Here is a 57377-nt window from a genome sequence, read left to right as displayed (position 1 = left end):
TTGATGTCGGAGAAACGGAAACCGGCCTTGTGCCGCTTGACCGCCTGCACCATGGCGGCCTGCGCGGCGACCGGCTGATTCTGGTGGACGAAGCTGAGCCCGCCGCACTGGGCCAGCGCGATGGCCAGCCGCGGTGAGGACACCGCGCCCATGATCGCGCTGGTCAGCGGGGTGGCGACCCGGATGGCGGCGGGCTCACCGACGCGATGGCGCACCAATGGCGCGCCCAGGTCGACCGTGTCCGGGGTGCACGCCGCGGTGGTGAGGCCGGGGACGAGCAGGAATTCGTTGAGCGTTCGCGACACTTCGTCGAGGATCTTCACAAGGCTCCTGAGCGGTGGGTCGGGCCGAGATAAAGATCCGAACCTAACAGCCGGCCGGTGCTCAGGGGAGCGCCGCCGCTCCCTGGCCGACGCGGATACCTTTCCTGTCCACCCGGCAGGGGACCTGGGCGTTACGGGTGGCGGTGGTCCAGGGCCACGAACCGCAGGCCGCGCGCGGCGAGCGCGGGGATCACCGTGCGCAGCGCCGCGTACGTCTGCGAGCGGTCGCCGCCGCCGTCGTGGCAGAGCAGGATCTCGCCGGGCCGGGCGGACAGCAGCCGCCGGGTGATCGCCGCGACCCCGGGCCGGGACCAGTCCCGCGGGTCCTCGCTCCAGTCCAGCGGCACCATCCGGGCCCGGGCCGCGGCGCGCAGCAGCCCCGGCGACCAGTCACCGCCGGGGGAGCGGAACAGTGCCGGCGCGTACCCGGTGGTGTCGTAGATCTTCTCCTGCGCCCGGTGCAGTTCGCGGCGCATCCGGGCGGCCGGCCGCCCGGCCATTTCGGTGGGATGGCTCCAGGTGTGGTTGGCGACCTGGTGCCCGTCGCGGACCACGCTGCGGGCCACCGCCTCGTGGCCGAGCACCTGGTTGCCGATCATGCAGAACAGCGCGGGTACGTGGTGCTTGTCGAGCAACCGCAGGATCTTGGGCGTCCACACCGGATGCGGCCCGTCGTCGATGGTCAGCGCGACCGCGTCCGCGGGGAACGCGGGCCCGGGCAGCACCCGCCGGTAGTCCCTGAGCGTGTGGATCGGGTGCCGCAGCGGCCGGACCGGCGCGGGCGCGGACGGGGTGGCGGACGGCTCCGGGGCGGCGGGCCGCGGGGCGGTGGTGGCCCGGGGCGCCGGCACCGGTGCCGCCGTCGCGGAACCGGCCAGCACCAACGCCCCGGCCAGCCCGGGCCCGGCCCGCAGCAGGCGCCGGCGCGACAACGTCGGGGCCACGGACGGGATTTCCGGACGGGGACGGAAGGGCCGACGGATGATCACGGGACGGAAAGCTACCAACGCCGGACAAGCGGACCCTTGGTGACTATTCCGTCACAACACCCGTCGGCCGGCGCTCCCTCAGATGCTGGTGCACGGACCCGGTCAGCGCCGCAACTGCTCCTGCAGCGCCTGCATCAGCTCGGCGCTGGTGAACGGCTTCTCCAGCAGATAGACGTCCGCGCTCAGCGTCCCGTGGGTGGTCAGCACCGGCTGGGCGTAGCCGGACATGAACAGCACCCGGGTGTCCGGGCGCGCGGCCACCACCGCGTCGGCGATGTCCCGGCCCAGCATCCCCGGCATGATCACGTCGGTGAGCAGGACGTCGATCCGGTCCGGGTGGGCGTGGGCGAGGGTGAGGGCGGCGATGCCGTCGGCGGCGGTCAGCACCGTGTATCCGGCCCGCACCAGGATGCGTTCGGTGACCTCGCGCAGCGCGTCCTCGTCCTCGACCACCAGCACCGTGGTGCCGCTGCCGTCGACCTCGGCGGGGGAGGGCAGGGCCGGTTCCGTCGTGACCTCCTCGTCGGTGACCGGGAGCAGCACCGTGATCGTGGTGCCCAGGCCCGCCTCGGAGTAGATCTGCACCGTGCCGCCGGACTGGGTGATGATGCCGTACACGGTGGCCAGCCCGAGGCCGGTGCCCTGGCCGTTGGGCTTGGTGGTGAAGAACGGGTCGAAGGCCTTGTCGATGACGTTCTTCGGCATGCCCGTACCGGTGTCGGAGACCCGGACCCGCACGTAGCGGCCCGGGTGCAGCCCGGCCCGGCCGGCGGCGTGGTCGCTGTCGACGATCACGGCGGCGGTGTCGATGGTGAGGTGACCGCCGGCCGGCATCGCGTCGCGGGCGTTGACCGCGAGGTTGACCAGCACCTGTTCGAGCTGGCCCGGGTCGGCCATGACGGCGGGCAGCTCCGGCGCCGTCCGGGTCGCCAGCGTGATGTGCTCGCCGATCGAGCGCAGCAGCATCTGGTGCACCTCGGTGACCACGGTGTTGACGTCCAGCGGCCGGGGCCGGATCACCTCGCGGCGGGCGAAGGAGAGCAGCTGGTGGGTCAGCTCGCTGCCGCGCCGGGCGGCCCGGGCGATCTGCTCGGCGTCCTTGGCGAACGCGGTGCCCTCGCCGTCCTCGACGATGAACGCCGCGTAGTTGAGGATCACCGCCAGCAGGTTGTTGAAGTCGTGCGCGACGCCGCCGGCGAGCTGGCCCAGGCTCTCCAGCCGCTGGGTGCGCTGGAACCGGGCCTCGAGCTTCTGCTGCTCGGCCTCCGCGCGCAGCGCCTGCTGCTCGGCCTGGGCGGCGAGCCGGTCGGTGATGTCGCGGACGGCGGCCACCACGATCAGCCCGGTGCCGGTGTCCAGGGCGCTGCAGGAGATCTCCACCGGCAGGTCGCTGCCGTCGCGGTGCCGGGCGTTCCGGGTCGCCCAGCCCTGCGCGGCGGCGCCGGTGAGCATCTCGGTGTCCAGCGGGGTGGAGTCGCCGCCGGTGCGAAGCACCGCCGAGGCCGGCGGCAGGCCGTCGGGCAGCAGCCGCCGGACGGACATGTGCGTGAGGTCGTGCCGCGGGTGGCCGAACATCCGCTCCGCCTCGGCGTTGACCAGCACCACCTGGCCGGCCGCGTCGACGCCGAGCAGCGCGTCCGGCGCGGCGTCCAGGACGGCCTGCACCCGCGCCTCGGCCACCTCCCGGTCGCTGATGTCGCGGGCCGTGGTGGTGACCCCGATGATCGTGCCGGTGGCGTCCCGCAGCGGGGAGACCAGCAGCGACACCGCGATCGTCGAGCCGTCGGCGTGCCGCCGGTGGGTGCGGTAGCGGTCCATCCGGCCGCCGAGGCGGACCAGCGCGAGCACCTCGTCCTCGTCGACCTTCCGGTCCGCGGGGATGATCCGGTCCACCCGGGAGCCGACCATGGTGGCGGCGCTGTGGCCGTAGAGCTGTTCCGCGCCGGGGTTCCAGGTGAGCACCACGCCGTCGAGGTCGGTGGTGACGATGGCGTCGTGCGACGACTGGACGATGGCGGCCAGCAGCGCCCGGGCCTGCGCGGCCTCGCGGTGCGCGGTGTCGTCCCGGAGCACGGCGGTCACGTACATGTCGCCGCCGGGCGCGGTCACCGCGGCCAGCGAGACCTCCACCGGGAAGACGGTGCCGTCGCTGCGCCGGCCGCGCAGCGGCAGGCGGCGCAGCGGGGGATGGGCACTGGTGAGATAGCCGGCCCGGTGCTGCGGGTGCACGGCCCGGACCTCGTCCGGTACGAGGTCGTCAACCGACCGGCCGACCAGGCTTCCGTCCGGGTAGCCGAACATGCCGTGCGCCCGGCGGTTGGCGAGCGCGACGGTGCCGTCCGCCCGGCTGATGATCACCGCGTCCGGCGCCTCGTCGACCAGCAGACCGGTCAGGGACTCGAGTGACACACCATCCCCCCGATCCGGCTGCCCACCCGCATCCCTCAACGTAGGGTGATAAGCGGCGAAATGCATTGAGGTTGGGCGAATCGGTGGAGGGGTGGCGCCATGCAGAGCCCGGCGATCGACCCGAACCGGCCGAGCCCGGCCCGGATCTACGACTTCTGGATCGGCGGGGTGCACAACTTCGCCGCCGACCGGGCGGTCGCGGACCGCGCCGCCGAGTTGCTGCCCGAGCTGCCGGCCATCTGCCGGCAGAACCGGGCCTTCCTCGGCCGGGCCGCCCGGTACGCCGTCTGCCGTGGCGTCCGGCAGTTCCTGGACCTCGGCGCCGGCATCCCGGCGCCGGGCGATGTGCGGGAGGTCGTCCGGTCGATCCGGCCCGACGCCCGGTTCGGCCTGGTCGACCGGGAACCCACCGCCGTGCTGCACGCCACGGCGATCACCCGGGACGACCCGGACGCCGTGGCGATCCAGTACGACCTGCTGCAGAGCGGGGCGATCCTGGCGGACCCGGAGCTGCGCAAGGTGATCAACTTCGCCGAGCCGGTGTGCGTCCTGCTCGGCGCGGTGCTGCACTTCCTGCCGGACAGCCCGCAGCTGACCGCCGCCCTGCTGAACTACCGCGAGGCCGCGGCGCCGGGCAGCGTGCTGGCCGTCTCGCACGCCACCGCGAGCATCGATCCGGAGATGCTCGACCGCATCGCGGACCTCTACCGCCGCACCGGCACGGCCCTGATCATGCGGGACAGCGCCGCGCTCGCCACGCTGTTCGAGGGCTGGGAGCTGGTCGAGCCGGGCATCGTCTACGGCCCCGAATGGCAGCCCGACCCGGGCACGTCGCCGATGGCCGACGCCGCCTCCTCGGTCACCCTGGCCGGGGTGGGCGTCCGGCGGTAAGACCCGGAATAGGACTTAGATCACGACCCGATCCTTGCCTTGCCCCACGCTGCTAGCCTGGCCCCGCTCTGCCGTGGGAGGAGACCGAGGGTGCGTAAAAAGCTGGTGGCCGTTGCCACAGCAGGTGTGCTGACGCTGGGCGGCCTGACCGCCTGCACCGACGACGACAACAACAAGGCCGCCGCCGGGAAGAACGGCACCAAGGTCGGCGTCATCCTGCCCGACACCTCGACGTCGCAGCGCTGGGGCAGCGACGACCCGAAGCTGCTCAAGGCGGCCTTCGACAAGGCCGGCGTCGAGGTCGACATCCGGAACGCGCAGGGCAAGGCGGACGAGTTCATCCGCATCGCCGACTCGATGATCGAGACCGGCGCCAAGGTCCTGATGATCGTCAGCCTGGACGCGGTCAGCGGCAAGACGGTGCTCGACAAGGCCCGGGCCGCCGGGGTCAAGACCATCGACTACGACCGGCTCACCCTCAACGGCAACGCCGACTACTACGTCAGCTTCGACAACGTCAAGGTCGGCCAGCTGCAGGGCGAGGGCCTGGTGCGCTGCCTCAAGGCCAAGGGCGTGGACAACCCGCGGGTGGCCTACCTCAACGGCGCGCCGACCGACAACAACGCCACCCTGTTCCGCAGCGGCTACGACTCGGTCCTGCAGCCACGCTACGACAACGGCACCTTCCGCAAGGGCCCGGAGCAGTCGGTGCCCCGGTGGAACAACGACGAGGGCCGGTTCATCTTCGACCAGATGATCGCCGACACCGACGGCCGGATCGACGGCGTGCTGGCCGCCAACGACGGCCTCGGCAACGCGGCGATCACCGTGCTCAAGCGCCAGCGCCGCAACGGCCAGGTGCCGGTCACCGGCCAGGACGCCGAGGTGCAGGGCCTGCAGAACATCCTCGCCGGCGACCAGTGCATGACGGTCTACAAGCCGATCAAGAAGGAGGCCGACGCCGCCGCGAAGCTGGCGATCAGCCTCTTCAAGGACCAGCCCGCCAAGGCGGAGAAACGGGTGAAGGACCCGCAGTCCGGCGGCTACGTCCCGGCGGTGCTGCTGACCCCCTTGGCGATCTTCAAGAAGGACATCGAAGACGTGATCAAGGACGGCTTCGTCGACCGGAAGACGGTCTGCGCGGGCGCCTACGCCAAGCTCTGCCGGAGCAACGGCATCGACTAGCCGGCGGCACCTTCCGCCGCGGCCGGTAATCTGCATCCGCACACCGACGGCCGCGCCCCGGCCGAGGGTCGTGCGCCCGTGCGGAAGGAGCAGCCGGTGACCGAGGACGTCCAGGGACAGCGCAGCGGAGCCGCCGTGCCGGGTGCCCCGCCGCGCACCCGCCGCCGGCTGACCGCCGCGCTGGCGGTCGGCGCCACCGTCGCCGTCGCCGCCCTCGGGGTGCCGATGGCCCTGGCGGGGCAGCACCGGGCGGATCCGGCGGCCGCCGCCGTCGCCGCGACGCCCACCCCGTTCGTCGAGGGCCGGCCCCCGTCACTCCCGCCGCGGGCGGAGCAGCCCGAGCCCGGCCCGCCGCCGACGGGCGCGGCCGGGGTGAAGGGCATGCCGGCCGAGGACGGCTGCCCGGTGCACGCGTCGCGGCTGCTCACCGCCCTGCGCGCCAGCGACCTCCACCAGCGCCTCGCGGCATCCGCGGAGCCCGAGGAGCTCGCCGACATCGACTGCTACGCCACCTACGCCCTCGCCCGCACCGCACCGGCCGCCGCCGGCGGCGGCGCGACGGTCGTCTTCCGGTACTCGGAGCTGACCGGCTCCTGGCGGGTGATCGGCGGCGGCACCGCGACCCCCTGCCGGGACGTCCCCCAGAGCGTCCGGGCGCGGCTGGAACTTTGTCGCTGACCGAATTGCCGCCATCTGAGAATGCGGCGGTCCCTAGAAGTAACTGACCCGGATGGTGCCGTCGGGCATCCGGGCTCCGGTCGCGTCGAAGGCGCCCAGCTCGGCGACCTCCTCGACGGCGCCCTCCCGCGGATCGAACCAGAAGATCGTCACGTCCGGGTCCGCGCTCCACGGCGCGAGCTGCGCCGCCACGGTCGTCACGTCGTCGAACACCGCCGTGATCCGGGCCGGCCGGCCGACGTAGTAGCCGAACGCGGGCTGGATCAGGCCGCCGTCGAGCTGCATCGGCGCCTGCATCGGGTGGAAGCCGGGCGCGTGGTCGGTGAGCCGGTCGTCGGAGATCGCCAGCGTCTCGGTGATCGTGCCGTCCGGGTCGCGCTCCCCGATGGACAGCGAGATCGTCAGGTCCGGCGTCCGCTCGCCGAGGGGCGGCACGAACGACAGCACCCACTCGGCGCCGGGGCTGGCCGGCAGCCTGGTGGCGACCACCTCACCGAGCCGGCCGTGCACCGGCGCGACGGTGAACGGCGGCTTCGACAGCGGCACCGCGGGGGCGGGCGACTGCACCCAGCGCGCGGCCGGCCGCGCCGCCTGCTGCCGCGCCAGCAGCAGGCCACCGCCCGCGAGCAGGGCCAGGACCCCGGCGGCGGCCGCGAGCGTACGCCGATGCCGTCGTACCGTGCCTGCGTGCGCCATGCCCCACCCTCACCGCGCCGGGTGGCGCCCCCCGGAATTTTAGGGAGGTGGTCCGGGCCGGACGGTGCCGGGTCAGGTGAGCACGACGCGCGGCTTGGCGAAGCCGTTGAAGCGGGAGGCGTACACGGTCGTGTAGGCGCCGGCCGAGCCGATGAACAGCTCGTCGCCCTCGCGCAGGTCCGCCGACAGCGGCACATCCCGGGCGTACGTGTCCTGCCCGTCGCAGGTCGGGCCGGTGATGTGCCAGGTTCGCCGCGGCACTGACCCGCGCCCGTCCCAGATCGGGTAACGCAGGTCGCCGCCGGACTCCAGCACCTCCATCATGCCGTTGAACACGCCCAGGTCGGTGTGGACCCACCAGCCCGACGGCCGCCGGGCGACCCCGATGACCCGGCAGCGGAACGTCCCGGCCTCGGCGACCAGGCAGCGCCCCGGCTCGGCGAAGACCTCCACCGGGTACGGCAGCTGGGCGATCCCGGCGGCGGTGGCCCGGCCGAACGTCGCCAGCGAGGGCACCGGCTGGTCGTACACCGCGGGGAACCCGCCGCCGATGTCCACCATCTGCAGGCGGATGCCGTGGCTGACGAGTCTGGCCAGGACGGTGTGCACGTCCTCCAGCGGCCCGGTGAGCGCGGCCGGGATCAGCGACTGCGACCCGATGTGGAAGGTGATGCCGTACGGCACCAGCCCGAGCGCGCGGGCCTGCACCAGCAGCTCGACCGCGCCGGGCACGTCGACGCCGAACTTCCCCTCGCTGGGCACCAGGCTGGTGCGGTCGCCCGTGGACAGCCGGGCGTAGACGCAGCTGCCCGGCGCCTCCTCGGCGACCCGGTGCAGCTCCTCCAGCGAGTCGACGGCGAACCGGTAGACCCCGGCGAGCGCCGCCTGCCGGGTCTGTTCGCGGGCCCGCACCGGATTGCTGAACAGCAGATCCTGGCCGCGGATACCGAGCGACCGGAGAATGTTGATCTCGTCGACCGAGGCCACCTCGAAACGGCTGCCGGCCGCGTGCAGCACGCGCAGCACCCCGGGATCGGTATTACATTTCGTCGCGTAAAAATATCGAACGTTCGTGAATGCGTTCTTGAATTCTTCGACGGCGGCGGCTATACGGGCGGCCTTCATTTCCAGGACCGGCACCCCGGAAACGACTGGATGGGTTTGCACACCGGCCGGCGGATCGGCAACCGCGGGACCGGGAAGAAAAGTGCGCAACGGGGAACCCCTTCACGCTGGGTGACAGCTCCACTGCTCAGAGTACACCTTGGAGGTCGTCCCGGTGAATACCGTGGTCCACTGTGGTCGCCGTTTCCGCAGGTCAGAGGCCTGAGACAGAGATTCGGGGCGCCCCGTGTGGGGCGCCCCGAACGGCGTTACCGCAAGGACCCGATCGCGCGCAACGATCTGGACGGCGCAGACGTTTCACTATCTTGAAACGGATCTTGCCGTCTGGGAAGTTGATTTTGCTTAACTACTTCCCATCGTCGCGCACCGATCGGTAACCTCTCATCTGTTGTTATCGAACTCGCCGTCCTTTGCCGAGCTAACAAACTCGGCCCAGTCCGACGGGTTGAAGACGAGAGCTGGACCCGAAGGGTTCTTGCTGTCGCGTACGGCGACAACTGTGTCGAGGAATGCGACCTCGACACAGTTGTTGCCACCGTTTCCGTTGCTGCGACTGCTCTTCTTCCAAACGGCAGCGTCGAGATGGTGCGCAGGCATGCCAAGCACCTCCCTTCAATATGCGGTTGTACTTCTTCCTGCACGGGTTCGTGCAGGCCCTACCTTTGCAGCAGGCCCTCGATCATCTTGATGGACAAGCGTGGGTCGAGAGCTTTGGCGCTGAGTCGCTCGAACTCGTCACGGTAGCGGGCGACCTCTGAATGTTGCTCTTCGTAGTAGTCGCCCGCAAGACCCTCTAGGTAAACTACATCCAAATGAGTGGTCTCCCGGAACTCCAAAAGCGCTGCTGAGCCCCCCAGGAAGGGGTGTTCGCCGGCGTCGAAAGGGAGAATCTGCAACGTCACCGTCGGTAATTGCGCGGTTTCGATGAGGTGCCGCAACTGCTCATCCATGACATTTGGCCCGCCGACCACCCGTCGGACCACGGATTCGTCGACCACGGCCACGAGTTCCAGTGGATTCGTAGCCCGCAGCCGCCCCTGACGCTTCAGGCGCAGCGCGACGCGACGGTCCACCTGGTGCGGCGGGTCCTGCGCGCGCCCCGTGCGCATGAGCGCGCGCATGTACGCCTCCGTCTGCAGCAACCCGGGCAGGACGATGGGTTCCCAGGTCAGCAGCGAGCTCGCCTCCGCCTCCAGGCCCACGAAGTTGCCCGGCCGCATGATGTCGCGGTAGTCCGTCCACCAGGTGCGCTCACGCGACATCCGGGCCAGCGCCATGAGCGCCTCGCGGTACGCCTCGTCCTGCACGCCGTACAGCGTGAGCAGGTCCTTGACGTCGCGGGCGGTGACCGCCACGCGCGCGGTCTCGATCCTGGTCACCTTGGCCGCGTGCCACTCGAAATGGCGGCCGACGATCTCCTGGGTCAGCCCGGCGGCCTCCCGGCAGCGTTTCAATTCCGCGCCCAGCCGGCGCCTTCGCAGGGTCGGGCCTTCGTCAGTGGACACTGCCGCCCCCTCGGTCTCGGGAATGGGATTCACGTCGAGTTCCGCTCTGGTTTCGCGTCTGGCACCGGCACCATGCTCCGGTAAAAACATCACGACCTGATTCCGAGTCTAGTACTTCTTGTGTTGACCTCACCGCCGGGTACATGATGCAACGGACAGGGAGTTAGTGCGGTCTATACGGGCAGTCGCCCGTTGACGTATCTCAGGTCGATGTGTCTAGGGAGTGGCGGCGTGCTGGCTGACCAGTTCTATTTGATCGCTCACGAGGACCGGACGGGCCGTTCGCGGTTGCATCCGCGGGCCACCGGCATCGGTTTGGCCGCGTCGTTACTGGGCGAGCTCATCCTCGACAACAAAATCCGGATCTTCGCTGGCGATCTGGAGATCGTGAGCAATCAACCGCCGCGGGACGGGCTCGACCACGCCGTCCTCGACCTGCTGATCGCTCAGCCACAGCATCGCGACGTGCGTACCTGGCTCGCGTACCTGTCGCAGGACGCGGCCGACCGGGTGGGGCAGCGCCTCGAGCGCTCCGGCGCGGTCGAGTCGGTGACCCGGCGCCGGATGCTGAGTACCCAGACCTTCTACATGCCCAACAACGAGCTCCAGCGCAACGCGGCCGCCTGGGCGCCGATGCGGCTGGCCAACATCCTGGTCCGCGGTCTGGACATGTCCATCACCGACCGGGCGCTGGCCGGCCTCGTCGCGGCCACCGGTCTGACCCGCCACGTGCTCTGGGACTTCGAGGCGCACCGGTCCGCGTTCTCGATCCTGCCCAACACGGTGGCTTCGCTCCCCGAGGACCTGCGGCAGCTCGTCGAGCACACCGAGGCCAGCGTCGGGTCGGTTCTCGCCGTCGGTCGTCGGTGAGCTCTCGCGGGCGGCACCACCGCCGTCAGGACAACTTCGATCAATGGGCCGGGAGGCTGTTGATGGCACGTAAGGAACCCACCGAACCGGACATCATCTCGAGCGCACTGGCTCGCAACCGGCTCGGCGTGCCCTCCGTGGTGTTCTTCGGAGTGGCGGGGGCCGCACCGCTGACCGTCATCATCGGGGCGATCTCGGCGATCTACGCGATCATCGGCAACACCGCGGTGCCCGTGGCCTACCTGGTCACGGCCGGCATCCTGTCGATCTTCACGGTCGGCTTCGTGGCGATGAGCCGGCACATCGTCAACTCCGGCGCCTTCTACGCCTACATCAGCCACGGGCTGGGCCGGCTGGCGGGCGTCGGGGCGGCCTTCGTGGCGCTGCCGGCGTACGCGCTGATGCAGATCGGCCTGTTCGGACTCTTCGGCTCCGCGGCGTCCGACATCCTGGCCGCGCTCGGCGTCACGGTCGGCTGGTTCACCTGCGCGCTGGTCGCCTGGGCGCTGGTGGCGCTGCTGGGCCTGCTCTGGGTGGACCTCAGCGGCAAGGTGCTGGCCGTCCTGCTGATCGCGGAGATCAGCGTCGTGCTGATCTACGACATCGTGATGATCGCCAACCCGGCCGGCGGCTCCGTCAGCTTCGCCACGCTGAACCCGGCGCCGCTGTTCACCGCCGACGCGGGCCCGATGCTGGTGCTCGCCATCGCCGGCTTCGTCGGCTTCGAGGCCACCGTGGTGCTCTCCGAGGAGGCGAAGGACCCGAAGCGGACGATCGCGCGGGCGACCCACCTCGCGGTCATCCTGGCCGGTCTGCTCTGTGGGCTGTCGGCGTGGGCGATGTCGGTGAGCACCGGGCCGAGCCAGGTCGTCGCGACCGCCCAGGAGCACCGGACCGACATGGTCTTCGAGCTGGTCGCCCCGCACGTGCCGGCGATCCTGGTCCAGGTGGGCTACATCCTGTTCATGACGAGCGTCTTCGCCGCCCTGCTTGCGTTCCACGCGGCGGTGGCCCGCTACCAGTTCGCGCTCGGGCGCGAGGGCGTGCTGCCCGCGGCCTGGGGACGGACGCACCCGCGTACCGGTGCGCCGCTGCTGGGCTCGATCACCCAGAGCGTGCTGGCGCTCGCGGTGCTCTCGGCCTACGCCGTGGCCGGCCTGGAGCCGCTGTTCTGGGTGTTCGCCTGGCTGACCACGATCGGCGGGCTCGGGGTGCTGTTCCTGATGTGGGCCGCGTCGTTCGCGGTGCTCGCCTTCTTCGTGCGCAACCGCGGCAAGGAGAACGCGTGGCGGTCGCAGATCGCTCCCATGATCGCGTTCCTGCTGCTCAGCGCCGTCCTCGGGATCACCATCATCGGCTTCGGTGAGATCCTGCAGGTCTCCGGCGACTCGCCGTTCCAGTGGCTGGTCCCGGTGCTCTACCTCGGGGTCGCGGCCGTCGGCATCGGCTGGGCCCTGGTCATGCGGGCCGCGCGACCCGAGGCGTACGCCGCCATCGGCCGGGGCGTGGACGGCCGCACGATCGCGTTACCGGAAGGGCCACCGTCGACCAAAGGGTCACATGAACCGGTGGGGGCCCGCGGATACCACTACTGACCGGACCGGGGCAGGGGAAGGGGACCAGAGATGACGTACGACGGCACGGGAGCACCGAGCGGTGATGCCGTGACTGTCGTCCCGCAGGAGATGGGCGGGCCGGCGGGCGTACCCGACGCCGGGCCGGCACCGCACCACCACCTGGCGTTCCGCGCGGCGCACTCCGGATTGACAGCTCCGGGGTATCGGCAGCGCCGCGGTGGAGCGTCACGCCACCCGGCTCAGCTCATCGGGGTCCTGGCAGGGGCCCGCGCGAGGGAGGCGCCTATGGCGTGATGTCCGGTGACCCTCAGGCCGCCGCCGCTTCCGAGCTGAAGTCGTACAGCCAGTAGGACTGCTGATCGATCCGCGAGAAGCGCATGTTGTCGGTGAGGCGCTCGACCATGGACCGGAAGATGTGCGAGAAGTGCAGCACCTCGTCGTTGTAGGAGCAGATGTCGATGCCGACCAGCCCGTTCTGGGTGGCGGCGGTGACGTACAGCTGCTCGACGAGCTGGCGGAACATGTGTTTGCCCTGGACCTGAGGATGGACCGCGACAAAACCGATGTACCAGATCCGCTTGCCCGCGTAGTGCTCGGGCCAGTGACGCTCGAAGTACTGCGGTGCGATCAACGGCACCGCGTCGAGGTCGTTGGTGTACGTGGCCAGTCCGCACAGGGTCCCGTCATCGTCAACGCAGAGGTACTTCTGGACCCTCGTGTCGTTCATGACCTCGTCGAATTCGTGGCGGTACATCAGGTGCCGCTGCACCGCCATCGTGTTCAACTCGCGGAACGCAGCGTCGTAGAGCTGCCACGCGGATTCGCCGAGCTCGTCGTCGTTGATCTGATCAACAATCTTGATGACCATGCTGTGCTCCCCGCAATGCTGCCGGTCCGAAAGTCCACCGATCGCCCACTGCTTTGAAGTTGATCGATGGTTATTTGACCAACAGAGTACGGAGAGTGATTCAAGAACAACAGGCAGTAAGCAAGGGTTTTTTGGTCTTGAACCGGCGTCCAGGCTCACATCGGTGAATTTGGCACGTCATGGTCATGTACTCGGTGCACGTTGCACAAAGGACACGCCTCTGGCGACCGGCCGGGCCGTCGCTGCCTCCGTGACCGCGGCGGCGGCCCGCTCGCCCCGCGCCACGGTATCGCCGTGGTCGTCCAGGCGTTAGATTGGGATCTCCCACCATCGACAAGCCTGGATGGCTGCCATGTCGGATCAGTTCACCATCGTGACCGACCCCGCCGGTGGATCCGTGGCGCTCTCGGCCCTGTTCGCCGCCCTGCCGCTGCTCACGCTCTTCATCCTGCTCGGCGTCCTGCGGGTGCGGGCCTGGCTCGCCGGCACCATCGCGCTGGTGGTCGCGCTCGTGGTCGCCGTCGCGGTCTACTCGATGCCGGTCGGGCAGGCGCTGCTGTCGGCGTCCGAGGGCGCCGCCTTCGGCTTCTTCCCCATTCTCTGGATCGTGCTGAACGCGATCTGGGTCTACAACCTCACCGTGGCCAGCGGGCACTTCGACGTGCTGCGCCGCTCGATGGCCCGGCTCAGCCCGGACATGCGGATCCAGGCGGTGATCGTCGCCTTCTGCTTCGGCGCGCTGTTGGAGGCGCTGGCCGGCTTCGGCACGCCGGTGGCCGTCACCGTGGTCATGCTCATGGCGCTGGGCTTCCCGCCGGTGCGGGCCGCGTCGGTGGCGTTGATCGCCAACACCGCCCCGGTGGCGTTCGGCGCGCTGGCCACCCCGATCATCACCCTCGGCACGGTCACCTCGGGTGCCGTCGACGATCCCCGGCTCAACGCCGACACGCTGGGCGCCATGGTGGGCCGGCAGACCCCGTTGCTGGCGGTGGTCGTACCGCTGGTCCTGGTCCTGGTGATCGACGGGCGCCGCGGCGTCCGGCAGACCTGGCCGGCCGCGGTCGTGGCCGGGGTGGTCTTCGCCGTCGGCCAGTTCGTGGCGTCCAACTACATCTCCGTGCCGCTGACCGACATCATCGCGGCGTTGCTGGCGGCGGCCGCGGTGGTGCTGCTGCTGCGGTTCTGGCATCCGGTGGAGTCGCCGGATCTGCACGACGCCGAGCGCCCGGCCCCGGCGACGGCCACCCGGGCCGGCGACGCGCCGGCGATGGCCGGTAACGAACCGGCCCCCACCGTCACCTCGCCCGGGACCGACCGGGCAGCGGCCGAGGCGGCGGCAGGGGGCCCGGCGGCAGGGGGCCCGGCGGCAGGGGGCCCGGCGGCAGGCGGCCCGGCGGCAGGGGGCCCGGTGGGAGGGGGCACTCCGCCGGGAGAGGGGGACCGGCTGGGCCGGCACGACAGCGGCGCGGAGATCGCCCGGGCCTACGCGCCGTATCTGATCATCATCGCCATCTTCTCGGTTGCGAACATCGGCGCGATCAAGTCGGCGCTGGCCGAGTCGCCGTGGACGGTCACGTTCGGCTGGCCGGGCCTGCACATCCTCGGCAGCTCCGGCAAGCCGCTCGCCTCGACCACCTTCACGCTGGGCTGGGTGGGCGCCGCGGGCACCCTGATGATCCTCGCCGGCCTGCTGACCGCGCTGGTGCTGCGGATCCGTCCCGGCCGCGCGCTGCGGGCCTACGCCGACACCTATGTGGAGCTGCGGCACGCGATCATCACCGTGATGGCGGTGCTGGCGCTGGCGTACGTGCTCAACCAGTCCGGCCAGACCAACACGCTCGGGGAGTTCCTGGCCCAGGCCGGCGGGGTGTTCATCTTCCTGTCCGCGATCCTGGGCTGGATCGGCGTGGCCGTGACCGGATCCGATACCTCGGCGAACGCGCTGTTCGGCGCCCTGCAGGTGGAGACGGCGGTCCGGGCCGGGCTCGACCCGGTGCTGCTGGCCGCCGCCAACTCCTCCGGCGGCGTGCTCGGCAAGATGATCAGCCCGCAGAACCTGGCCATCGCCGCCTCCGCGGTCGGCATGGCCGGCCGGGAGGGCGACATCTTCCGCAAGGTGGTCGGCTGGAGCCTGGCGCTGCTGCTGGTCATGTGCGTGCTGGTCACCCTGCAGGGCACGCCCGTGCTCAGCTGGATGGTGCCCGGCGGGTGAGCCGGGTCAGCGCCCGACCATGGCCCAGTCCGCCGCGTCGCCGGCCGCCGGGCGGGCGGGCAGCTGGACCAGCGGCAGCGTGAACCAGATCCGGCTGCCCCCGCCCGGGTTGTCGGCCACCCCGACCGTGCCGCCGTGCCGCTCGATGATCCGGTGCACGATGGCCAGGCCCAGGCCGGTGCCCGGATACCCCTCGCTGCCCGCGGCCCGGGCGAAGGCGGTGAAGATCGCGTCGCGCTGGTCCTCGGGGATGCCGATGCCCCGGTCGGCGACGTCGATCCGGACGGCGTCGCCCTCCGGGCGGCTGCTGATCCGCACGTACGGCTGGTGCCCCTCGGCGGTGTACTTGATCGCGTTGCCGATCAGGTTGTCCAGCACCTGCCGCAGCAGCGTGGCGTCGCCCGGCACGGCCGGCAGCGGGTCCACCACGATCAGCGCGTCCGGTTGCTCCGGGTCGGAGAGCCGCTCGTGGGCGAGGTCGTCGGCGACCGCCTTGAGGTCGACCGTCGTGGTGTTCAGCGTCCGGTTCTCGGCGGTGGCGTAGTCGAGCAGGTCGTCGATGAGGGTCTGCATCCGCTGGGCGCCGCCGTAGAGCCGTTCCAGGAAGTCGCGGTGCACCGGGTCCAGCCGCGCCGCCGCCTCCTCGCGCAGGAAGTCCGCGTAGCCGGTGATCCGGGCCAGCGGGCTGCGCAGGTCGTGGGCCACGATGCCGGCGAAGCCGACCAGTTCCGTCTCGCGCTGGCGCAGCTGCTGCTCGACGGTCTCGCGGCGGCGGATGTCGTCGAGCAGGGCGGCGGTGGCCTCGTCGACCCGCAGCAGCGCCCGGTTGCGGGAGGTGAGCACCGTGCCGGTCAGGCCGGCGAGCAGCGCGGTGAGCACCGCGCCGACGATCCACGCGGCGAGATGCAGATGCAGGTCGGCGCCGGGCAGCAGCCGCTGGGTGGGCTGCACGACCAGCCGCCAGGTCCGCTGCGGCACGGCCACCGCGACGTCGCGCGGCGCCGGATCGGACTCCGCCCGGGCCGCCGGCACCCAGCTCGCCACCGGGACCGGCACGCCGGGCGCGGGATCGAACAGCGTGACGGCGACCGCGTCGCGGGCCACCACGCTGATCGCCTGCCGCAGGAAGTCGCCGCCGCGCAGGCCCATGGTGAGCCAGCCGCGGAACCGCCCGGTGTCGTCGGCCGCCGGCGAGGCGGAGTAGATCGGCGCCGTCAGCGCGAACGACAGTTGCTGCTCCTCCGCCGGCAGTGACCGGTCCGCGAGCAGGCGGTAGGTGGTGCTCGTCGCGACCCGGTGCGTCTGCCTGGCGATCCGCATCGCCTCGGCCGGCGCGGGCCAGGTGCTCAGGTCGTTGCCCAGCACCGTCGCGCCGCCGTCGAGCGCGCGGTGCAGCACGACGAACAGGTGCTCACCGGCGGTCGTCGCGGCCGGGCGCAGGGTCAGGTTGTCGGCACCGCGTTCGCGCCAGAGCCGCTGCACCTCGGGGATCTGCGCGGGGGTGGCCGGCACCACCAGGGCCACCCCGCTGGCGCCGGGCAACCGCTGCCGGTCGATCGCGGCCACGATGGCGGCGAACTCGGCGGCCTCGAGCCGCGACTGCGCGCCGACGGCGGCGGCCAGGTCGGTCAGCGAGGTGCTGTAGCGGCGGACCTCGGCCGCGACGGTCTGCGCGACGATCGTGGTGTGCTGGCTCAGCGCCCGCGCCGCCCGGTCGTCGTCGGCCCGCTGCAACGCCACCGCGGCCAGCGTCGTGCCGAGCGCGCCCAGCGCGATGACCAGGGTCAGGACCAGGATCGAGCGGCGCCGCCCCGGCGGCCGGGCGCGGGCGCCGGGGGAGGTGCCCGTCCCGGATGCCCCACCCACGACCTGACGCTACCGCCCCCGGCCGGGCCGTCGCGGCGATTCCCGGGACTGCGGAGGCCCGCCGGGGGCCCGGATCAGGTGATCTCATGTCCGGATCCGCGCGGAGTGCCGTGCCGGCCGCCGGGATCGCCCACCGGGTGCTGCGCCACGGCGCGGTCGTCAGGCCGGCTGGGCGACGTGCCCGGGAATCTCCTCGATCCGGAACCACACCGGCAGCCCGCGCTCCCGGGCGATGGCGACGTCCTGGTCCGCGCCGGTGGAGTCGCCCGGCAGCCGCAGCACGGCGTCGCAGTGCTGGAGCAGTCGCTGCGCCGTGGGATAGAGCACCTCCTCGGCGGTGGCCGCGCCGTGCGAGTGGTCCAGCACCGGCAGCGCCACCCACTCGCCGATCATCGGCACGTGCCCGGCCTGGAAGATCGGCCAGGCCGCCTCCTCCAGGCGGGCCAGGTTGGCGGCGATCAGCGCGGGGTCGCCGCCGGTGCCGGAGCGGTACGGGCCGGCGATGAGGATCAGCAGAGGTTTCATGGCGCCCAGGCTCACCGGCCGCGAGGCCGAGGTGGACAGCAAGCGCCGGGTCGCCACCGCGGCGGCGGCACTGATCAGAACCGGTAGCACGGTGATCCTGGACGGCGGCACGACGGCGCTCGCCGTGGTCCGGGCGCTCCCCGCCGAGCTGCGGGCCACGATCGTCACGCACAGCCCCACCGTCGCCGCCGCGCTGGCCGGGCACACCTCGGTCGAGGTGTACGTGCTCGGCGGCCGGCTGTTCCGGCACTCGATGGTCACCTGCGGCGCGGCGGCGGTCGAGGCGGCCCAGCTGGTGCAGGCCGACCTGTTCCTGCTCGGCGTCACCGGTGTGCACCCGGACGCCGGGCTGACCACCGGCGACGCCGACGAGGCCGCGATGAAGCGGGCCCTGGCGCAGCGGGCGGCGGACACGTACGTGCTGGCGAGCACCGAGAAGATCGGGGCCGCCTCGCCCTTTGCCGTCCTGCCGTGGGAGGCGGTCGCGGGCGTGATCACCGACGCGTCGTCACAGGATGAGACCGTGCGGCGACTGAATGCTGCGGGCGTACCGGTGATCGCCGCTTAGCCGTGCGGAGAATGACCGTTCGGCGCACGCCTGCGATCGATGGGCGGTTTATGCTTGCGCCGATCATTACGGCGTGGTTCCGCTCGAGCAAGGGATGTGCACGTGGCTGACGGCCAGCAGGAGATGCCCAAACTGGACACCACCGTCCCGCAGACGGCCCGCATCTGGAACCACCTGCTCGGTGGCAAGGACAACTTCGCCGTGGATCGCGAGGTGGGCGACCAGATCATCGCCAACCTGCCGCAGCTCGCGGAGAACGCCCGGCTGTCCCGCGCCTACCTGGCCCGCGCCGTGCGATACCTGGCCGGCGAGGCGGGCGTGCGCCAGTTCCTCGACATCGGCACGGGCCTGCCCACCGCCGACAACACCCACGAGGTCGCCCAGCAGGTGGCGCCGGAGTCCCGGATCGTCTACGTGGACAACGACCCGCTGGTGCTTGCGCACGCCCGGGCGCTGCTGACCACGAGCCCCGAGGGTGCCACCGACTACATCGACGCCGACCTGCGCGACTCCGACACGATCCTGCGCGAGGCCGCCCGGACGCTCGACCTGAGCAAGCCGGTGGCCCTGTTCCTGATGGGCATTCTCGGTCACATCGAGGACGACGCCGAGGCCAAGTCGATCATCGGCAAGATCATGTCGCGGCTCGCCTCCGGCAGCTACCTGGCGATGTACGACGGCGCCGACACCAGCGAGGCCAACAACGAGGCCGTCCGGATCTGGAACATCTCCGCCAACCCGAAGTATCACCTGCGCAGCGCCGCCCGCATCGCCGGCCTCTTCGAAGGCCTGGAGCTGGTCGAGCCCGGCGTGGTCCCGGTGACCCGGTGGAAGCCGGAGCCGGGTGCGGAGGACGCGCCGGAGATCGACCAGTACTGTGCGGTCGGCCGCAAGCCCTGACAACGACGGGACCACCAGTGACAACGGCGCAGAACGACGGGCCCACGGTCCGCCGGTTGCAGCTCGGCGCCCGGCTGCGCAGCCTGCGCCAGGCCAAGGGGGTCACCCGCGACCAGGCGGGCTACGAGATCCGCGCCTCCGAGTCGAAGATCAGCCGGATGGAGCTCGGCCGGGTCAGCTTCAAGGAGCGCGACGTCGTCGACCTGCTCAAGCTGTACGGCGTAGACGACCCGGGCGAGCGCGAGCGGCTGCTCACGCTGGCCCGGGAGGCCAACACCCCCGGGTGGTGGCACTCGTACGGCGACGTGCTCAGCACCTGGTTCCAGAACTATCTGGACCTGGAGCAGGCCGCCGAGCTGATCCGCACGTACGAGATCCAGTTCGTGCCGGGTCTGCTGCAGACCGACGCCTACGCCCGTGCGGTCATCACGCTCGGGCACGGCACCGCCACGCCGGAGGAGATCGACCGCCGCGCCGACCTGCGGATGGCCCGCAAGCAGATGCTCCAGCGCGACGAGTCGCCGCGGCTCTGGGCGGTGCTCGACGAGGCTGTGCTGCGCCGCCCGATCGGCGGCAAGGAGGTGCTGCGCGAGCAGATCGAGTCGCTGCTGGCGATGTGCGCGCAGCCCAGCGTCCGGCTCCAGGTGATCCCGTTCGAGTCCGGCGGGCACGCTGCGGCCGGCGGTGCGTTCACCATCCTGCGCTTCCCCTATCCCGACATGCCCGACGTCGTCTACCTCGAGCACCTGACCAGCGGCCTGTACCTGGACAAGCGCGAGGACGTCGACCAGTACGCCGCCGCGATGGGCCGGCTGACGATCGAGGCGGAGCCGCCGGCCCGGACCCCCGATCTGCTCCGCAAGGCGCTGCGCGACCTCGACGCCTACCGATAGCCTTCAGCGGAGCCACCCGATGCCCGAGGGCGTCACCCGGATGCTGTGCGGCACCCGGATGACCGGCCCCGTCAGGCCGTCAGGCGCAGGTAGTCCAGGTTGAAGCCACCGGTCTCGCAGTACACCGTCACGAGCTGGTCGCCCGCGGCCAGCTCGACCGGCACGTGCACCGACTGGTACGCGGCCCAGCCGCCGGTGTCCGGCACCGACGCCGTGGCCAGCACGGCCCCCGCGGCGTCGCGCAGGGACACCGCGTCGGCGGCCACCGCACCGGTGCCGTTGGCCACCCGCAGCTCCAGGTCGTACCGTCCGGCCGCGGCCACGTCCACCCGGTAGGTCAGCCAGTTGCCGGGCGCGGTCCAGCCGATGTTCTTCCCGCCGCTGGCGGCCGGGTTGTTCTCCACGAACGACGCGCCGCCCTCGGTCCAGCCGTGCTGCGAGGTGTACGACTCCGCCTCGATCGTCTCGCCCACCGGCGCGCCGTGCGGGCGCACCGTGACGTGCACGGTGACCCGGTCGGCGGCGGCCCCGTCGGTGACGAAGAACGTGAGGTCCTGCTCGCCGGCCACCGTCGGGTGGATGGTCACCAGCCCGGTGGTGGCGTCGACCGTCACGCCGTCGGGCAGGTCGGTCGCGTAGTAGCCGAGCCGGTCGTGGTCCCGGTCGCGCGCCGACAGCCGGAAGCGGGTGGTGCCGTACTGGTCGGCGACCACGGCCGGCACGTCGCGCAGCACCGGCGCGTGGTTGTGGTGCGCCGACGGCACGTCACCCCACCAGCGGTACGTGGCGAACGAGTGCGCCGGCACCGTCGCGGTGAACGACTCACCCCCGAGCACGACCCGGACGGTACGGCCGGCGCCGGTGCTGTTCGCCAGCACGGCCACGAAGCCGTCGCCGCGGTCGCGGAAGACCACGTTGCTGACGCCGCCGGCAGCCGCGCTGGACGCCACCCGGACGTGCTGCGGCCCGAGGTAGCGGGCGAACTGCCCGATGGCGTACAGCTCGTCGCGGACGGTGAACGTCCGCGCGGTGGTGTCCACCTTGACCAGCCGGTCCGGCCACCTGGTGGTACGGCCGATCTCCGCCCAGTCCACATTGTTGTCCCGCGACGGCGTCCAGTGCAGCGTCCCGCCGTCCTGGTCGGTCGCCTGCGCCCACAGCACGTACGACGAGGCGTCCAGCCGCAGGTAGCTCAGGATCGTGGCGGGGGACAGGTCGCTGGTCTCGGTCAGGTGCACCGGCTTGCCGGTCTGCTCGTACGCGTCCCGCAGCACCGTGGGGTCACCCCAGTACGGATGGAACGCGATGGCGTCGGCGGCCTCCCGGGCCCGCGGGTCGTCGAGGATCCGGTGGTAGTTCTTGGTCGCGGTGCTGTTCGGGTCCCGCCAGTCCCAGAAGTTGAAGTCGTGCACGTAGAGCCGGGTGCGGGGCAGCTCCCGCTTGATCGCGACCGCCAGCCGCTGCTGCTGGTCGATGCTGATGTCCATGGCCGGGTAGACGACGTCCATGCCCGGCTCGTTGAGCAGCGTCAGCGCGTCGACCGTGATCCCGTGCGCCGCGTACGCCCGCACATATGCGGCGTAGTAGCGGGCGAAGACGTCGATCGCGTCGTCACGCAGCTTGCCCACCTGGTAGTACTCGGTGGTGCTGCCCGGCTTGAGGGCGACCTCGCCGGTGAACCGGTTGTTGGTCTTCATCCAGGCCGGCGCGCTCCACGCGGACGCCAGGAAGGTGGCCTTCGGGTTGTACCGCTGGATCAGCTTGACGGTGTCGATGATGTGCGCGTCGATGTCGCGCTGGATGGAGAAGTACCGGAGTCCGAAGTCCTCGGTCACGCCGGCCGGCAGCTCGTCGTAGGACCAGAACGGCAGGTGCTCGATCAGGTCGGGGCTGCCGATGGTGAGCCGGAACCGGTCCAGGCCCGCGCCGGTCACCGGGTCGACCAGCAGCCGGACGGCGCGGTCGCGCTCGGCGGGGGTGAGCTTCCACAGGTTGGAGACGCTCGTCTCGTCCAGCGAGAAGCCGATGCCGGTGTAGCGCTGCCGTTCCCGGCTCGGGTCGATCACGACGGTCGCGTCGGTGGCGCCGCCCCGGTCAGGTCCGGTGTGGACGGTGGGTAGCGGCTGCCACGGTTGCGCGGCGCCGGCCGAATAGGTGCCGGTCACGACGCTGCCGCGGCCGGGCCGGCCGGCCGCGGCGGGCAGGCCGGCGGCGAGCACTGTGCCTGCGGCTGTCACGACGGCGAGCGCCGCGCGGATGGATCGCCTCACGAGGCCTCCTGGGGATGAGGGGAGGGGTTTATCGCAAGGTGACTTTACTGTTTCTAGAGGGCCGTCCGGGAGGTCAGCGAGGTGGCGAACCGGACCAGCGCGTCGATCACACTGGTCAGGTGGGCCCGCATGGCAGCCTCGGCCGCCGCCGGGTCGCGGGCGCAGACCGCCTCGATGACGGCCAGGTGCTCGGGCAGGGACACCGACGGCCGCCCGGGCACCAGCGAGAGCCGGAACTGGTGGCGCACCATCTGCCCGTTCAGCTGCTCGATGATCTTCGTGGCGGACGAGTGCCGGGCGATGGCCCGGACGGTGGCGTGCAGCTGGGCGTTGAGCTCGGAGTAGCGCAGCATGTCCGCCCGCTGCACGACGGCGGTCATCTCAGCGCCCAGGGCCCGCAGCTCCGCGATCTCGGCGTCGGTGATCCGTTCCGCGGCGCGCGCGGCCGCCAGCCCCTCGACCGCACGCCGGATCTCGGTGATCTCGATCGCCTCGTCGACGGAGATCTCCCGGACCCGGGCGCCGCGGTTGGGCTGGAGCTCCACCAGGCCCTCGTTGGCCAGCGTGGTGAGCGCGTTGCGGAGCACGAACCTGCTGGTGGCGTACCGCTCGACCAGCTCGGTCTCGATGAGCCGCTGGCGGGGCGCGAACTCCCCGCGCAGGATGGCCGCCCGCAGCTCGGTCAGCACGTCACTCATGACCTCAGTGCTCCTCGTCGTTGAAGGGTCATCGTAGGCACCGGTCACCGCGGGTCCGGCCGGTGGCCCTGCTTCGCGTGCTGGACCAGCTCGTACACCAGGTCTGCGCGACGGCGCCCGAGCTCTGCGCCACGCCGATGGCGCAGCCCAGCCCGGGCACCCCGATGGTGGAGGCGGTGACGGCCCGCAGGAACGGCACGCTGCCGATCACGGGCCGGCCGGTCGACGGCCGGTACGGGCGCGGTCGCGAGGGTGCTCGTCACGGCAGCAGCGTGCCGAGATCCGGCTGCTGGGTGAGCAGCCCGTCCTGGGTGGCCAGCTCGGCCAGCAACTGCACCGACTCGCGGTCGACCGCGGCCGGCCATCGCGGCAGGACCAGGCTCTGCTGCACCGCGGGCTCGATCTTGGTGTACGTGGCCAGCGTTGCCCGCGCCTGGTCGGGGTGGGCGCCCGCGTACTCCAGGGATTTGGTCATCGCCGCGGTGAAGCCGCTGACCACCTTGGGGTGCTCGGTCGCGTACCGCTGCGCGGTGAAGTACATGCCGACGGTGAGGTCGGGGTCGGTGCCCGCGTAGTTCGAGGCCACCTGGCGGTCGCCCTGCCCGGTGGCGATGGTCAGGAACGGCTCGACCACCTGGCCGGCGTCCACGTCACCCTTGGCCACCGCCGGGACGATGTCGGGGAACGCCAGCTCGACGTACTGGATGGTGGACGGGTCGCCGCCGGCGTCGCGGACCACCTTGTTTACCGTCGTGGTGTTGATGTTCTTCAGCGTGTTGACCGCGACCTTCTTGCCGGCCAGGTCCTTGGCGCTGCGGATCGGGCTGCCGGCCTTGACGATCACCCCGCCGAAGTCCTTGCCCGGCTCGCCGGTGGAGGCCACGCCGGACGCGACCACCTTCAGCGGCAGCCCCTTGGAGGTGGCCAGCAGCAGCGAGGTGGTGTTGCTGAAGCCGAACTGGTACTGCCCGCTGACCACGCCGGGCACGATCGCCGCGCCGCCCTGGGCGGTCTCGAGGGTGACCTCGAGCCCCTCGGCGGCGAAGAAGCCCTGCCGGACGCCGAGGTAGATGGGGGCGACGTCGACGATCGGGATCACCCCGATCTTGACCTTGGTGGTGCCGCCGTCCGCGGCGTCGTCCGGGGTGTCCGAGCCGCAGGCGCCGGCCAGCAGGACGGTCGACAGGGTGAGCAGGCAAGCGGTGAGCCGTCGGCGCCGGGTCCGGCCGGCGGGGGCGGGGGGTCGGGTCATGAGGTCCTCCAGGGAGACGGGCCGATGAGCGGACGCTACAGAGATTGTCAACAATTGTGAAGCCAATCTTGGCCACGACTTGTAACGTGCCGAAACATTGTTGACAATCCTGTTGACCCCTGGATACGGTCGGCTCCCATCCGAGGAGGACCGATGACGTCCGTCGATTCCCACTACGTCGTCCGCCGCGTCGACCGGGCCGATCCGGCGACCATCGCGGCCCTGCGTGAGGCGGGCGTCGCCACCGGGCACGAGGCCGCGGGCCGCACCGGCCTGCTCGGTCCCGCGGTCCAGCCGCGTCAGACCGGCGTCACGATTGCCGGCTCCGCGATCACCGTCTGCTGCCCGCCCGGGGACAACCTGATGATCCACGCGGCCGTTGAGGTGTGCCGGGCCGGCGACGTGCTGGTGGTGACCACAACCTCGCCGTCGACCGACGGCATGGTCGGCGACCTGCTGGCCACCTCGCTGCTGGCCCGCGGGGTCGCCGGCCTGGTGATCGACGCCGGGGTCCGGGACGTCGCCACGCTGCGCGAGATGGGCTTCCCGGTGTGGTCGCGCGCCGTGCACGCCCAGGGGACCGTCAAGGCCGGCCCCGGCTCGGTCAACGTGCCGGTCGTCGCCGCTGGCCGGCTCGTCCGCCCCGGCGACATCGTGGTCGCCGACGACGACGGCGTGCTCGCCCTGCCGGCGGCCCGGGGCGTGGCGGTGGCCGAGGCGGCGGCGCAGCGGCTGGCGAACGAGACCGTCAAACGCGCGAAGCTCGCCGCCGGCACGCTCGGGGTCGACATGTACCACCTCCGTCCCCTGCTCGCCGAGCTGGGCGTGCGGTATGTGGACCGGCTGCCGTGAGCGACGACGACGGGATCCGCTGCATGCAGTTGCGCGGCGGCAGCTCCAAGGGCGCGTACTTCCTGGCCGCGGACCTGCCCGCCGACCCGGCCGCGCGCGACGACCTGCTGCTGCGCGTGCTGGGCTCCCCGGACGACCGGCAGATCGACGGCATCGGCGGCGGGCACCCGCTGACCAGCAAGGTGGCGGTCGTCGGGCCGTCCGCCGGCCCGGGCGCCGACGTCGACTACCTCTTCCTGCAGGTGGTGCCGGACCGGGCGATCGTCACCGACGCGCAGACCTGCGGCAACCTGCTGGCCGGGGTCGGGCCGTTCGCGATCGAGCGGGGCCTGGTCGCGGCCACCGGCGAGGTGACCGCGGTGCGCATCCGCATCCAGAACCCCACCGTCAGCGTCGCCGTCGCGCACGTCCGCACCCCCGGCGGCCGGGTCCGGTACGCCGGGGACACCGTCATGGCCGGCACGCCGTTCCCGGCCGCGCCGATCCCGATCGAGTTCCCCGGCGACGGCCGGCCGGTCTTCCCCACCGGGCGCCTCGTCGACCGGTTCGCCGGGTTCGACGTCACCTGCGTGCACGCCGGCATGCCGGTGCTGCTGATCCGCGCCGCCGACCTCGGCCTCGCCGGCGACGAGCCGCCGGAGGTCCTCGAGGCCGACGCCGGGTTGCGGACGGCGGTGGAGGCGATCCGCCGCGCTGCCGGGCCCGCGATGGGGCTCGGCGACGTCGCCGGCACCACCGTTCCGAAGATCAGCATCGTGTCCCCGGCCCGGCACCGCGGCACGGTCACCACCCGGACGTTCATCCCGCACCGGGTGCACGCCGCCATCGGGGTGCTGGGCGCCGTCTCGGTCGCCGCCGGGGTGCTCGCCCCCGGCACCGTCGCCCACGCCGCCGGAGCAGCCGGGCCGCTGGTCCGCATCGAGCACCCGACCGGCACCTTCGAGGTGTCCCTGGAACTCGACGGCGCCGGCCCGCTGACGCGGGTCCGCACCAGCGCCGTCGTGCGTACCGCCCGCAAGTTGGCCGACGGCCTGGTGTGGCCGCGCAGTGGAAAGGCAACCGGATGACCAGCGCGCACGACCCCGACCGGCGTCGGGACATCGCCCACGTGGGACCGATCGAGCTCCGCACCCCCGTGCTGGAGGAGTCCCGGGACTTCTTCGTGAACGTGATGGGCCTGCGCGAGGTGCACCGCGACGACACCTCGGTCTACCTGCACACCTGGGACGACTACCAGTCGTGGACGGTCCGCCTGGTGCGGTGGGGGACGGCCGGCGTCGGGCGTACCTATCTGCGGGCCGCGAGTCCCGAGGGCATGCGGCGGCTCGCGGCCGGGCTCCGCCACACGGTCGTGTCCGATGTGTACCGCCTCGGCGACGTGGTGCTGTTCCAGGATCCGGACGGCCACGAGTTCGGCCTGTACTGGGACGTCGAGTGGTACACCGCCGACGACACCGACCGGCCCGCGCTGAAGAACCAGGCCGCGGCGTACCCCGGGCGGGGCGCGAACCTGCGGCGGCTGGACCACGTCAACTACCTGACCGCCGACGTGCCGGGGACCGCGGCCTTCCTCGGCGAGGTGCTGGGCGCCCGGTGCACCGAGCAGATCGTCAAGGACGACGGCAGCCCGCAGGCCGTCTGGTACAACCTCGGCAACAAGACCTACGACCTGGTCTACACCGAGGACTGGACCGGCAGCCGCGGCCGCCTGCACCACATCGCCTTCGCCACCGACACCCGCGAGGAGATCCTGCGCGCCGCCGACGTCTGCCTGGACGCCGGCGTGCACATCGAGACCGGTCCGCACAAGCACGCGATCCAGCAGACCTTCTTCCTGTACGTGTGGGAGCCCGGCGGCAACCGCATCGAGCTCTGCAACGCCGGCGCCCGGCTGATCCTGGCCCCCGACTGGCGCACGATCAGCTGGACCCGCGAGGAACGGGCCAAGGGCCAGGCCTGGGGCCTCAAGACGATCGACACCTTCCACACCCACGGCACCCCCGTCGTCCCGCCCGCCGGGTCATGACGATGCGGATCGCCGTGCTGGGGCTCGGCGAGGCCGGCGCGGAAATCGCCCGTGACCTCGCCGCGGCCGGCGCGGACGTCCGCGGCTACGACCCCGTGGTGGACCCGCCCGCCGGGGTGCACCCGCGCTCCGGCGACGCCGACGCCGTCCGCGACGCCGCCCTGGTGCTGAGCGTCACCAGCGCGCACGACGCCCTGCCCGCGCTGGAGGAAGCGTTGCCGGCCCTGCGGCCGGGGACGATCTGGGCCGACCTCAACACCGCGGCGCCCGCGGTGAAGACCGCGCTGGTGGACCGGCTCGCCGGCCGGGACGTGCCGGTCGTCGACGTCGCCCTGATGGCCCCGGTGCCCGGCCGTGGCCTGCGCACCCCGATGCTGGTGTCCGGCCCGGCCGCGGCCCGGTACGCCGAGATCCTCACCGGGTTCGGCGCCACGGTGACCGTCCAACCCGGACCGCCGGGCGAGGCCATCTCCCGCAAGCTGCTGCGCAGCGTCTTCTACAAGGGACTCGCCGCCGCGGTGGTGGAGGCGATGACCGCGGCCGAGGCGGCCGGCTGCGCGTCCTGGCTGCGCGGCGAGATCAGCGCGGAACTCGCCGGCTTCGACGGGCACACGATCGACCGGCTGATCACCGGCACCGCCCGGCACGCGCGGCGCCGCGCCGACGAGATGAGCGCGGCCGCCGAGCAGCTGGACCGCCTCGGCGTCACCCCGCGCATCGCCGCCGCGGCCCGCGATCTGCTGATCGAGCGACGAGACCAGGGGACCCGGCCATGATCATCGACTGCCACGGGCACTACACGACCGCGCCGGCCGCGCACCCGGCCTGGCGGGAGGCCCAGCTGGAGGCGGTCGCGGCCGGGCGCCGGGCGCCGGCGTACCCGCGGATCTCCGACGACGAGATCCGCGCGTCGGTCGCCGGCAGCCAGCTGCGGCTGATGGCCGAGCGCGGCATCGACCTGACGATCTTCTCGCCCCGCGCCTCCGCGATGGGCCACCACGTCGGCGACGAGGCGGTCAGCGGCGCGTGGACACGAGCCTGCAACGACCTCGTGGCCCGGGTGGTCCGGCTGCACCCCGGCCGGTTCGCCGGGGTCTGCCAGCTCCCGCAGTCACCCGGGGTCCCGATCGGGCGGTCGCTCGCCGAGCTGCGCCGCTGCGTCACGGAGCTGGGCTTCGTGGGCCTCAACCTCAACCCCGACCCCAGCGGCGGGCACTGGACTGCGCCGCCGCTGACCGACCCGGGCTGGTTCCCCCTGTACGAGGCCATGGTCGAGCTGGACGTCCCGGCCATGGTGCACGTGTCCGCGGTGACCAACCCGAACTTCCACGCCACCGGATCGCACTACCTCAACGCCGACACGACCGCGTTCATGCAGCTGCTCCAGTCCGACCTGTTCCGGCGGTTCCCCGGGCTGCGGCTGATCATCCCGCACGGTGGCGGCGCGGTGCCGTACCACTGGGGACGCTTCCGTGGCCTGGCCGACATGCTGGGCCGGCCGCCGCTGGAGGAGTCGGTGCTGGGCAACGTCTTCTTCGACACCTGCGTCTACCACCAGCCCGGCATCAACCTGCTGCTCGAGGTCGTGCCGGTCGGCAACGTCCTGTTCGGCTCCGAGATGGTCGGCGCGGTGCGCGGCGTCGACCCGCGGACCGGCCACCACTACGACGACACCCGGCGGTACGTCGACGCCGTGCCGCTCACCCCCGGTGACCGGGCGCAGGTCTACGAGGCCAACGCCCGGCGCGTGTATCCCCGACTGGACGCCGTACTCCCTTCGCCTGAGGAGGTCACCTCCCGATGAGACCGCTCACCCTCGCCGCCGGCCTGACCCTCGTCCTCACCATGACCCTGACCACCGGCCTGCCCGCGAGCGCCGTGCCGGCCGGGGCCGCGCCGCCGTCCGGCCTCGCCGATCTGCCCGCCGTCGCGCCCGTCCTGAGCTGTGCCGACGTGCCGGGGCTCCGGCTGGACGGCGTCACCATCAGCTCCGCCGCCGTGGTCAGCACCGGGGCGCCGGCGCCCTACTGCGAGGTCCGCGGCACCATCGCGCCCGCGAACACGATCGTCCTGCGGCTGCCGGTCCACGGCTGGACCCAGCGGTACGTGCAGACCGGCTGCGGCGGGCTCTGCGGCACCGCGGTCATCAACTACGGCCAGGCGGCGTCCTGCCCGCCGATCGCGGACGGCACCGTCGCCGGCGCCACCACCGACATGGGCCACCAGGGCCGCAACGACGGTTCGTGGGCGGCGGGCAACCCGCAGGCGCAGATCGACTTCGCGTACCGGGGTGTGCACGTGACCGCCCAGGTGGCCAAGGCGATCATCACCGCGTTCTACGGGCGGCGGCCGGCGTACTCGTACTTCACCGGCTGTTCCGACGGCGGCCGCGAGGGGCTGATGGCGGCGCAGCGCTACCCGGGTGACTTCGACGGCATCGCCGCCGGTGCGCCGGCCAACAACATGGCGGTGCAGAACACCTTCCACCACGCCTGGAACGTGCTGGCGAACAAGGACGCCGCCGGGAACTTCATCCTGCTGGCCGGCAAGCTCCCGCTCGTCCACCAGGCCGTGCTGGCCGCCTGCGACCGCCTCGACGGGCTGACCGACAGGCTGCTCGGCGACCCGCGGCTGTGCCGCTTCGACCCGGCGAGCATCGTCTGCCGGGCCGGCCAGGACGTCACGACCTGCCTGACCGCGGCCGAGGCGACGGTGGTCCGGCGCCTGCACGACGGCGCGACCGACGCGCGCGGGCGCCGGCTGGAGGTCGCCGTCAGCCACGAGTGGGGCTCGGAGCTGGAGTGGACCCTGTTCGTGCCGGCGGCTCAGGGCCAGCCGGTGGCGAGCGAGATGTTCGCGCTGTCGTACCTGCGCTACCTGGCCGAGCCGAACCACCCGCGGCCGGAGTACCAGCTCAGCGACCTGGCGTTCACTGTGGAGTCGTTCTGGCGTACCGTGCTGCCGTCGTCGACCTACCTCGCGGCGATGGACCCCGACCTGCGGGCGTTCCAGCGCGGCGGCGGCAAGCTGCTGCTCTGGCACGGCTGGAACGACCAGCACATCGCACCCCGGTCGACGCTGGCCTACTACGACGCCGTCCGCGCGACGATGGGCGCCGCGACCACGGACCGCTTCGCCCGGCTCTACCTCTTTCCGGGGCTCGCGCACTGCGGCGGCGGCGCCGGACCGGACACCTTCGACGTCCTCACCCCGGTGATGGCCTGGGTGGAGACCGGCCGGCGGCCCGGCCGGATCGCCGGGACGAGCGCCCTGCCGGTGGCCCGGGTCGACACGAGCTGGGTCGGGCAGGGCCTGTACTCGTCCGGCTATCAGACCTGGCCCCGGGCGGCCGGCGGAAAGCTGGTGATCCCGCCGCCGCGCCGGTGACGACCGCGGTCAGCTCTGCTGCTGCATCGACCAGAGCTGCCAGACGGTGGTCCGGACCGAGCGGGGCTGCTCGAGCACGGACCGGATCGCGTGCGCCACGTCCTGCGGGCGCAGGTAGTCGTCGAGCTCCGGGGAGCCCTCGGTGCGGCCCGCGCCGATCGCGAACTCCGTGGCCGTGCCCGCCGGGCAGATCAGCGTCACCCGGGTGCCCTCCGCGCGCAGTTCCCGGTCCAGCGACCCGGCCAGGCCCACCTGGGCGTGCTTGGTGCCCGCGTAGACGGCCTCGTCGGCGCCGCCGCGGAAGCCCGCCACCGAGCTGACGATCACCACGTCGCCGCCGTCGCCCTGCGCACGGAAGCGGCGCACCGCGGACCGGACGCTCCAGACCGTGCCCAGGTAGTTGGTCTCCACCATCTCGGTGAGCTGGTCGTCGGCCAGGTCCAGGATGCCGCCGTACGCGCCGATCCCGGCGTTCGCCACCAGCGTGTCGAGCCGGCCCCAGCGCTCCACGGCTGCGGCGACCAGGGCGTCGTTGTGGGCCGGGTCGCGCACGTCGCCGGCGACCGGCACGACGTTGTCCTTGCCCAGCTCGTCGACCAGCTGCTCGAGCCGCTGCTCCCGGCGGGCGCTCACCGCGACCCGGGCGCCCGCACCGACCAGCGCGTGCGCCGAGGCGGCACCGATACCGGCGCTGGCCCCGGTGATCGCGACGACGGTGCCGTCGAGGGAACGGGTGGGCGAGTACGGCATGGCAGCCTCCGAGCGGGACACGGGCAACAACACCCCACGCTACGCCGGGATCCGGCCGCCCACCCGGCGTCGCACCCGAACGCTCCACGAGAGCCTCCTGGCGCGTCCGCGCGGTGCCGGGACCGGCCGGTCCGCCGGGAGCACGGCGGGGGTTTGCGGGATCGGTGGGCTCTGGCCGGGCCATGGCGCCCAGGCGGGGTCCGGGCCGAACAGGCGCGCAAGTTCCGTCGCGCCGGTCGGGGTGACCCGGACCGCCCGGCCGGTGCCGATGCGGGTCACCCAGCTCCGGACCACCGGCTTCGCCCCCCCCCCCCCCCCCGGGGGGGGGGCGGCCGGGGGGGGGGGGGGGGGCCCCCCCGCCGGGCGGGGGGCGGGGGGGCGCCCGCCCCCCCGCCACCCGGGCCCCCCCCCCCCCCCCGGCCGGGGTGAGGGCGAAGCCGGTGGTCCGGGTGAGCAGCCCCGTGCGGTCCAGGGCGTCGGTGACCGCCATGCCGAGCCGCCCGGCCAGGTGGTCGTAGCAGGTGCGGCCCCGGGCCAGTGCCGCCGAGGCTGTGGCGGCGCGCGCAGGGTGCGGGCGGGTGCGGGCGGCGTTTCGGCCTGCCGGGGCCGGCCAGGCGCACGTACCGGTGGCGGCCCTGCCGTTGCTCGGTGAGCAATCCCGCCGCGACCAGCTTGTGCAGACGCCCGGTCGCGGTCGCCGGAGTTTCCCGGCCGATTTAGGATCGACGGCATGGCGAGCTGGTACGAGTCGCACGTCGACCGCAAGATCCGTGAGGCCCAGGAGCAGGGGCAGTTCGACGACCTTCCGGGCGCCGGCAAGCCGCTGAGCGACCACGGCCGGGAGTACGACGAGGACTGGTGGGTCAAGGACTGGCTGCGCCGCGAGGGTGCCACCGCCGGCGCCCTGCCGCCGACCCTGGCCCTGCGCCGCGAGGCCCAGGACCTGCGCGACAGCATCGACCGGCGGAGTTCCGAGGCGGACGTGCGCGCCTACGTGACCGGGCTCAACGAGCAGCTGCGCCGGGCGCGGGCCGGGCTGCTGGACGGTCCGCCGGTGCTGCTGCCGCCGATCGACGTGGAGGTCGCGGTCCGCGGCTGGCGGGAGCGTCGCGCCCGCAAAGCCGGCTGACCCGGGAGCGTCGCGCCCGCAAAGCCGGCTGACCCGGGAGTCAGGGAGGCCGCGGCCCCACCCGGCGGCAGCGCTACGGTCAGGCCCGTGGGCTGACCTTCAGGGGTGCGCCGGTGAGCGTGTCGCAGCGGACGAACGCCAGGTTGATCTTCACGTCGGTGAACCAGAGGACCGGCAGCGTCAGCGGCGGCGGTGACTCGGGGGTGAAGGTCACCGGGATGACGCCGAACAGCTTGCCCTTGAACTCGGGGGTGTAGAAGCGCACGGTGCCGTCGGTGGTCAGCTTCTTGCTCTTGATCACCGTGTCGAAGCCGCCGGTCTCGGGGATGGTCAGCGAGAACGGCTCGTTCACCGCCTTGTCCATGCTGAACCTCAGCGCGCTGAGCTTGCCCTTGGCGGTGTCGAGCTGGACCACGCCGTCGTAGGTGGAGTTGTACATCGTCAGCGAGGCGGTCTCCAGCGTGCTGCCCTTGCTGGAGACCTGCGGCACGTCGTCCGGGCCGGCCTGCTTGAAGACCCGCGGGCCCAGGCAGGGTACGTCCGGCAGGCTCGGCGTCGGGGACGGAGACGCCGAGCCTGCCGGGGTTCCCGGTGCGGGGGAGCCGGGCTTGCCGGACGGATCCGGCGCGGGGGAGGACGCACTCGGCGACGGGCCGGCCGAGGCGGTCGGATCGGGGGTGGCTTCCTCCTCCTTGTCGCCGATGCCCAGCAGGTCGCCGACGCCCTCGACGAACCCGTTCCAGCCGTCGACGATCGGGTTGCCGGTGCCCTGCTCGGCGTCGTCACCGGGGGACGCACTCGCCGACGCCGACGGCTTGCCGCTCGGCTTCGGCGTCTTCTTCGCGGCCTTGCGGCTCGGTGCCGGTTTCGCCGACGGCTGCCGGGCCGCCTCCTTCTTCGCGGCGGCGGCCGGGCGCGACGGCAGACCCTCCGGACACGTGGGGTCGGCGCGGGCCGGGGTGTGGCTGCCGGCGAGCAGCACGGCGGCGGTCATCGCCAGCGGGATCAGCGCGATGCCGAACGCCTTGCGGTGGATGCCGCTGCCGGGCGGTGGCTGCGGCGGTTCGCCGTCGCCGGGTGACTCCCGGGTGGACTCGGGCTGGGGTGCCGGGCGCAGGGGTGCGGTCGGCTGCTCGGGACCGCCGGGGAAGCCGGGCACGATTCTGGTGTCGGGGTCGTGCGGACGCTGCTCCGGGGGTGCGGCGGGCGCCTGCAGGTCGGACTCCTCGGGGGTCGGCGCCGCCGGTGCGGGGCGGGTGGGCGCCCAGGCGAGCACCAGCGCGCCGCCGATGATGCCGAGCAGCATGCCCAGGCCGAAGCCGCCGAGGTTGAGCCCGACCAGCGAGTAGACCGCGGTGAGCAGCCCGAGGATGCCGTAGAACAGGCGCTGGCCCGGGGAGACCCAGCTCAGCACCCCGGTCAGCACGAGCAGCAGCGGGAGCAGGTAGGACAGGAACCCCTCCGGGCCCATGTGCACCTCAAGATCGCCGAGGGTCAGGTTGGCGCTGAAGAACAGCTCCAGCCCGGCGATCAGGAGCAGCAGGCCGCCCCAGAAAGGCCTGCTTCGCCGCCAGCGGCGGAAGTCGCCGTCCGGCGTGTCGGTCGTGGCCACGTACTCCTCCAGAAGGTCGTGCTGGGCACCCCGGCATGGCCGAGGCCCGCGGCCGGTGAGCTCCGCGGGCCTCGGGAACTACCTCAGAAGCACTCCGGCGGGTTGCCGTCCTTGCCCGGGAAGTTGATCTTCAGGTTGAGTCCGGTCAGGGTGAAGGTGCCGGCCGTGGTGGAGACCGCGGTCTGCTTCAGGTCGGTGATCACCACGCGGGAGGCCTCCTGGCCGAACGCGCCGAGCTCACCCTTGGCCTCCGGGCCGCCCTGGCCCAGGGTCGAGGCGTCCTGGCCGATGTTGATGTCGGTGAACTCCGCGTTGCCGTTGAGCTCGGACATGCCGATCAGCAGGTTGGTCGCCTTGGCCGGGCTGTCGGGGTCGCGGCCGGCCCGGATGGTCAGGCTGATCGGCGAGCCGGGGGCCCGGACGGACTGGCACAGGTTGTAGAGCTTCGCCGAGGCGATCCCCGACATGGCGACCGGGACGTCCTGGTCACCCTTCTTGGCGGTCTCCTGCTTGCCGCCGTACTGCGAGAACCCGGTGCCGTCGAGCTTGTCGGCCGAGATCTTGAACGGCTGGCCGGAGATGGCGAACGAGGCGGCGAACGCACCGCTGGCCAGCCCGAAGACCAAGGCACCGGCGGCCACGGTGGGCACCGACACCGCCAGGGCGAAACGGCGCCAGTTGGTGCGACCGTACGCCGGATCGCCTTGCGCATCCTTCACGGATCCTCCTAGGGGGAACGTCCACGGCACCGACCGCAGCGCGCGATGACATGCAGGTCCGTCGATGCCGCCGTCTTGACGTGTCGGAAATGGTGCCTCCGTGTGCGGGTCAGGACAAGGGCCCTGGCTACCGGCCAGTAACCACACCGAAACAAGATCGATGACTGTGAGTAACCGTCGACCGGTCGGGGCGGGGTGAGATGCGTCGCAAAAGGACACATCGGGCGGCCTTCGCGGGTGTGACGGTCACCACATGTGCGCGGGCCGCCGACGTTACGGATACGTAACAACTCTCAGGAAGCTCACAGGCGTCGGCACTTCGCGTGCTTTATCCGTTGTTCAAGTCGTGGCAATAGCTGCCGAACTAGGTCACGAGGGCCGCATCCGTCGAGCCGGGAGGAACTGGCCAGTGGGCCGAGACGAGCAGCAGCGCCTGGCGGCGCTGCACGAGTACCGCGTGCTCGACGCGCCCGCCGACGACGAGCTGGAGGCCGTCGTCCGGGTCGCCGCGATGGTCGCCGGGGTGCCCACCGCGACGCTCAACCTGATCGACGAGAACCGGCAGTGCCAGCTCACCACCACCGGCTTCGCCGGCGGCGACTCCGCGCGCGCCGACTCGATGTGCGCCGTGCACTTCCAGGCCGGCGAGTTCGTCCACGTCCGCGACGCCGCCACCGACCCCACCTACCGGAACAACCCGTGGGTCACCGGGGTGCACGCCGAGGTGCGGTTCTACGCCTCCGCGCCGCTGGTCACCCCGCAGGGTCACGCGCTCGGCACGCTGTGCGTCTTCGACTCCGAGCCGGGCGAGCTGACCGGCGAGCAGATCGCCCGCCTCAAGGACCTGGCCGGGGTGATCCTGGCGCTGTTCGAACGCCGGCGGCAGGCGCGGATCAACGCCGAGCTGGCCGTCGAGGCCGAGGCCCGCCAGCAGTTCACCGACACCGTGCTGGACACCATCGACGTCGCGGTGGTCGCCGCCGACCCGGCCGGGCATCTGACCGTCTTCAACCGCACCGCCCGGGACTGGCACGGCCTGGACGCCGACCCGACGGTCGCGCCGGCCGAGTTCGCCGACCGCTACCGGCTCTTCCGCCCCGACGGTGTCACCCCGCTGCCCAGCGACGAGGTGCCGCTGCTGCGCGCGTTGCACGGCGGCGTGGTGCACGGCGCCGAGATGATCATCCGGCCGGACGGCCGGGAGCCGCGGCACGTGGTGGTCGGCGGTCGCGCCCTGACCACCGCGGAGGGTGTGCCGCTGGGTGTCGTGGCGGCGATGACCGACGTCACGGCCGACCGCCGCCAGCAGCGGGAGCTCGAGCTCGCGCACGCCGAGCTGCTGCGCTCCAACGCCGAGCTGGAACAGTTCGCCGCGGTGGTCAGCCACGACCTGGCCGCGCCGCTGGGCGTGGTCAACGGCTACCTGGAGCTGCTCGCCGACTACTACGCCGACGAGATCGACGAGCGGGGTCACACCTGGATCACCTCGGCGATGCGGGCGGTCGGCCGGATGCAGGCGCTGATCGACGCGCTGCTGACGTACGCCCGCGCGGGCAGCGGCCCGTGCCGGCGGGAGGGCGTCGCGCTCGGCGAGGTCGTCGACCAGGCCCTGCTGGACCTGCGCGACCGGGTCCGGGAGAGCGGCGCGACCGTGATCGTCACGCCGCCGGACGCCACCCTGACCGGCGACCCCACGCTGCTGCGTCAGCTGTTGCAGAACCTGCTCGGCAACGCCCTCAAGTACCGCGACCCGGACCGGGACTGCCGGATCCAGGTGTGCGCCCGGCGGGATGCGGGGGAGTGGGTCGTCGCGGTCACCGACAACGGCATCGGCATCCCGGCCGACCAGCGCCGCCGGGTCTTCGACATGTTCGCCCGGGTCCGCTCCGACGGCCGCGGCGGGCACGGGGTCGGCCTGTCGACCTGCGAGCGCATCGTCACCCGGCACGGCGGCCGGATCCGGGCCGCCGCCGCGCCCGGCGGCGGCACCGTCGTCTCCTTCACCCTGCCGGACGCCTGAGGTGGCCTCGGTCCGGGCCCGGGTGGATGCCGGCGTCGTCGTGGTCCTGTTGCTGTTCGCCGGCGTCGTGGTGACCCAGGTGGTGGTCAGCGACAGGCTGCAGACCAGGCACGAGCACCGGGTGGCCCGGGTCGAGGCGGCCCGGGACGCCAACAATGCGGTGCTGCAGCACCTGACCGACGCCGAGACCGGCGTGCGGGGGTTCCAGCTGACCGGCGACAAGGCCTTTCTGACGCCGTACGACCAGGGGCGGATCGGGGCGTACACCATGCTCGACGAGGCGGCCGAGCTGACCACGGACCCGACCGCGCTGCGGCTGCTCACCGCGGAACGGGCCGCCGCGTCGAAGTGGCTCTACGCGTTCGCGTACCCGGTGGTCAACGCCGGCGTCGCCGATCCCGGCTACTCCCGGACCCCCCGTGGCAAGCAGTTGTTCGACGAGATCCGGGCCGCGAACGCCGCGGTCGACCGGGCCATCCGCGCCGATCAGGCCCAGGTCGTCGCGGCCGACCGGCGGGCCGCCCGGCTCGCCCAGCTGTCGTTCGCGTTGCTCGCCCTGGCGGTCCTGGCCGTCACCCTGCTGCTCGCCTCCATCGCCCGCCGGCTGCTGCTGGCCCCGCTCGAGCACATCCGGACGATCCTGCAGCGGCTGGCCGCCGGCGAGCTGTCCGCCCGGGCGGAGCCGTCCGGGCCGGCCGAGATGCGCGCCGTCATCGGCATCCTGAACCGGCTCGCCGCCGAGACCGAGCGGCTGCTGGCCGCCGACGAGGCCCGGATGGCCCGTGCCGACCTGCGCCAGACCGTCGCGGTCGCGCTGCGGGAATCCGACGACGCCACCGGTACGGCGCGCCGGGTGGCCGAGCTCGTCGGCCGCGCGCTCGGCGCCGCCGCGGTGCACAGCAGGCAATCCATCGGCGCCCCCGACGAGGTCGACGTGTGCTGGCCCGCGGGCGCGCCGTCGCTGTCGTCGCGCACCGTACGGGACGTGCTGGCCGGACAGGCCGGCGAGGTGCGGGACGTGCCGCACGTCCGGGGCGGTCTGGCCGTGCCGATGGGCGGCGACGCGGACTGCCCACCGGGCCTGATCTACGTGGTGCGCCCCGAGCGGCCGGACTGGTCCGCCGACGAGCGACGCCTGCTCGCCGCGGTCGCCCGCGAGGTCGACCACGCCGTACGCCAGCTCCGCCTGCACCACCGCCAGGCCCAGCTGATCACCGAGCTGCGGGTGCTCGACGAGCGCAAGGACGCCTTCGTCGCCACCGTGACGCACGAGCTGCGCACGCCGCTGACCAGCATCCTGGGCTACACCGAGATGCTCACCGACGGTGACGGCGGTGACCTTTCGCCGCTGCAGCAGCGCGGGGTCACCGCGATCCTGCGCAACGCCCACCGGCTGAACGCCACGGTCGCCGACCTGCTGCTGCTGGACCGGGCCAACAACTCGGTGGGCGCCGCCGCGATCCGGGTGGACCTGGCCGAGATCGTCGCCGCCGTGCACGCCGAGTTCGAGGCGCCGGCCCGCGCCCGCGAGGTCGAGCTCACCGGCGCGGCGGCCCCGGTCTGGGTCGACGGCGACGCCCGGCAGCTGGAGCGGGTGCTGCGCAACCTGCTCGACAACGCGCTGAAGTTCACCGGACCCGGCGGGAAGGTCGGCTACCGGCTGCGCAGCGTGGGCGGCACCGCGGTGCTGACCGTCACCGACACCGGGATCGGCATCCCGGAGGCGGACCAGGCCGGGCTCTTCACCCCGTTCCACCGGGCCGCCAACGCGATGGACCAGGCGGTGCAGGGCTCGGGCCTGGGGCTGGCGATCGTCCGGAACATCCTCACCGAGCACGGCGGCGGCATCGTGGCCGAGTCGCGGCTGGGCGAGGGCAGCACGTTCACCGTGACGCTGCCCGCGGTCGAGCCGCCCTCCTGACCGCGCCGGGGCCCGCAACCGTCCGGCAACCGTACGCCGCACCGTTTCGCACCCGGGGCCGCCCAGGATGAGATCACCCCCGACAAAGGAGATTCTCCGATGCGAATGCGTCGTACTGCTGTTGCCGCCGCGCTGGCCGCCGGGATCGTCGTTCCCACGGTCGCCACGGCCGCCGTCGCCTTCGCCCAGCCGGCCACGAGCTCCGCCGCCGCCCAGCGTGCCACCGCGGCCAAGGCGGCACCCAAGGAAGCCAAGGCGCCCAAGCCGGCCAAGACCCGCAAGCCCGTCCGGACGCCGTTCGCCGCGACCGGCAAGGTCACCGCGGTCGACGCCGCGGCGGGCACCGTGACGGTGCTGGCCCGCGGCGGCACCAAGGACGTCCGCAAGAACACCGTCACCGTGACGGTGCCGGACACCGCGCGTGTCGTGGTGAACAGCAAGCGCACCACGCTGGCCACCGTCACGGTGGGCGCGAAGATCACCATCACCGGTACGCGCAGCGCCGGCGTCTACACCGCCGCCCGGGTGCAGGTCGCCCAGAAGCCGAGCCCCGTGGTCACGCCCAGCCCCACCCCGACCGTGGACCCCACCCCGACCGTGGAGCCCACGCCCACCGTGGAGCCCACGCCCACCGAGGTGCCCACCGACCCCACGCCGAGCACCAGCCCCATTCCGGACGCCGACCCCAGCGGGGAGCCGACGGTCTGAACTTCCGGCGACTTGTCCGCGTAACACCGTGAAACGCCCCGTTCCGCACCCCGGAGCGGGGCGTTTACGCTGACCGTCGATACTCCCCGTGAGACCGTCGAGAGACGGCGGATCACCGTCGGGGAGGGGACACTGCCGTGACCTATGTGACGTCGCATTCCGGCGACACGCCCGGCGACTTCGGGCGCGACCTGCTCAGCAATCTCTACTACCAGCGGGGCACGACCCTGGAGTCGGCGAGCGCCCAGGACGCCTACCACTCGCTCGCGCTGACCGTGCGGGACCGGCTGGTCGACCGCTACATCCGGACGGCCGCCGCGCACTACCGGGCCAACCCGCGCTTCATCTACTACCTGTCGGCCGAGTACATGCTGGGCAAGCAGCTGGACCAGAACCTGCTCTACTCCGGCACCGAGGAGTGCGCGCAGCGCGCGCTGGACGGGCTCGGGCTGTCGCTGCCCGACCTGGTCGGCCTCGACGTCGAACCCGGCCTCGGCAACGGCGGCCTGGGCCGGCTCGCCGCCTGCCTGCTGGACGCCATGGCGTCCCAGGACATCCCGGCGGTCGGCTACGGCATCCGCTACGACTTCGGCATCTTCAAGCAGGACTTCCAGGACGGCGGCCAGGTCGAGCGTCCCGACGACTGGACCTTCTACGGCAACCCGTGGGAGTTCCACGCCTCCGACGACCAGCAGACGGTCGGCTTCTACGGCCACACCGAGCCGCTGGACGGCGTCCGCAAGAGCTGGGTGCCGGGCGAGGTTGTGCTGGGCGAGCCCAGCCACATGCTGGTGCCCGGGTACGGGACCAGCACGGTCAACATCATCCGGCTGTGGAAGGCCCGCGCCGCCCGCGAGTCCTTCGACCTGTCCCGCTTCGGCGCCGGCCAGTACGGCGAGGCGGTCGAGGAGATCGTCCGCTCGGAGAACATCAGCAAGGTGCTCTACCCGGACGACAGCACCGAGCTCGGCCGCGAGCTGCGCCTCAAGCAGCAGCACTTCCTGGTCACCTGCGCGCTGCGCGACATCGTCCGGCGCTTCCGGCTGCGCAACAGCGACTGGGACGCCTTCGCCGGCAAGGTGGTCATCCAGCTCAACGACACCCACCCGGTGATGGCGATCGCCGAGCTGATGCGGATGCTGGTGGACGAGGAGGGCCTGGAGTGGGACCGGGCCTGGTCGATCACCCGGCGCACGTTCGCCTACACCTGCCACACCCTGCTGCCCGAGGCCCTGGAGACCTGGCCGGTGGCGCTGGTGCGGCGGCTGCTGCCCCGGCACATGGAGATCATCTTCCTGATCAACCACCTGTTCCTGCAGGAGGTGGCCGCCCGGTACCCGGGTGACGACGGCAAGCTGCGCGAGCTGTCGATCATCCAGGAGGGCGGCGAGCAGCGGGTCCGGATGGCGCACCTGGCCGTGGTGGGCAGCTCGGCGGTCAACGGCGTCGCGGAGCTGCACTCGCGGCTGCTGGCCGCCACCACCCTGCACGGCTTCGCCGAGCTGTGGCCGGGCCGCTTCCACAACATCACCAACGGCGTCTCGCCGCGCCGCTTCGTCCGGCTGGCCAACCCCCGGCTGTCCGCGCTGATCACCAAGCGGATCGGCGACGACGGCTGGCTGACCCACCTGGACCGGCTGTCCGAACTGGAGTCGGCCGCCGACGATCCGGCCTTCCGTGAGCAGTGGCGCGCGGTCAAGCGGCTCAACCGGGTGGACCTGGCCGAGCACACGCTGGCGGCGACCGGGGTGGCGATCGACCCGGACGCGCTCTGCGACGTGATGATCAAGCGGTTCCACGAGTACAAGCGGCAGCTGCTGCGGGTGCTGCACGTGATCGTGCTGTACCACCGGATCCGGCGTGGCGAGGTCGCGGGCGTGGTGCCGCGCACGGTCGTGTTCGGCGGCAAGGCGGCGCCGGGCTACGTCGCGGCCAAGCGGATCATGCGGCTGGCGAACGCGGTCGCGGACCTGGTCAACGCGGATCCGGTCGTCGCGCCGTACCTGAAGATGGTCTTCCTGCCGGACTACAACGTCTCCCGGGCCCAGCTGATCATCCCGGCCGCCGACCTGTCCGAGCAGATCTCGCTGGCCGGCAAGGAGGCCTCGGGCACCAGCAACATGAAGCTGGCCCTCAACGGCGCGCTCACCATCGGCACCCTGGACGGCGCGAACGTGGAGATCCTCGACCGGGTCGGCGCCGACAACTTCTTCCTCTTCGGCCTGGACATCACCGGGGTGGCGGCGGTCAGGGAGCGGGGCTACGAGCCGTGGGCGTACTACGACCGGGACCCGGAGCTGCGCGAGGTGCTCGACACGGTGGCCGGCTACGACAAGGAGATCGTGGACGACCTGCTGCACCGCGACGAGTACCTGACGCTGGCCGACTACCGGGCCTATGTGGACTGTCAGGACGCGGTGGCCCGGGCCTGGTCGGACCCGGAGAAGTGGACCCGCGCGTCCATCTTGAACACCGCGCGCAGCGGCTTCTTCTCGGCGGACCGCACGGTACGGGACTACTGCCGCGACATCTGGCACGTGACGCCGCTGCACCCGGACAGCTGAGGCCGCCGAGCCGGCGCGGCGTTGACCGGCTCTGCCACGATTACCGGACGACCCGGGTCATCGTGGGATGAGGTTTGCATGCCCGCCGGCGCCACATTGAACGTCTTCCTCACGTCGACGACCGTCATCGGCTTCGGGCTCGCCATCTGGCAGGCCCTGCGCGCGGAGCAGCTCAACCGGCGCGAGCGAGATCTGGACTGGCCCCGGTTCCGGGGCGCGACCTCGGACCTGGCCCGGGCCATCGATCGTTCCGACTTCATGCCCGACGTCATCCTGGCGCTGAGCGACCGCGGGGCGATCGTCGCGCACCTGGTCGCCCGCGAGCTGCGGAACCAGGTGCCGATCGTCACCGTGGCGTATCACAGCACCGCGGGCACCTCCGTCGAGCTGCCCGGCTACCTCGCCCTGCGCGGGTCGAAGAGCACCGTCTTCCTGCCGGACCGGCTCCGCGAACAGAGCGACTGGAAGGTCCTGCTCATCGACGATTTTGTGATGTCGGGCGACGGATTGTCCCGGGTCAGGGACGCCCTCATCAAGCAGGGATTCGACCCGGGCCGGATCAGGAGCGGCGCGGTGATGGCCACCAAGCTGTCCCTGGCGAACAAGAAGGGGCCGGACTACGTCGCTCGGGAGGCCCGCGACTTCGACTTCTACTTTCCCTGGGGCCGGGCGGAATGACGCAGGGCCCGGGACCGCCGTGGCGGTTCCGGGCCCTGCGGGCCGTGCGGTGGGCCGGGTCAGCCCTTGACGCTGCCCGCGAGCAGGCCGCGGACGAAGTACCGCTGGAGCAACAGGAAGATCGTCACCGGTACCAGGATCGACACGAAGGCGCCCGCGGAGAGCAGGTGCCAGGCCGTGCCGCGGGTGCCGCTGAGGTTCGCCAGCGCCACGGTGACCGGGGCGACCGCGTCGCCGCCGCCCGCGAAGGTGAGGGCGACCAGCAGGTCGTTCCACACCCAGAGGAACTGGAAGATGCCGAACGCCGCCAGGGCCGGCCGCAGCAGCGGCAGGAGCACCCGGAAGAAGATCGACACGTGCCCGGCGCCGTCCACCCGGGCGGCCTCCAGCAGCGTCGCCGGGATCTCCCGCATGAAGTTGTGCAGCAGGTAGATCGCCAGCGGCAGGCCGAAGATCGCGTGGGAGATCCAGAGCGTCCAGAACGTGTTCGCCAGCCCCGCGTCCACGTAGAGCGTGAGCAGCGGGATCAGGGTCACCTGCAAAGGCACGATCTGCAGCGCGAAGATCGCCAGGAACAGGATGTTGCGGCCCGGGAACTTGATCCAGGCGAACGCGTACGCGGCCAGGCAGGCCAGGCTCATCGGGATGATCACCGAGGGGATGGTGATCACCAGCGAGTTCACGAAGAACGAGCCGAGGCCGGCGCCGTCCTCCGAGTCGAGCACGGCCTTGTAGTTGTCCATGGTGATCTGCGGGTCGGTGAAGAACGTCCACCAGCCCGTCGTCTTGATCGCCCGCTCGGGGCGGATCGACGACACCAGCAATCCGAACGTCGGCAGCGTCCAGAGCACCGCGATGACCAGCGCCGCGAGCGAGGCCCAGGGCGAGGTCAGCTTCTTCTTGGCCACCGAGGCCGCGGTGGGCTTCTCGGCCACCAGCGGGGGCGGTGCGTCCAGCGGGGCGGTGGTGGTCATAGCGCCTCCGAACTGCGGATCTGCCGGATGTTGTAGGCAACGATCGGGATGACCAGCACGAACAGCAGCACCGCGAGCGCGGAGCCGAGGCCCTGGTTGTCGCTGCGGAAGCTCTGGCTGTAGAACTCGTTCGCGATGACGCTGGTGTCGAACTGGCCGCCGGTCATCGTGCGCACGATGTCGAAGACCTTGAGGGTGCCGATGCCGATGGTGGTCAGCACGACCACCACCGCCGGGCGGATGGCCGGCAGCGTGACGAAGCGGAACATGCCCCACGGCGTGACGCCGTCGAGGCGGGCGGCCTCGATGATGTCGTCCGGGATGGCCTTGATCGCCGCGGACAGCACGGTCATCGCGAAGCCGGCCTGGATCCAGATCATCACCACGATCAACAGGAACGTGTTGAGCGGCGAGTCAACCAGCCACTGCTGCGGCGTGCCGCCCACCCAGACCAGCACCTGGTTGAGCAGGCCGATCTGCTTCACGTTGGCCTGGTCGGGCCGGTAGGCGTAGACGAAGCTCCAGATGATCGACGCGCCCACGAAGGAGATCGCCATGGGCAGGAAGATCAGCGACTTGGCGAACGACTCCAGCTTGGCCTTGTCCACCAGGATGGCGTAGAGCAGGCCGACCGCGGTGGCCACGAACGGCGTCACCACGACCCAGAAGACGGTGTTGCGCAGCACGGTGAGCTGGTCGCCGTCGGTGAAGATCGTCTGGTAGTTGTCGAGGCCGATGAAGGCGCTGCCCGCCGCGTCGAAGAACGACTGGTAGATCGTCCGGAAGCCGGGGTAGACGAGCCCGACCAGCAGCATGATCAGCGTCGGGGCGAGATAGGAGTAAGCGACGATGCGGTCACCGCGGCGGCCGCCGAAGCGCCCCGCGATGAACAGGATGATGCCCACGACCGCGGCGAAGAGAAGGATCGCAGCGAACATCTGCGTGAACTTCTCGGCGGTGGTCTCGGCGGTGTCGAACACGCGACCCGTACCTCCTCGGGAGAGATGTGGGGCCGGTCACCAAGCGGTGACCGGCCCCGGGTGAAGATTCAGATCACTTGGGCCAAGCCTTTTCGATGTTGTCCACCGTCGTCTTGGTGTCCTGCCCGGTGATCCAGCTCGTGACCTGCTTCCAGTAGGCGTTCGAGCCCACTGCCGCCGGCATCTGGTCCGAGCCGTCGAAGCGGAACGACGCCTTCGGGTCGAGCAGGATCGTCGCCGCCAGCTTGTCGATCGGGTTGCTCAGGTTGTTCGGGTCGGTGCCCTTGTTGGCGCTGACCCAGCCCTGCGAGCCCTTGGCCTTGATGTTCGCCCAAGTGTCGGTCGACAGGTACGTCTGGAAGGCCTTGACCTCCGGACGGTCCGCGAACGCCACGTTGAACTCGCCACCGCCGAGGACCGGCTTGCTGGCCGCGTCCTTGCCCGGCAGGTAGAACGCGAAGACGTCGCCGTCCTCGGCCACCTTCGTGGTCTTCGGGAAGTTGGCCGCGTAGAAGCTGGCCTGGCGGTGCAGGGAGCAGGTGCCCTCCAGGATCGGCAGGCCACCGTCCTGGAACGTGGTCGTGGCGATGCTCTTGACGTCGCCCAGGCCGCCGTTCACGTACGCCGGGTTCTTCAGGTAGGCGCCCACCGCGTCCAGCGCCGCCGTCGACTCGGGGCCGTTGAACGGGATCTCGTGGCTGACCCACTTGTCGTACGTCTCCGGGCCGTAGAGCCGGAGCATCATGTCTTCCTGCCAGTCGGTGAGCGGCCAGCCGGTCGCCTCACCACTGCCGATGCCCGCGCACCACGGCTTCTTCTTGTCCGCGACCATCTTGTCGGTCAGGGTCTTGAGCTCGTCGAGCGTGGTCGGCACCGTGTACCCGGAGTCCTTGAACTCGCTCGGCGAGTACCAGACCAGCGACTTGACGTTGGCGCCGGACGGCGCGCCGTAGAACTTGCCGTCGACGGTCGCGTAGGCCTTCCAGTCCGGGCCCCAGAACTTGTCGACGTTCGCGGCGACCTCGGCCGGCGCCTCGACGGCCTTGCCGGTGGCCACGAGCTGCTTGAGCAGGCCGGGCTGCGGCACGATCGCGAGGTCCGGCGGGTTGCCCGCCTTGGCGCGCACGAGGACCTGGGTCTCGAAGGACTTGTCGCCCTCGTACTTGATGGTCACGCCGGTGCACTGCTCGAAGGGCTTGTAGGACTCCTTGTACGCGGTGTCCTCGGGCGTCACGATGCCCGTGTACACCGAGACCGTCTTGCCCTTCAGGTCGCCGAACGAGCTGAACTGCGCGCAGTCGATGGACGACTGCGTAGCCGTGTTGGAATCGTCGTCCGAGTCGTCACTGCCGCCGCAAGCGGCCAGGCCGAACACCAGGCCGACGCCCAGCGTACCGGCGAGCGCGCTCCGGAAGCGCGGGCTATTGGATTGACCGAACATACCTCTCCCTATCTCACATCACGCCGGGGCGTGACATCACCGTCACCGTCTCCGGTTCCCCCGGGTGTCAGTCAAGAGGGGCCAGCTGTGTTTCGCAATGTTTCCGCATGATCAACCGAGTAACGATTCGGCACCGGGCCAGCGGAGACCTTAAACGGTTAAGAAGACTAATAGTAAAGCGGCCCGGATCACCGCACCGGAAATGCCACCGGTGCGCACCTGCCCGCGGCACGCAGGCGGGGTGTAGTTGTCTCTGCGCGGCGTGGCCGTGGCCGTACCCGAGCGCCCGCAGGAGGATCCCGATGCCGCCCGCCCGGCCTCCCTCTTTGCTCCGCACCGCCGCGACCGACCCCGTGCTGCGTGCCGTGTCCGGCACGGCCCTGGTGGCGATCGGCTGGTTGCTCTGGGGCCCCGGCCCGGTCGCCGTGGACGTGCTGCTGCGCGCGGTCCTCGGGACGGTCTTCAACGGCGTGCTGGTGGTGTGCGCCCTGCGGCTGGCCCGCGCGCCCGGCCGGACCGCAGGCGACCGCCGCTTCTGGCGGGCGATGACCGCCATGGGCGGGCTCATGGTGATCGGCCAGCTCTCCCGGCTCATCGGCACCGTGCGTCACCCCGACATCGGCACCGTGGCGACCGGCCGGTTCCAGACCGTCTGCGTGCTGGCCGGCATCGCCGTGCTGGTGGCGGGCGCCCTGACCCACCCGCGGCCGCCGGCGACCAGCCGGGCCCGGCTGCGGTACCTGCTGGACACCACTGCCGTGGTGACCGCCGCCGTCGTGGTCGTCTGGTTCGTCATCGACCGCTCGGCCGCCCTCGGCGCCGGCGCGGCCGGCCCGTTCGGCGCGGTCGCGATCGCCGCCGCGATGACCTTCGCGGTCACCCGGCTCATCGTGGGCGGGCACAGCCCGATCAGCTCGTCGGCGGCCGCGCCGATCGTCGCCGCCGGGGTGCTCCAGTGCTTCAACGGCGGCGTCATGCCGGCCGCGGCGGGGTGGCGGCTCGAACTCGTGCTCCAGATCGCCGCCGCGGCGCTGGTCAGCCTCGGCCCCCGGCTGCAGGAACTGGTCGACCGGCTGACCGCGGGCGGGCCCCCGCGGCCCCGGCGCTCGTACAGCGTGCTGCCGTACGTCACGCTCGGCCTCGTCGTTGCGATCCTGCCGGCCGTGCTGCCCGCCGGCCTGAGCACCACCGCCCTGGTCACGCTCGGCGGCCTGCTGCTGATGATCACCGTGGTGGTGGCCCGGCAGGTCCTCACGCTGGCCGAGAACGAGGCGCTGGTGCGCCGCTCCGACGCGGGCCTGGAGACGCTGCGCCGGCAGGAGGAGCGGGTCCGGCTGCTGCTGGAGTACTCGACCGACATCACCTCGCTGATCGACCACACCGGCGCGATGACCTACCTGACCCCGGCCACCCGGATGCTGGGCTACGAGCCGCACGAGATGGTCGGCGTCCGGGTGCTCACCCTGATCCACCCCGACGACCTGCCGGACCTGCTGCCCGACCTGCAGCACCTGATGCTCACGCCCGGCGCGACCTACACCTATCAGGCCCGCTACCGGCACGCCGCCGGCTCCTGGCGCTGGCTGGAGGTCACCAGCCGCAACCTCACCCACGAGCCCAGCGTCGGCGCCGTGGTCAGCAACGCCCGCGACGTGACCGACGCCCGGGAGCTGCAGGACCGGCTGCGGCACGAGGCCACCCACGACGCGCTCACCGGGCTGGCCAACCGGGTGCTCTTCGGCCGCCGGCTGGCCGCCGAGGTCACCGGCGGCGTCGCGCTGCTGCACATCGACCTGGACGGCTTCAAGCCCATCAACGACACGTACGGCCACCACGCCGGCGACGTCGTGCTGGTCCGGGTGGCCGAGCGGCTGGCCGCGGCGCTGCCGGCCGGGGCGGTCGCGGCCCGGCTCGGCGGCGACGAGTTCGCCGCGCTGCTGCCCCGGGCCTGCCGGGACACCGCCGAGCTGGCCGCCGAGGCGTTCCGGGCGGCGCTGGCCGAGCCGATCGAGGTGGACGGGCGGCACCTGACCATCGACGCCAGCATCGGCGTGGTCGCGGGCACCGGCGGCGACCCCGAGGCGCTGCTGCGCGAGGCCGACGAGGCGATGTACCGGATCAAGCACGCCGGCCGGCGCTGAGGGCCGTCAGGGCAGCCGGGCGCGCAGCGCGTGGCCGAACCCGCGGTGCGTCACGATCAGCGGCGGGCCGAACCGCTCCAGCTTGCGGCGCAGCGAGCCGAGCTGGGCGTCCAGCACGCCCGGGCCGCCGTCCGGCTCGTCCGGCCACACGCCGGCCCGGATCTCGCTGTGCGACAGCACCCGGCCCGGGTTGCGCAGCAGGTAGCGCAGCAGCTCGAGCTCGGTCGGCGAGAGCGGCACCGGCTCACCGGCCCGCCGCACCTCGCCGGTGTCCTGGTCCAGCTCGACGTCGCCGTGGCGCAGCACCCGGTTGCCCGGCGCGTCGGCGAGCCGCCGCAGCGCCGCGTGCACCCGGGCCAGCAGCACCTCCACGTCGAACGGCTTGGTGATCCAGTCCTGGTCGCCGTAGGCGAGCCCGGCGACCAGGTCGTCGCGGGTGTCCCGGGTGGTCAGGAAGACCACCTCGGCGCCCGAGCCCTCCGCGCGCATCCGCCGGCGCACGTCCAGGCCGTCGCCGTCGGGCAGCATCGCGTCGAGCAGCACCAGGTCCGGCGGGCGCTCGGCCGCCTTCTCCACCGCCTGGGCGGCGGTGCCGGCGGTGTCCACGGCGAAGCCGTGGCCGGTGAGCACGGTGGCCAGCAGGTCCACGGTGGTCGGCTGGTCGTCGACCACCAGGATGCGTGCGGATCCCGTCATGTCGCCCCCCATGAGACCAAGCGTGCGGACCTGGTCTGACGGTCCTCCCTTCCGGGATGCCGAGGAAAGACCCTGCCCACATGGCAGGAAGACCGGGGCGGGTGGGAACAACCGTTCGCAGGCCGGAAACACACCCCGCGTAACGTAGCGTTGTTCCAGGTCAGGCACGGTACGTCGGAACAGGGGGACCGCAGGTGGATCTGCACACGGTCGTCGAGGTCGTCAGCCCGGCCACGGTGGGTCAGTGGCGGCCGGGGGACGCCTGGCTGGCGGGCGGGACCGCGCTGTTCGCCGAACCGCAGACCGGCGTGACCCGGCTGCTGGATCTCGCCGCCGCCGGCTGGACCCCGGTCACCGTCCGCGCCGGGGGCCTGGAGATCGCCGCGACCTGCACGGTCGCCGACCTCGCCGGCTACCGCGGCGCCGCGCACTTCACCGCCTTCCACGAGCTGGCCACCGCCTGCTGCCGGGCGTTCCTGGCCTCCTTCAAGATCTGGAACGTGGCGACCGTCGGCGGCAACCTGTGCGCGGCCCTGCCCGCCGGGCCGATGATCGCGCTGACCGCGGCCCTGGACGGCGAGTGCCTGATCCTCGGCCCGGCCGGCGAGCGCCGGCTGGCCGTGACCCGGTTCGTCACCGGCGACGGCACGACCGCGCTCGGCCCGGGCGAGCTGCTGCGCTCGATCACGCTGCCCGCGGCGGCGCTGACCGGGCGGACGGCGTTCCGCCAGGGCTCGCTGTTCACCCACGGCCGGTCGGCCGTGCTGCTGATCGGCCGCCGGGCCGGCGCCGGCCTGGTGCTGACCGTGACGGCCGCCACCGTGCGCCCCTTCCAGCTGCGTTTCCCCGGCGTGCCCGGGGCGGCCGAGCTGGCCGGGGCGCTGCACGACACCGTCCCCGACGACGCCTATGTGGACGACGTGCACGGGCTGCCCGCGTGGCGCCGGCACCTGACCCACCGGTACGCCGAGGAGATCCGGGCGGAGCTGGTCGCATGAGCGTGCGGATCAACGGCGCCGAGCACGACCAGCCGCCCCGCCCCGGCCAGTGCCTGCGCACCTACCTGCGGCAGGAGGGCTGCTTCGGGGTCAAGAAGGGCTGCGACACCGGCGACTGCGGCGCCTGCACCGTGCACGTCGACGGGCAGCCGGTGCACAGCTGCCTCTATCCGGCGTTCCGCGCCCAGGGCCGGGAGGTCACCACGATCGAGGGGCTGGCGCCGCCGGACGGCCTGCACCCGGTGCAGCAGCGCTTCCTGGACGCGCAGGGCTTCCAGTGCGGCTTCTGCACCGCCGGGATGATCATGACGACCGCCGCGCTGGACGAGGCGCAGCTGGCCGACCTGCCCCGCGCGCTCAAGGGCAACCTGTGCCGCTGCACCGGCTACCGCGCCGTCGCGGACGCCGTCCGCGGCATCCGCACGGTCGACGAGCCCGGCGCCGGCCCCGCGATCGGCGCCTGCCTGGGCGCGCCGGCCGGGCCGCAGGTCGTCACCGGTACGGCCCGCTACACGTTCGATGTGGACGTTCCCGGGCTGCTGCACCTCAAGGTGCTGCGCTCGCCGCACGCGCACGCCCGGATCAGCGCCATCGACACCGCGGCGGCGCTGGCCGTGCCGGGGGTGCGCGCGGTGCTGACCCACGAGGACGCCCCGGCGCGGCACTTCTCCACCGCCCGGCACGAGCACCCCACCGAGGACCCGGCCGACACCCGGGTGCTCGACGACGTGGTCCGGCACGTCGGCCAGCGCGTCGCGGCCGTGGTCGCCGAGACCGAGGCCGCCGCCGAGCAGGGGTGCCGGCTGCTGCGGGTCACGTACGAGATCCGGCCCGCGGTGCTCGACCCGGAGGCCGCGATGCGGCCCGGCGCGCCCGCCGTGCACGGCGACAAGGAGGCCGCCGGTCACCGGATCGCCCGCCCGGCCGACAACGTCGCCGGCGAGCTGCACGCCGAGATGGGCGACGTCGCCGCCGGGCTGGCCGAGGCCGACATCGTGTACGCGGAGACGTTCCGCACGCCCCGGGTCCAGCACGCCGCGCTGGAGACGCACGGCGCGATCGGCTGGCTCGACGACACCGGCCGGCTCACCCTGCGCTCCAGCACCCAGACCCCGTTCCTGACCCGGCGGGCGCTCGCGGAGCTGTTCGAGCTGCCGCTGGACCAGGTCCGGGTGCTCACCGGCCGGGTCGGCGGCGGCTTCGGCGGCAAGCAGGAGATGCTGGTCGAGGACCTGGTGGCGCTGGCCGTGCGGCGCACCGGCCGGCCGGTCAAGCTGGAGTACACCCGCGCCGAGCAGTTCACCGCGGCGACCACCCGGCACCCGTTCACGGTGGAGCTGCGGGCCGGCGCCCGCCGGGACGGCACGCTGACCGCGTTGTCGCTGCGGGTGGTCTCCGACACCGGCGCGTACGGCAACCACGGCCCCGCGGTGATGTACCACGCCTGCCACGAGTCCATCGCGGTCTACCGCTGCGCGAACAAGAAGGTCGACGCGTACGCGGTCTACACCAACACCGTCCCGTCGGGGGCGTTCCGCGGCTACGGCCTGGGCCAGGTCTCGTTCGCCGTGGAGTCGGTGCTCGACGAGCTGGCCCGCCGGCTGGGGCTGGACCCGGTGCTGCTGCGCGAGCGCAACATCGTGCGCCCCGGCGAGCCGCTGGCCGTGCCGGGCGACCACGCCGACGACCTGAGCATCGCCAGCTACGGCCTCGACCAGTGCCTGGACGCCGTCCGGGAGGCGGCGGCGCAGCCGGCCGGGCCGGTGCCGGAGGGCTGGCAGGTGGGCGAGGGCATGGCGCTGGCGATGATCGCGGCCGGCCCGCCCGGCGGTCACTTCGCCGACGCGGCGATCACCCTGCTGCCGGACGGCCGGTACGAGATCGCCGTCGGCACCACCGAGTTCGGCAACGGCAGCACCACCGTGCACACCCAGCTCGCCGCGGACACCCTGGGCACCACCCCGGACCGGGTGGTGGTGCGCCAGTCCGACACCGACGTCGTCGGCCACGACACCGGCGCGTTCGCCTCCACCGGCGTGGTGGTGGCCGGCCAGGCCGTGCTGCACGCCGCCCGGTCGCTGCGCGAGCGGCTGCTGGCGCTGGCCGGGCCGGGCGCGCTCGGCCTGGGCGTGGACGCGGTGACCCTGGAGCACGGGCAGGTCAGCCTCAAGGACCTGGCGGCGTCCGTCGCGGTGCCGGTGCGGGCCGAGGGGCACTGGAGCGGCAGCCCGCGGTCGGTGGCGTTCAACGTCCAGTGGTTCCGCGTCGCGGTCGATCCGGGCACCGGGGAGCTGCGGATCCTGCGCAGCGTGCACAGCGCCGACGCGGGCACCGTGCTGAACCCGTTGCAGACCCGCGGCCAGATCGAGGGCGGCGTGGCCCAGGCGCTCGGCGCCACGCTGGCCGAGCACCTGGACATCAACGCCGAGGGCCGGGTCACCACGGCCGCCTTCCGCCAGTACCACCTGCCGACCTTCGCCGACGTGCCGCCGACCGAGGTGGTCTTCGCCCGCACCGAGGACACGATCGGGCCGCTGGGCGCCAAGTCGATGAGCGAGAGCCCGTTCAACCCGGTGGCGCCGGCCCTGGCGAACGCCCTGCGGGACGCGACCGGGGTGCGCTTCACCGACCTGCCGTTCACCCGCGACCGGATCTGGCAGCGCCTGCAGGCCGGCTGAGCACCCTGCCGGGAACGGCGAACCGCCCTCGTGGCGGCGGGTTGACCCGTAGGGTCGGACGGGTTCGGACATCGCCCGCCACGGCCCGGCCCGCGGGCCTGGAACAGGGGGTCTCGTGGCGCTGCGCGGCAGGAATCGGACGTCGGCGGACACCGGTGCCCCCAGTGACCCGGCCCGGCTGCGCGAGTGCGAGGCGGAGGTCACGGCCCTGCGGGAGGACCTCGCCCGGGTCCGCGCGGAGAGCGCCACCGCGATCGAGCGGTACGAGCTGATGATCCAGGCGGCCGGCATCGGCCTGTGGGACATGGACGTGGTGGCCGACGACCCGGTGAACCCGAACAACGAGTTCATGTGGTCGCAGGAGTTCCGGCACATGCTCGGCTTCGTCGACGAGCGGGACTTCCCGAACATCCTGAGCAGCTGGGCGTCCCGGCTGCACCCGGACGACGCGCCGCGCACGGTGCAGGCCTTCCTGGCCCACCTCAACGACCGGACCGGCCGGATCCCGTACAACATCGAGTACCGGCTGCAGCTCAAGAACGGCGACTACCGCTGGTTCGTGGCCACCGGCGCGACCCGGCGCGACGCCCGCGGCGTGCCGCTGCGGGTGGCCGGCGCGTTGCGTGACATCGACAACGAGAAGCGCCTGGCGGAGACCTCCGAGCAGCAGCTCGCCCAGCTCAGCGCCTCCACGTCGCAGCTCGGCGGGGTGAGCGCGGACCTGTCCCGGGCGGTCGACGCGGCGGTGACCCGGTCGGCCGCGGCGGCCCGGACGATCTCCGCCCTGGACGCCAGCAGCGTGAAGATCGGCGAGGTGGTCAAGCTGATCACCGGCATCGCCTCGCAGACCAACCTGCTGGCGCTGAACGCCACGATCGAGGCGGCCCGGGCCGGCGAGATGGGCAAGGGCTTCGCGGTCGTGGCGCACGAGGTGAAGGAGCTGGCCACCGAGACCGGCCGGGCCACCGAGAACATCTCGCTGCAGGTGGACGGCATCCGCGCGCAGACCAGCGAGGCGGTCCGCAGCATCCAGGAGATCGACACCGCGATGCAGGCGCTGGCCTCGACCCAGCTCGCCATCGACGACCTCGTGCAGGGCCACCGCTAGCCGCCGTCTTCCCGACCGAAGTTACCGCCATCGATCTCCGGGGAGGAGAGCCGGCGCGGTACCGGCCGGCAGGGAGGTGGGTCATGCGGAGAGCCGTTGGCGGGCCACCGACTTCGCGTTCAGCGACCGGGCCGGCCAGGGGATCGGGCGGGGCGTCGGCGACGAGGTGCTCGCCACCCGGCTGCTCCGGGCCGACGGCCCCACCCACGTCGGTTCCTGCCCGCGCTGACGGTTCAGCGGCGGGCCTCGTACACGTTGTTGAAGGGGGTCTCGCTCGCCCGCCGGAAGCGGGTGAAGCCCGCGTCGGTCACCAGCTGGCGGATGGCCGCCTCGCCCGCCTGGGCGCCCAGCGCGTAGCCGCCCGGCTGCGACATGGCGTTCGGCACGCACAGGAACGTGGAGAACGAGTAGTACACCCGGCCGACCGGGTTCAGGTTCTCCTCGACCGTGTCACCGGCCGCGGGCTCGACGATCATCCAGGTGCCGTCCGGGGTCAGCACGTCGCGGATGTGCCGGGCCGCGCCCAGCGGGTCACCCATGTCGTGCAGGCAGTCGAAGGTCGTCACCAGGTCGTACTTCTCGCCGCTGAACTGCCCGGCGCCGGCCGCCTCGAAGCTGACCCGGTCGGCGACCCCGGCGTCCGCCGCGCGCTTGCGGGCCAGGTCGATCGAGGCCTCGTGGTAGTCGGAGGCGTGCACGGTCGACGCCGGGTACGCCTGGGCCATCAGCACCGAGGAGGCGCCGAGGCCGCAGCCCACGTCGGCGATCCGCGCGCCGGCCCGCAGCTTGGCCTCCACCCCGTCCAGCGCGGGCAGCCAGGACGGCACGAGGTTGGCGATGTAGCCGGGGCGGAAGAACTGCTCGCAGCCGACGAACACGTCGGCGTCGTGCTCGTTCCAGCCCAGCCCGGCACCGCTGCGGAAGGCCTCGGTGATCCGGGGCTCGGCACGCAGGGCGCCCAGCGCGAGCAGGAAGGCGCCCGGGGCGTACAGCGGGCCGTCCGGGTCGGCCAGCGCGAACGCCTGCTCCTCGCTGAGGGTGTACCGGTCGCCGTCGTGGTCCACGTAGCCGCCGGCCGCCTGACCGCGCAGCCACTCGGCGACGTACCGCTGGTCGGTCTCGGTGCGGGCGGCCAGCTCCCCGGGGGTGGCCGGGCCGGTGGCCAGAGCCCGGTAGAAGCCGAGCCGGTGACCGATCACGACGTTGCCGGCCGCCACGGTCGCGCCCAGGTCGCCGACGAACTTGGTGATGAAAGCGTTCAGCTTGTCCTCGTTGATAGCCATGCCGCCACGGTGCCGCCGGTCGTTGCGCGGCCGTTGCAACCGGGCTGCAATGGCGGGGGAGAGGGTGGCGGGATGAGGGCACGGGAACCCGACGTCGAGGGCTACGTCAACCACGACGGCGTCAAGGTCGGCTACGCGGTCTACGGCGACGGCGCGGAGACGGTGCTGCTGGCGCCGGCCTGGATGGTGGTCGACTCGCGGATCTGGAAGCTCCAGGTGGCGTACCTGTCCCGGTACTTCCGGGTGATCACGGTGGATCCGCGCGGCAACGGCCGGTCGCAGCGGCCGGCCGAGCCGGCGGCGTACACCGACCGGGCGCACGCGACGGATCTCGTGGCGGCGCTCGACGCGGCCGGGGTCGAGCGGGCCACGGTGGTCGGGCTGAGCCGGGGTGGGTGGCGGGCCGCGCTCGCCGCCTCCGAGCACCCGGACCGGTTCGCCGGCCTGATCGCGATCTCGCCGCGGGTCAACGGCCTGGCCCCGCCGCCGCCGGAACGCCTGGCCGCCGACTTCGACGCGGTCCGCGAGCACTACGAGGGCTGGCAGAAGTACAACCGGCACTCGTGGCGCCGCGACTACCGCGGTTTCGTGGAGTGGTTCTTCGCCCTGCTGCTGCCCGAGCCGCACTCCACCAAGCAGTTCGAGGACTGTGTCTCGTGGGCGCTGGAGACCGGGCCGGAGACGCTGATCGCGGGCGAGGAGGCGCCGGAGTCGGTGGCCGGGCTGCCGGCGGTCGAGGCGGTGCTGCGCGGGCTGCGCTGCCCGGTGCTGGTCATCCACGGCGAGCGTGACCGGTGCGTACCGATCGGGGTGGGTGCGCGGTTCGCCGAGCTGACCGGCGGGCGGCTGATCCGGATGGCCGGCGCCGGGCACCTGCCGCCGGCCCGGCACCCGGTGCCGGTGAACCGCTGGATCCGCGAGTTCGTGCGCCCCGACCCGCCACCGCGGCAGTGGACCCGGGCGCTGAACCGCCCGCGCCGGGTGCTCTACCTGTCGTCGCCGATCGGGCTCGGGCACGCCCGGCGGGACCTGGCCGTGGCCGCCGAGCTGCGCCGGCTGCGGCCCGGCGTCGAGGTCGACTGGCTGGCCCAGCACCCGGTCACCGCGCTGCTGGCCGCGCGCGGCGAGCGGGTCCATCCGGCGTCACGCTGGCTGGCCTCGGAATCGCGGCACCTGGAGGCCGAGGCGCACGGGCACGACCTGCCCGCGTTCGGGGCGATCCGGCGGATGGACGAGATCCTGACGGCCAACTTCATGGTCTTCGCCGAGCTGGCCCGGGAGCGGCACTACGACCTGTGGGTCGCCGACGAGGCCTGGGACGTCGACCACTTCCTGCACGAGAACCCGGAGCTGAAACGCACCGCGTACGCCTGGCTGACCGACTTCGTGGGCTGGCTGCCGACGGCGGCCGGCGGGGCGGCCGAGGCCGCCCTCACCGCCGACCGGAACGCGGAGATGATCGAGCAGATCGCGCGCTTCCCCCGGGTACGCGACCGGGCGCTGTTCGTCGGCGACCCGCCGGACGTGGTGGCGGGGCTGTTCGGCCCCGGCCTGCCCGTCATCGCCGACTGGACGGCCCGGCACTACGACTTCACCGGGTACGTGACCGGCTTCCCACCCGCCGACGTCGTGGACCGGGCGGCCGCCCGGGCGGAGTTCGGCTGGGGGCCGCAGGAGCAGGTCTGCGTGGTGGCGGTCGGCGGCACGGCGGTGGGCGTACCGCTGCTGCGTCGCGTGCTGGCGGCCCACCCGGCGGCGGCCGCGCTGGTGCCCGGACTGCGGATGGTCGTGGTCGCCGGGCCGCGCGTCGACCCCGCCGCGCTGGCCGCCCCGCCCGGCGTCGAGGTGCACGGCTACCTGCCCGAGCTGCACCGCTACCTGGCCGCCGCGGACCTGGCCGTGGTGCAGGGCGGGCTGGGCACCACCATGGAGCTCACCGCGGCCGGCCGGCCGTTCCTCTACGTGCCGCTGGAGAACCACTTCGAGCAGCAGCTGCACGTGCCGCACCGGCTCGCCCGCTACGGCGCCGGCCGCCGGCTGTCCTTCGCCGACACCGCACCCGAACCCCTCGCCCGAGCAATCGCCGAGGAGATCGGCCGCACCGTCCACTACCAGCCGGTGGCCCAGGACGGCGCCATCCGAGCCGCGACCAGCCTGTCCGACCTGTTCTAGCCCCGGACTTTTCGGACTGCCGTTTTAGCCGGCGTGCCGTTTTCATCCGGTATATGGGACTGGCCCTTGGGGAGTGTGGTGGTAGTGGAGGTTGAGGGTTCATATCAGGAGGAAAGGGGCGTGACTAATGGACCTTGTTGCGGTGTTTGTGCCCTGAACAGCGAAGGAGTTGTGTTTGTAGGCAGGCTCTGGAGTTGATGCTGTGCGAGAGATGAAGGTTTGGCCCTTCGGAGTCGCCCG

At 72.3% G+C, this 57377-nt stretch carries 49 protein-coding genes (1 of these 49 running past the window's edge); 27 read left to right on the top strand and 22 right to left on the bottom strand.

From position 1 onward, the window contains the following. The 3 genes from ACIBQZ_RS03500 to ACIBQZ_RS03490 form a co-directional block, all read right to left on the bottom strand. A protein-coding gene (locus tag ACIBQZ_RS03500) for an IMP dehydrogenase (protein WP_396086855.1) crosses the window boundary here: on the bottom strand, positions 1-323 show its 5' portion. The gene continues 1180 nt to the left of window position 1, outside the view; only the first 323 of its 1503 coding nucleotides appear in the window; it begins with the start codon at positions 321-323; its stop codon lies beyond the left edge, outside the window. Between the two features lie 131 nt (positions 324-454). Continuing rightward, a complete protein-coding gene (locus ACIBQZ_RS03495; protein WP_396086854.1) occupies positions 455-1267 on the bottom strand; it encodes a polysaccharide deacetylase family protein in 813 nt (270 codons plus the stop codon). A gap of 147 nt (positions 1268-1414) precedes the next feature. After that, the gene (locus ACIBQZ_RS03490; protein ID WP_396086853.1) at positions 1415-3721 is read right to left on the bottom strand and encodes a PAS domain S-box protein; all 2307 of its coding nucleotides are present in this window, start codon (positions 3719-3721) and stop codon (positions 1415-1417) included. Between the two features lie 99 nt (positions 3722-3820). On the opposite strand from ACIBQZ_RS03490, the gene ACIBQZ_RS03485 reads away from it, so the two are divergent. The 3 genes from ACIBQZ_RS03485 to ACIBQZ_RS03475 all read left to right on the top strand — a co-directional run bounded on the left by ACIBQZ_RS03485 (position 3821) and on the right by ACIBQZ_RS03475 (position 6475). Next, a complete protein-coding gene (locus tag ACIBQZ_RS03485; RefSeq protein ID WP_396086852.1) occupies positions 3821-4612 on the top strand; it encodes an SAM-dependent methyltransferase in 792 nt (263 codons plus the stop codon). 90 nt (positions 4613-4702) lie between these two features. Further along, positions 4703-5797, top strand: a complete 1095-nt coding sequence (locus ACIBQZ_RS03480) for a sugar ABC transporter substrate-binding protein (RefSeq protein WP_396086851.1) — start codon at positions 4703-4705, stop codon at positions 5795-5797. Between the two features lie 96 nt (positions 5798-5893). Further along, positions 5894-6475 (top strand): hypothetical protein, encoded by a 582-nt coding sequence (locus tag ACIBQZ_RS03475; RefSeq protein ID WP_396086850.1) that lies wholly within the window; start codon positions 5894-5896, stop codon positions 6473-6475. A 33-nt stretch (positions 6476-6508) separates the two neighbouring features. Here the strand turns inward: ACIBQZ_RS03475 and ACIBQZ_RS03470 are convergent, their stop codons facing one another. From ACIBQZ_RS03470 to ACIBQZ_RS03455, 4 genes are all read right to left on the bottom strand, one after another. Further along, positions 6509-7171 carry a hypothetical protein gene (locus tag ACIBQZ_RS03470; protein WP_396086849.1) on the bottom strand — a complete coding sequence of 221 codons (663 nt, stop codon included), beginning with the start codon at positions 7169-7171 and terminating at the stop codon, positions 6509-6511. Between the two features lie 72 nt (positions 7172-7243). Beyond that, positions 7244-8296, bottom strand: a complete 1053-nt coding sequence (locus ACIBQZ_RS03465; RefSeq protein WP_396087351.1) for a type III PLP-dependent enzyme — start codon at positions 8294-8296, stop codon at positions 7244-7246. Between the two features lie 381 nt (positions 8297-8677). After that, entirely contained in the window at positions 8678-8893 is a 216-nt protein-coding gene (locus ACIBQZ_RS03460; RefSeq protein WP_396086848.1) for a DUF397 domain-containing protein, read from the bottom strand. 59 nt (positions 8894-8952) lie between these two features. After that, positions 8953-9834, bottom strand: coding sequence for a helix-turn-helix domain-containing protein (locus tag ACIBQZ_RS03455; protein ID WP_396086847.1), 882 nt, complete (start codon positions 9832-9834; stop codon positions 8953-8955). A 177-nt stretch (positions 9835-10011) separates the two neighbouring features. On the opposite strand from ACIBQZ_RS03455, the gene ACIBQZ_RS03450 reads away from it, so the two are divergent. Together ACIBQZ_RS03450 and ACIBQZ_RS03445 are read left to right on the top strand one after the other, a co-directional pair. After that, a complete protein-coding gene (locus tag ACIBQZ_RS03450) occupies positions 10012-10671 on the top strand; it encodes a GPP34 family phosphoprotein (RefSeq protein ID WP_396086846.1) in 660 nt (219 codons plus the stop codon). 62 nt (positions 10672-10733) lie between these two features. Then, a complete protein-coding gene (locus ACIBQZ_RS03445; protein ID WP_396086845.1) occupies positions 10734-12266 on the top strand; it encodes an APC family permease in 1533 nt (510 codons plus the stop codon). Positions 12267-12555: 289 nt separating this feature from the next. On the opposite strand, the gene ACIBQZ_RS03440 is transcribed toward ACIBQZ_RS03445, so the two are convergent. Then, the gene (locus tag ACIBQZ_RS03440; RefSeq protein WP_396086844.1) at positions 12556-13116 is read right to left on the bottom strand and encodes a GNAT family N-acetyltransferase; all 561 of its coding nucleotides are present in this window, start codon (positions 13114-13116) and stop codon (positions 12556-12558) included. A 343-nt stretch (positions 13117-13459) separates the two neighbouring features. Here ACIBQZ_RS03440 and ACIBQZ_RS03435 point away from each other — a divergent pair, with 343 nt between their 5' ends. Further along, the gene (locus ACIBQZ_RS03435; protein ID WP_396086843.1) at positions 13460-15328 is read left to right on the top strand and encodes an L-lactate permease; all 1869 of its coding nucleotides are present in this window, start codon (positions 13460-13462) and stop codon (positions 15326-15328) included. Between the two features lie 6 nt (positions 15329-15334). On the opposite strand, the gene ACIBQZ_RS03430 is transcribed toward ACIBQZ_RS03435, so the two are convergent. Next, positions 15335-17194, bottom strand: coding sequence for an ATP-binding protein (locus tag ACIBQZ_RS03430; RefSeq protein WP_396086842.1), 1860 nt, complete (start codon positions 17192-17194; stop codon positions 15335-15337). Positions 17195-17353: 159 nt separating this feature from the next. Then, entirely contained in the window at positions 17354-17719 is a 366-nt protein-coding gene (locus tag ACIBQZ_RS03425; RefSeq protein WP_396086841.1) for a DUF4406 domain-containing protein, read from the bottom strand. Between ACIBQZ_RS03425 and ACIBQZ_RS03420 the strand changes: the two genes are divergently transcribed. The 3 genes from ACIBQZ_RS03420 (at position 17718) to ACIBQZ_RS03410 (ending at position 20080) form a co-directional block, all read left to right on the top strand. After that, positions 17718-18287, top strand: a complete 570-nt coding sequence (locus tag ACIBQZ_RS03420; RefSeq protein WP_396086840.1) for a DeoR/GlpR family DNA-binding transcription regulator — start codon at positions 17718-17720, stop codon at positions 18285-18287. The genes ACIBQZ_RS03425 and ACIBQZ_RS03420 overlap by 2 nt on opposite strands. 123 nt (positions 18288-18410) lie before the next feature. Continuing rightward, positions 18411-19187: an SAM-dependent methyltransferase gene (locus ACIBQZ_RS03415; protein ID WP_396087350.1), complete on the top strand. Its 777-nt coding sequence runs from the start codon at positions 18411-18413 to the stop codon at positions 19185-19187. Positions 19188-19204: 17 nt separating this feature from the next. Further along, entirely contained in the window at positions 19205-20080 is an 876-nt protein-coding gene (locus ACIBQZ_RS03410; RefSeq protein ID WP_396086839.1) for a helix-turn-helix domain-containing protein, read from the top strand. Positions 20081-20151: 71 nt separating this feature from the next. On the opposite strand, the gene ACIBQZ_RS03405 is transcribed toward ACIBQZ_RS03410, so the two are convergent. From ACIBQZ_RS03405 to ACIBQZ_RS03390, 4 genes are read right to left on the bottom strand one after another with little or no spacing between them, the layout of a single operon-like run. After that, positions 20152-22350 carry a carbohydrate-binding protein gene (locus tag ACIBQZ_RS03405; protein WP_396086838.1) on the bottom strand — a complete coding sequence of 733 codons (2199 nt, stop codon included), beginning with the start codon at positions 22348-22350 and terminating at the stop codon, positions 20152-20154. 53 nt (positions 22351-22403) lie between these two features. Beyond that, the gene (locus tag ACIBQZ_RS03400) at positions 22404-23048 is read right to left on the bottom strand and encodes a GntR family transcriptional regulator (protein ID WP_396086837.1); all 645 of its coding nucleotides are present in this window, start codon (positions 23046-23048) and stop codon (positions 22404-22406) included. Positions 23049-23076: 28 nt separating this feature from the next. Next, on the bottom strand, positions 23077-23259 hold the full coding sequence (locus tag ACIBQZ_RS03395) for a hypothetical protein (RefSeq protein WP_396086836.1): 183 nt from the start codon (positions 23257-23259) through the stop codon (positions 23077-23079). A 48-nt stretch (positions 23260-23307) separates the two neighbouring features. Next, entirely contained in the window at positions 23308-24300 is a 993-nt protein-coding gene (locus ACIBQZ_RS03390; protein WP_396086835.1) for an ABC transporter substrate-binding protein, read from the bottom strand. A 153-nt stretch (positions 24301-24453) separates the two neighbouring features. On the opposite strand from ACIBQZ_RS03390, the gene ACIBQZ_RS03385 reads away from it, so the two are divergent. From ACIBQZ_RS03385 to ACIBQZ_RS03360, 6 genes are read left to right on the top strand one after another with little or no spacing between them, the layout of a single operon-like run. Continuing rightward, the gene (locus ACIBQZ_RS03385) at positions 24454-25152 is read left to right on the top strand and encodes a 4-carboxy-4-hydroxy-2-oxoadipate aldolase/oxaloacetate decarboxylase (protein WP_396086834.1); all 699 of its coding nucleotides are present in this window, start codon (positions 24454-24456) and stop codon (positions 25150-25152) included. Then, entirely contained in the window at positions 25149-26219 is a 1071-nt protein-coding gene (locus ACIBQZ_RS03380) for a PrpF domain-containing protein (RefSeq protein WP_396086833.1), read from the top strand. Before ACIBQZ_RS03385 ends, ACIBQZ_RS03380 begins: the two co-directional genes overlap by 4 nt. Next, positions 26216-27178: a VOC family protein gene (locus tag ACIBQZ_RS03375; protein WP_396086832.1), complete on the top strand. Its 963-nt coding sequence runs from the start codon at positions 26216-26218 to the stop codon at positions 27176-27178. Before ACIBQZ_RS03380 ends, ACIBQZ_RS03375 begins: the two co-directional genes overlap by 4 nt. Continuing rightward, positions 27175-27954, top strand: coding sequence for a DUF1932 domain-containing protein (locus ACIBQZ_RS03370; protein WP_396086831.1), 780 nt, complete (start codon positions 27175-27177; stop codon positions 27952-27954). Before ACIBQZ_RS03375 ends, ACIBQZ_RS03370 begins: the two co-directional genes overlap by 4 nt. Next, positions 27951-28982 carry an amidohydrolase family protein gene (locus ACIBQZ_RS03365; RefSeq protein ID WP_396086830.1) on the top strand — a complete coding sequence of 344 codons (1032 nt, stop codon included), beginning with the start codon at positions 27951-27953 and terminating at the stop codon, positions 28980-28982. Before ACIBQZ_RS03370 ends, ACIBQZ_RS03365 begins: the two co-directional genes overlap by 4 nt. After that, complete coding sequence (locus ACIBQZ_RS03360) at positions 28979-30565, top strand: tannase/feruloyl esterase family alpha/beta hydrolase (RefSeq protein ID WP_396086829.1); 1587 nt, start codon at positions 28979-28981, stop codon at positions 30563-30565. Before ACIBQZ_RS03365 ends, ACIBQZ_RS03360 begins: the two co-directional genes overlap by 4 nt. A gap of 9 nt (positions 30566-30574) precedes the next feature. Here ACIBQZ_RS03360 and ACIBQZ_RS03355 read toward each other — a convergent pair whose 3' ends face one another. After that, positions 30575-31315, bottom strand: a complete 741-nt coding sequence (locus tag ACIBQZ_RS03355; protein WP_396086828.1) for an SDR family oxidoreductase — start codon at positions 31313-31315, stop codon at positions 30575-30577. Positions 31316-32045: 730 nt separating this feature from the next. On the opposite strand from ACIBQZ_RS03355, the gene ACIBQZ_RS03350 reads away from it, so the two are divergent. Continuing rightward, positions 32046-32444 carry a DUF1992 domain-containing protein gene (locus ACIBQZ_RS03350; RefSeq protein ID WP_396086827.1) on the top strand — a complete coding sequence of 133 codons (399 nt, stop codon included), beginning with the start codon at positions 32046-32048 and terminating at the stop codon, positions 32442-32444. A 79-nt stretch (positions 32445-32523) separates the two neighbouring features. Here ACIBQZ_RS03350 and ACIBQZ_RS03345 read toward each other — a convergent pair whose 3' ends face one another. Beyond that, the gene (locus ACIBQZ_RS03345; protein WP_396086826.1) at positions 32524-34056 is read right to left on the bottom strand and encodes a DUF6114 domain-containing protein; all 1533 of its coding nucleotides are present in this window, start codon (positions 34054-34056) and stop codon (positions 32524-32526) included. A gap of 83 nt (positions 34057-34139) precedes the next feature. Then, positions 34140-34775, bottom strand: coding sequence for a DUF6230 family protein (locus ACIBQZ_RS03340; protein WP_396086825.1), 636 nt, complete (start codon positions 34773-34775; stop codon positions 34140-34142). A 409-nt stretch (positions 34776-35184) separates the two neighbouring features. Here ACIBQZ_RS03340 and ACIBQZ_RS03335 point away from each other — a divergent pair, with 409 nt between their 5' ends. The 5 genes from ACIBQZ_RS03335 (at position 35185) to ACIBQZ_RS03315 (ending at position 42666) form a co-directional block, all read left to right on the top strand. Further along, the gene (locus tag ACIBQZ_RS03335) at positions 35185-36795 is read left to right on the top strand and encodes an ATP-binding protein (protein ID WP_396086824.1); all 1611 of its coding nucleotides are present in this window, start codon (positions 35185-35187) and stop codon (positions 36793-36795) included. A gap of 1 nt (position 36796) precedes the next feature. Then, on the top strand, positions 36797-38716 hold the full coding sequence (locus ACIBQZ_RS03330; RefSeq protein ID WP_396086823.1) for an ATP-binding protein: 1920 nt from the start codon (positions 36797-36799) through the stop codon (positions 38714-38716). Positions 38717-38815: 99 nt separating this feature from the next. Beyond that, positions 38816-39424, top strand: a complete 609-nt coding sequence (locus ACIBQZ_RS03325; RefSeq protein ID WP_396086822.1) for a hypothetical protein — start codon at positions 38816-38818, stop codon at positions 39422-39424. Positions 39425-39561: 137 nt separating this feature from the next. Further along, positions 39562-41988, top strand: a complete 2427-nt coding sequence (locus ACIBQZ_RS03320; RefSeq protein ID WP_396086821.1) for a glycogen/starch/alpha-glucan phosphorylase — start codon at positions 39562-39564, stop codon at positions 41986-41988. A 78-nt stretch (positions 41989-42066) separates the two neighbouring features. Then, a complete protein-coding gene (locus ACIBQZ_RS03315; RefSeq protein ID WP_396086820.1) occupies positions 42067-42666 on the top strand; it encodes a phosphoribosyltransferase in 600 nt (199 codons plus the stop codon). Between the two features lie 59 nt (positions 42667-42725). Here the strand turns inward: ACIBQZ_RS03315 and ACIBQZ_RS03310 are convergent, their stop codons facing one another. The 3 genes from ACIBQZ_RS03310 to ACIBQZ_RS03300 all read right to left on the bottom strand — a co-directional run bounded on the left by ACIBQZ_RS03310 (position 42726) and on the right by ACIBQZ_RS03300 (position 46061). Beyond that, on the bottom strand, positions 42726-43640 hold the full coding sequence (locus ACIBQZ_RS03310) for a carbohydrate ABC transporter permease (protein WP_396086819.1): 915 nt from the start codon (positions 43638-43640) through the stop codon (positions 42726-42728). After that, positions 43637-44578 carry a carbohydrate ABC transporter permease gene (locus tag ACIBQZ_RS03305; RefSeq protein WP_396087349.1) on the bottom strand — a complete coding sequence of 314 codons (942 nt, stop codon included), beginning with the start codon at positions 44576-44578 and terminating at the stop codon, positions 43637-43639. The genes ACIBQZ_RS03310 and ACIBQZ_RS03305 overlap by 4 nt, the downstream gene beginning before the upstream one ends. 115 nt (positions 44579-44693) lie before the next feature. Continuing rightward, a complete protein-coding gene (locus ACIBQZ_RS03300; protein WP_396086818.1) occupies positions 44694-46061 on the bottom strand; it encodes an ABC transporter substrate-binding protein in 1368 nt (455 codons plus the stop codon). 302 nt (positions 46062-46363) lie between these two features. Between ACIBQZ_RS03300 and ACIBQZ_RS03295 the strand changes: the two genes are divergently transcribed. After that, the gene (locus tag ACIBQZ_RS03295; protein ID WP_396086817.1) at positions 46364-48202 is read left to right on the top strand and encodes a diguanylate cyclase domain-containing protein; all 1839 of its coding nucleotides are present in this window, start codon (positions 46364-46366) and stop codon (positions 48200-48202) included. A 6-nt stretch (positions 48203-48208) separates the two neighbouring features. Here the strand turns inward: ACIBQZ_RS03295 and ACIBQZ_RS03290 are convergent, their stop codons facing one another. Continuing rightward, positions 48209-48898, bottom strand: a complete 690-nt coding sequence (locus ACIBQZ_RS03290) for a response regulator transcription factor (RefSeq protein WP_396086816.1) — start codon at positions 48896-48898, stop codon at positions 48209-48211. Positions 48899-49092: 194 nt separating this feature from the next. On the opposite strand from ACIBQZ_RS03290, the gene ACIBQZ_RS03285 reads away from it, so the two are divergent. The 4 genes from ACIBQZ_RS03285 to ACIBQZ_RS03270 all read left to right on the top strand — a co-directional run bounded on the left by ACIBQZ_RS03285 (position 49093) and on the right by ACIBQZ_RS03270 (position 53911). Beyond that, entirely contained in the window at positions 49093-49896 is an 804-nt protein-coding gene (locus ACIBQZ_RS03285; RefSeq protein WP_396086815.1) for an FAD binding domain-containing protein, read from the top strand. Then, complete coding sequence (locus tag ACIBQZ_RS03280; protein ID WP_396086814.1) at positions 49893-52574, top strand: molybdopterin-dependent oxidoreductase; 2682 nt, start codon at positions 49893-49895, stop codon at positions 52572-52574. Before ACIBQZ_RS03285 ends, ACIBQZ_RS03280 begins: the two co-directional genes overlap by 4 nt. 115 nt (positions 52575-52689) lie before the next feature. Then, positions 52690-53682: a PAS domain-containing methyl-accepting chemotaxis protein gene (locus tag ACIBQZ_RS03275; protein WP_396086813.1), complete on the top strand. Its 993-nt coding sequence runs from the start codon at positions 52690-52692 to the stop codon at positions 53680-53682. Between the two features lie 76 nt (positions 53683-53758). Then, a complete protein-coding gene (locus tag ACIBQZ_RS03270) occupies positions 53759-53911 on the top strand; it encodes a hypothetical protein (protein WP_396086812.1) in 153 nt (50 codons plus the stop codon). 4 nt (positions 53912-53915) lie between these two features. On the opposite strand, the gene ACIBQZ_RS03265 is transcribed toward ACIBQZ_RS03270, so the two are convergent. Further along, positions 53916-54965 carry a class I SAM-dependent methyltransferase gene (locus ACIBQZ_RS03265; protein WP_396086811.1) on the bottom strand — a complete coding sequence of 350 codons (1050 nt, stop codon included), beginning with the start codon at positions 54963-54965 and terminating at the stop codon, positions 53916-53918. 72 nt (positions 54966-55037) lie between these two features. On the opposite strand from ACIBQZ_RS03265, the gene ACIBQZ_RS03260 reads away from it, so the two are divergent. Next, positions 55038-57137 (top strand): alpha/beta fold hydrolase, encoded by a 2100-nt coding sequence (locus ACIBQZ_RS03260; protein ID WP_396086810.1) that lies wholly within the window; start codon positions 55038-55040, stop codon positions 57135-57137. Positions 57138-57377 lie beyond the last annotated feature (240 nt).

The sequence above is a fragment of the Actinoplanes sp. NPDC049599 genome (assembly GCF_044465625.1).
Taxonomy (GTDB): Bacteria; Actinomycetota; Actinomycetes; order Mycobacteriales; family Micromonosporaceae; genus Actinoplanes.
Note: the sequence above shows the minus strand (reverse complement) of the source record. Positions and strands in the feature narration are given on the sequence as shown.

Excerpts from the sequence above, each read along its gene's own strand:
- ACIBQZ_RS03485 (WP_396086852.1), top strand. The coding sequence starts at position 3,821 with ATGCAGAGCCCGGCGATCGACCCGAACCGGCCGAGCCCGGCCCGGATC.
- ACIBQZ_RS03470 (WP_396086849.1), bottom strand. The coding sequence starts at position 7,171 with ATGGCGCACGCAGGCACGGTACGACGGCATCGGCGTACGCTCGCGGCC.
- ACIBQZ_RS03465 (WP_396087351.1), bottom strand. The coding sequence starts at position 8,296 with ATGAAGGCCGCCCGTATAGCCGCCGCCGTCGAAGAATTCAAGAACGCA.
- ACIBQZ_RS03460 (WP_396086848.1), bottom strand. The coding sequence starts at position 8,893 with ATGCCTGCGCACCATCTCGACGCTGCCGTTTGGAAGAAGAGCAGTCGC.
- ACIBQZ_RS03450 (WP_396086846.1), top strand. The coding sequence starts at position 10,012 with ATGTGTCTAGGGAGTGGCGGCGTGCTGGCTGACCAGTTCTATTTGATC.
- ACIBQZ_RS03445 (WP_396086845.1), top strand. The coding sequence starts at position 10,734 with ATGGCACGTAAGGAACCCACCGAACCGGACATCATCTCGAGCGCACTG.
- ACIBQZ_RS03440 (WP_396086844.1), bottom strand. The coding sequence starts at position 13,116 with ATGGTCATCAAGATTGTTGATCAGATCAACGACGACGAGCTCGGCGAA.
- ACIBQZ_RS03435 (WP_396086843.1), top strand. The coding sequence starts at position 13,460 with ATGGCTGCCATGTCGGATCAGTTCACCATCGTGACCGACCCCGCCGGT.
- ACIBQZ_RS03420 (WP_396086840.1), top strand. The coding sequence starts at position 17,718 with ATGGCGCCCAGGCTCACCGGCCGCGAGGCCGAGGTGGACAGCAAGCGC.
- ACIBQZ_RS03425 (WP_396086841.1), bottom strand. The coding sequence starts at position 17,719 with ATGAAACCTCTGCTGATCCTCATCGCCGGCCCGTACCGCTCCGGCACC.
- ACIBQZ_RS03415 (WP_396087350.1), top strand. The coding sequence starts at position 18,411 with ATGCCCAAACTGGACACCACCGTCCCGCAGACGGCCCGCATCTGGAAC.
- ACIBQZ_RS03400 (WP_396086837.1), bottom strand. The coding sequence starts at position 23,048 with ATGAGTGACGTGCTGACCGAGCTGCGGGCGGCCATCCTGCGCGGGGAG.
- ACIBQZ_RS03390 (WP_396086835.1), bottom strand. The coding sequence starts at position 24,300 with ATGACCCGACCCCCCGCCCCCGCCGGCCGGACCCGGCGCCGACGGCTC.
- ACIBQZ_RS03385 (WP_396086834.1), top strand. The coding sequence starts at position 24,454 with ATGACGTCCGTCGATTCCCACTACGTCGTCCGCCGCGTCGACCGGGCC.
- ACIBQZ_RS03375 (WP_396086832.1), top strand. The coding sequence starts at position 26,216 with ATGACCAGCGCGCACGACCCCGACCGGCGTCGGGACATCGCCCACGTG.
- ACIBQZ_RS03370 (WP_396086831.1), top strand. The coding sequence starts at position 27,175 with ATGACGATGCGGATCGCCGTGCTGGGGCTCGGCGAGGCCGGCGCGGAA.
- ACIBQZ_RS03365 (WP_396086830.1), top strand. The coding sequence starts at position 27,951 with ATGATCATCGACTGCCACGGGCACTACACGACCGCGCCGGCCGCGCAC.
- ACIBQZ_RS03360 (WP_396086829.1), top strand. The coding sequence starts at position 28,979 with ATGAGACCGCTCACCCTCGCCGCCGGCCTGACCCTCGTCCTCACCATG.
- ACIBQZ_RS03355 (WP_396086828.1), bottom strand. The coding sequence starts at position 31,315 with ATGCCGTACTCGCCCACCCGTTCCCTCGACGGCACCGTCGTCGCGATC.
- ACIBQZ_RS03350 (WP_396086827.1), top strand. The coding sequence starts at position 32,046 with ATGGCGAGCTGGTACGAGTCGCACGTCGACCGCAAGATCCGTGAGGCC.
- ACIBQZ_RS03325 (WP_396086822.1), top strand. The coding sequence starts at position 38,816 with ATGCGAATGCGTCGTACTGCTGTTGCCGCCGCGCTGGCCGCCGGGATC.
- ACIBQZ_RS03315 (WP_396086820.1), top strand. The coding sequence starts at position 42,067 with ATGCCCGCCGGCGCCACATTGAACGTCTTCCTCACGTCGACGACCGTC.
- ACIBQZ_RS03310 (WP_396086819.1), bottom strand. The coding sequence starts at position 43,640 with ATGACCACCACCGCCCCGCTGGACGCACCGCCCCCGCTGGTGGCCGAG.
- ACIBQZ_RS03305 (WP_396087349.1), bottom strand. The coding sequence starts at position 44,578 with ATGTTCGCTGCGATCCTTCTCTTCGCCGCGGTCGTGGGCATCATCCTG.
- ACIBQZ_RS03300 (WP_396086818.1), bottom strand. The coding sequence starts at position 46,061 with ATGTTCGGTCAATCCAATAGCCCGCGCTTCCGGAGCGCGCTCGCCGGT.
- ACIBQZ_RS03295 (WP_396086817.1), top strand. The coding sequence starts at position 46,364 with ATGCCGCCCGCCCGGCCTCCCTCTTTGCTCCGCACCGCCGCGACCGAC.
- ACIBQZ_RS03290 (WP_396086816.1), bottom strand. The coding sequence starts at position 48,898 with ATGACGGGATCCGCACGCATCCTGGTGGTCGACGACCAGCCGACCACC.
- ACIBQZ_RS03280 (WP_396086814.1), top strand. The coding sequence starts at position 49,893 with ATGAGCGTGCGGATCAACGGCGCCGAGCACGACCAGCCGCCCCGCCCC.
- ACIBQZ_RS03265 (WP_396086811.1), bottom strand. The coding sequence starts at position 54,965 with ATGGCTATCAACGAGGACAAGCTGAACGCTTTCATCACCAAGTTCGTC.
- ACIBQZ_RS03260 (WP_396086810.1), top strand. The coding sequence starts at position 55,038 with ATGAGGGCACGGGAACCCGACGTCGAGGGCTACGTCAACCACGACGGC.